The 57,671-nt window shown below is 41.2% G+C and carries 48 protein-coding genes and 2 pseudogenes (2 of these 50 running past the window's edge); 32 read left to right on the forward strand and 18 right to left on the reverse strand.

The window, feature by feature from the left end:
* A protein-coding gene (locus tag J8Z25_RS05325; RefSeq protein ID WP_167657951.1) for a bifunctional diguanylate cyclase/phosphodiesterase crosses the window boundary here: on the forward strand, positions 1–2,514 show its 3' portion. It extends 486 nt beyond the left edge of the window; 2,514 of the gene's 3,000 nt are visible here — the last part of the coding sequence; its start codon lies beyond the left edge, outside the window; it ends in the stop codon at positions 2,512–2,514.
* Positions 2,515–2,543: 29 nt separating this feature from the next.
* Here the strand turns inward: J8Z25_RS05325 and J8Z25_RS05330 are convergent, their stop codons facing one another.
* On the reverse strand, positions 2,544–2,873 hold the full coding sequence (locus tag J8Z25_RS05330; RefSeq protein ID WP_130052034.1) for an SUI1 family translation initiation factor: 330 nt from the start codon (positions 2,871–2,873) through the stop codon (positions 2,544–2,546).
* A gap of 133 nt (positions 2,874–3,006) precedes the next feature.
* Between J8Z25_RS05330 and J8Z25_RS05335 the strand changes: the two genes are divergently transcribed.
* From J8Z25_RS05335 to J8Z25_RS05350, 4 genes are all read left to right on the forward strand, one after another.
* Positions 3,007–3,312 (forward strand): STAS domain-containing protein, encoded by a 306-nt coding sequence (locus J8Z25_RS05335; RefSeq protein ID WP_130052033.1) that lies wholly within the window; start codon positions 3,007–3,009, stop codon positions 3,310–3,312.
* Complete coding sequence (locus tag J8Z25_RS05340) at positions 3,312–4,982, forward strand: ATP-binding SpoIIE family protein phosphatase (RefSeq protein ID WP_167657952.1); 1,671 nt, start codon at positions 3,312–3,314, stop codon at positions 4,980–4,982. The genes J8Z25_RS05335 and J8Z25_RS05340 overlap by 1 nt, the downstream gene beginning before the upstream one ends.
* Before the next feature lie 45 nt (positions 4,983–5,027).
* Positions 5,028–5,687: a GAF domain-containing protein gene (locus tag J8Z25_RS05345; RefSeq protein WP_239977167.1), complete on the forward strand. Its 660-nt coding sequence runs from the start codon at positions 5,028–5,030 to the stop codon at positions 5,685–5,687.
* A 73-nt stretch (positions 5,688–5,760) separates the two neighbouring features.
* On the forward strand, positions 5,761–6,951 hold the full coding sequence (locus tag J8Z25_RS05350; RefSeq protein ID WP_054553227.1) for an amino acid aminotransferase: 1,191 nt from the start codon (positions 5,761–5,763) through the stop codon (positions 6,949–6,951).
* 77 nt (positions 6,952–7,028) lie between these two features.
* On the opposite strand, the gene J8Z25_RS05355 is transcribed toward J8Z25_RS05350, so the two are convergent.
* The 8 genes and pseudogenes from J8Z25_RS05355 to J8Z25_RS05390 all read right to left on the reverse strand — a co-directional run bounded on the left by J8Z25_RS05355 (position 7,029) and on the right by J8Z25_RS05390 (position 15,247).
* Positions 7,029–7,775 (reverse strand): DUF3379 family protein, encoded by a 747-nt coding sequence (locus J8Z25_RS05355; protein WP_130052029.1) that lies wholly within the window; start codon positions 7,773–7,775, stop codon positions 7,029–7,031.
* A pseudogene (locus J8Z25_RS05360) lies at positions 7,775–8,323 on the reverse strand (sigma-70 family RNA polymerase sigma factor); the annotation flags it as partial. The gene J8Z25_RS05355 and the pseudogene J8Z25_RS05360, both read right to left, overlap by 1 nt.
* Before the next feature lie 78 nt (positions 8,324–8,401).
* Entirely contained in the window at positions 8,402–10,051 is a 1,650-nt protein-coding gene (locus J8Z25_RS05365; protein WP_250661793.1) for a BatD family protein, read from the reverse strand.
* Positions 10,045–11,919 (reverse strand): VWA domain-containing protein, encoded by a 1,875-nt coding sequence (locus J8Z25_RS05370; protein ID WP_250661794.1) that lies wholly within the window; start codon positions 11,917–11,919, stop codon positions 10,045–10,047. Before J8Z25_RS05370 ends, J8Z25_RS05365 begins: the two co-directional genes overlap by 7 nt.
* Position 11,920: 1 nt before the next feature.
* Complete coding sequence (locus J8Z25_RS05375) at positions 11,921–12,907, reverse strand: vWA domain-containing protein (protein WP_250661795.1); 987 nt, start codon at positions 12,905–12,907, stop codon at positions 11,921–11,923.
* The gene (locus tag J8Z25_RS05380; protein WP_130052024.1) at positions 12,900–13,340 is read right to left on the reverse strand and encodes a DUF4381 domain-containing protein; all 441 of its coding nucleotides are present in this window, start codon (positions 13,338–13,340) and stop codon (positions 12,900–12,902) included. Before J8Z25_RS05380 ends, J8Z25_RS05375 begins: the two co-directional genes overlap by 8 nt.
* A gap of 2 nt (positions 13,341–13,342) precedes the next feature.
* Positions 13,343–14,287 carry a DUF58 domain-containing protein gene (locus J8Z25_RS05385; protein ID WP_130052023.1) on the reverse strand — a complete coding sequence of 315 codons (945 nt, stop codon included), beginning with the start codon at positions 14,285–14,287 and terminating at the stop codon, positions 13,343–13,345.
* Between the two features lie 3 nt (positions 14,288–14,290).
* Entirely contained in the window at positions 14,291–15,247 is a 957-nt protein-coding gene (locus tag J8Z25_RS05390) for an AAA family ATPase (protein ID WP_130052022.1), read from the reverse strand.
* 336 nt (positions 15,248–15,583) lie between these two features.
* Between J8Z25_RS05390 and fadI the strand changes: the two genes are divergently transcribed.
* The 3 genes from fadI to J8Z25_RS05405 all read left to right on the forward strand — a co-directional run bounded on the left by fadI (position 15,584) and on the right by J8Z25_RS05405 (position 19,788).
* Positions 15,584–16,894, forward strand: coding sequence for an acetyl-CoA C-acyltransferase FadI (fadI, locus tag J8Z25_RS05395; RefSeq protein WP_130052021.1), 1,311 nt, complete (start codon positions 15,584–15,586; stop codon positions 16,892–16,894).
* Positions 16,894–19,119 carry a fatty acid oxidation complex subunit alpha FadJ gene (fadJ, locus tag J8Z25_RS05400; RefSeq protein ID WP_250661796.1) on the forward strand — a complete coding sequence of 742 codons (2,226 nt, stop codon included), beginning with the start codon at positions 16,894–16,896 and terminating at the stop codon, positions 19,117–19,119. The genes fadI and fadJ overlap by 1 nt, the downstream gene beginning before the upstream one ends.
* A gap of 138 nt (positions 19,120–19,257) precedes the next feature.
* The gene (locus J8Z25_RS05405; RefSeq protein WP_250661797.1) at positions 19,258–19,788 is read left to right on the forward strand and encodes a GNAT family N-acetyltransferase; all 531 of its coding nucleotides are present in this window, start codon (positions 19,258–19,260) and stop codon (positions 19,786–19,788) included.
* Positions 19,789–19,801: 13 nt separating this feature from the next.
* Here the strand turns inward: J8Z25_RS05405 and J8Z25_RS05410 are convergent, their stop codons facing one another.
* Positions 19,802–20,188, reverse strand: coding sequence for an MmcQ/YjbR family DNA-binding protein (locus tag J8Z25_RS05410; protein WP_130052018.1), 387 nt, complete (start codon positions 20,186–20,188; stop codon positions 19,802–19,804).
* Between the two features lie 190 nt (positions 20,189–20,378).
* On the opposite strand from J8Z25_RS05410, the gene efpL reads away from it, so the two are divergent.
* From efpL to J8Z25_RS05445, 7 genes are all read left to right on the forward strand, one after another.
* The gene (gene efpL, locus J8Z25_RS05415; protein ID WP_130052017.1) at positions 20,379–20,951 is read left to right on the forward strand and encodes an elongation factor P-like protein EfpL; all 573 of its coding nucleotides are present in this window, start codon (positions 20,379–20,381) and stop codon (positions 20,949–20,951) included.
* Between the two features lie 145 nt (positions 20,952–21,096).
* Positions 21,097–21,825, forward strand: a complete 729-nt coding sequence (locus tag J8Z25_RS05420) for an RDD family protein (RefSeq protein WP_130052016.1) — start codon at positions 21,097–21,099, stop codon at positions 21,823–21,825.
* On the forward strand, positions 21,822–22,772 hold the full coding sequence (locus tag J8Z25_RS05425; RefSeq protein ID WP_130052015.1) for a stage II sporulation protein M: 951 nt from the start codon (positions 21,822–21,824) through the stop codon (positions 22,770–22,772). Before J8Z25_RS05420 ends, J8Z25_RS05425 begins: the two co-directional genes overlap by 4 nt.
* Positions 22,762–24,222: a hypothetical protein gene (locus tag J8Z25_RS05430; RefSeq protein ID WP_250661798.1), complete on the forward strand. Its 1,461-nt coding sequence runs from the start codon at positions 22,762–22,764 to the stop codon at positions 24,220–24,222. Before J8Z25_RS05425 ends, J8Z25_RS05430 begins: the two co-directional genes overlap by 11 nt.
* Positions 24,212–25,360 carry a DUF4350 domain-containing protein gene (locus J8Z25_RS05435; RefSeq protein ID WP_130052013.1) on the forward strand — a complete coding sequence of 383 codons (1,149 nt, stop codon included), beginning with the start codon at positions 24,212–24,214 and terminating at the stop codon, positions 25,358–25,360. The genes J8Z25_RS05430 and J8Z25_RS05435 overlap by 11 nt, the downstream gene beginning before the upstream one ends.
* On the forward strand, positions 25,357–26,340 hold the full coding sequence (locus J8Z25_RS05440) for an AAA family ATPase (RefSeq protein ID WP_250661799.1): 984 nt from the start codon (positions 25,357–25,359) through the stop codon (positions 26,338–26,340). Before J8Z25_RS05435 ends, J8Z25_RS05440 begins: the two co-directional genes overlap by 4 nt.
* Positions 26,337–27,656: a DUF58 domain-containing protein gene (locus J8Z25_RS05445; RefSeq protein ID WP_250661800.1), complete on the forward strand. Its 1,320-nt coding sequence runs from the start codon at positions 26,337–26,339 to the stop codon at positions 27,654–27,656. The genes J8Z25_RS05440 and J8Z25_RS05445 overlap by 4 nt, the downstream gene beginning before the upstream one ends.
* A gap of 61 nt (positions 27,657–27,717) precedes the next feature.
* Here the strand turns inward: J8Z25_RS05445 and J8Z25_RS05450 are convergent, their stop codons facing one another.
* On the reverse strand, positions 27,718–28,194 hold the full coding sequence (locus J8Z25_RS05450) for a DUF4234 domain-containing protein (RefSeq protein ID WP_167657963.1): 477 nt from the start codon (positions 28,192–28,194) through the stop codon (positions 27,718–27,720).
* Between the two features lie 157 nt (positions 28,195–28,351).
* Here J8Z25_RS05450 and J8Z25_RS20785 point away from each other — a divergent pair, with 157 nt between their 5' ends.
* Positions 28,352–28,477 (forward strand): hypothetical protein, encoded by a 126-nt coding sequence (locus J8Z25_RS20785; RefSeq protein ID WP_256854756.1) that lies wholly within the window; start codon positions 28,352–28,354, stop codon positions 28,475–28,477.
* Positions 28,478–28,487: 10 nt separating this feature from the next.
* Positions 28,488–28,610, forward strand: a complete 123-nt coding sequence (locus J8Z25_RS20790; protein WP_256854814.1) for a hypothetical protein — start codon at positions 28,488–28,490, stop codon at positions 28,608–28,610.
* Here J8Z25_RS20790 and J8Z25_RS05455 read toward each other — a convergent pair.
* Positions 28,607–30,721, reverse strand: coding sequence for a sensor domain-containing protein (locus J8Z25_RS05455; protein ID WP_372799658.1), 2,115 nt, complete (start codon positions 30,719–30,721; stop codon positions 28,607–28,609). The genes J8Z25_RS20790 and J8Z25_RS05455 overlap by 4 nt on opposite strands.
* 176 nt (positions 30,722–30,897) lie before the next feature.
* Positions 30,898–33,618 carry an insulinase family protein gene (locus J8Z25_RS05460; protein WP_167657964.1) on the reverse strand — a complete coding sequence of 907 codons (2,721 nt, stop codon included), beginning with the start codon at positions 33,616–33,618 and terminating at the stop codon, positions 30,898–30,900.
* A gap of 195 nt (positions 33,619–33,813) precedes the next feature.
* On the opposite strand from J8Z25_RS05460, the gene sixA reads away from it, so the two are divergent.
* From sixA to J8Z25_RS05480, 4 genes are read left to right on the forward strand one after another with little or no spacing between them, the layout of a single operon-like run.
* Positions 33,814–34,290, forward strand: coding sequence for a phosphohistidine phosphatase SixA (sixA, locus tag J8Z25_RS05465; RefSeq protein WP_130052006.1), 477 nt, complete (start codon positions 33,814–33,816; stop codon positions 34,288–34,290).
* A gap of 49 nt (positions 34,291–34,339) precedes the next feature.
* Positions 34,340–34,690 (forward strand): RidA family protein, encoded by a 351-nt coding sequence (locus J8Z25_RS05470; RefSeq protein WP_130052005.1) that lies wholly within the window; start codon positions 34,340–34,342, stop codon positions 34,688–34,690.
* Positions 34,674–35,150 (forward strand): ASCH domain-containing protein, encoded by a 477-nt coding sequence (locus J8Z25_RS05475; RefSeq protein WP_239977151.1) that lies wholly within the window; start codon positions 34,674–34,676, stop codon positions 35,148–35,150. Before J8Z25_RS05470 ends, J8Z25_RS05475 begins: the two co-directional genes overlap by 17 nt.
* Positions 35,147–35,881 (forward strand): SDR family oxidoreductase, encoded by a 735-nt coding sequence (locus J8Z25_RS05480; RefSeq protein ID WP_130052003.1) that lies wholly within the window; start codon positions 35,147–35,149, stop codon positions 35,879–35,881. The genes J8Z25_RS05475 and J8Z25_RS05480 overlap by 4 nt, the downstream gene beginning before the upstream one ends.
* Positions 35,882–35,883: 2 nt before the next feature.
* Here J8Z25_RS05480 and J8Z25_RS05485 read toward each other — a convergent pair whose 3' ends face one another.
* The gene (locus J8Z25_RS05485) at positions 35,884–36,804 is read right to left on the reverse strand and encodes an AEC family transporter (protein ID WP_130052002.1); all 921 of its coding nucleotides are present in this window, start codon (positions 36,802–36,804) and stop codon (positions 35,884–35,886) included.
* 24 nt (positions 36,805–36,828) lie between these two features.
* Positions 36,829–37,386, reverse strand: coding sequence for an endonuclease SmrB (smrB, locus tag J8Z25_RS05490; RefSeq protein ID WP_130052001.1), 558 nt, complete (start codon positions 37,384–37,386; stop codon positions 36,829–36,831).
* Positions 37,387–37,487: 101 nt separating this feature from the next.
* Here smrB and prmB point away from each other — a divergent pair, with 101 nt between their 5' ends.
* Entirely contained in the window at positions 37,488–38,423 is a 936-nt protein-coding gene (gene prmB, locus J8Z25_RS05495) for a 50S ribosomal protein L3 N(5)-glutamine methyltransferase (RefSeq protein ID WP_130052000.1), read from the forward strand.
* A 65-nt stretch (positions 38,424–38,488) separates the two neighbouring features.
* A complete protein-coding gene (aroC, locus tag J8Z25_RS05500; RefSeq protein ID WP_130051999.1) occupies positions 38,489–39,586 on the forward strand; it encodes a chorismate synthase in 1,098 nt (365 codons plus the stop codon).
* Between the two features lie 67 nt (positions 39,587–39,653).
* Here the strand turns inward: aroC and J8Z25_RS05505 are convergent, their stop codons facing one another.
* Complete coding sequence (locus J8Z25_RS05505; RefSeq protein ID WP_250661802.1) at positions 39,654–41,660, reverse strand: fused MFS/spermidine synthase; 2,007 nt, start codon at positions 41,658–41,660, stop codon at positions 39,654–39,656.
* A 130-nt stretch (positions 41,661–41,790) separates the two neighbouring features.
* Between J8Z25_RS05505 and J8Z25_RS05510 the strand changes: the two genes are divergently transcribed.
* Positions 41,791–43,794: a winged helix-turn-helix domain-containing protein gene (locus tag J8Z25_RS05510; protein WP_250661803.1), complete on the forward strand. Its 2,004-nt coding sequence runs from the start codon at positions 41,791–41,793 to the stop codon at positions 43,792–43,794.
* Between the two features lie 13 nt (positions 43,795–43,807).
* On the opposite strand, the gene J8Z25_RS05515 is transcribed toward J8Z25_RS05510, so the two are convergent.
* A complete protein-coding gene (locus J8Z25_RS05515) occupies positions 43,808–44,647 on the reverse strand; it encodes a LysR family transcriptional regulator (RefSeq protein WP_250661804.1) in 840 nt (279 codons plus the stop codon).
* Positions 44,648–44,748: 101 nt separating this feature from the next.
* On the opposite strand from J8Z25_RS05515, the gene J8Z25_RS05520 reads away from it, so the two are divergent.
* The 8 genes and pseudogenes from J8Z25_RS05520 (at position 44,749) to J8Z25_RS05555 (ending at position 56,370) form a co-directional block, all read left to right on the forward strand.
* Positions 44,749–45,399: a glutathione S-transferase family protein gene (locus tag J8Z25_RS05520; protein WP_130051995.1), complete on the forward strand. Its 651-nt coding sequence runs from the start codon at positions 44,749–44,751 to the stop codon at positions 45,397–45,399.
* Between the two features lie 175 nt (positions 45,400–45,574).
* Positions 45,575–46,738 (forward strand): GGDEF domain-containing protein, encoded by a 1,164-nt coding sequence (locus J8Z25_RS05525; RefSeq protein ID WP_167657972.1) that lies wholly within the window; start codon positions 45,575–45,577, stop codon positions 46,736–46,738.
* Positions 46,739–47,696: 958 nt separating this feature from the next.
* Positions 47,697–49,289, forward strand: a pseudogene (locus J8Z25_RS05530) (HD-GYP domain-containing protein); the annotation flags it as partial.
* Between the two features lie 121 nt (positions 49,290–49,410).
* Positions 49,411–52,587, forward strand: coding sequence for an HD domain-containing phosphohydrolase (locus tag J8Z25_RS05535; RefSeq protein WP_250661806.1), 3,177 nt, complete (start codon positions 49,411–49,413; stop codon positions 52,585–52,587).
* 90 nt (positions 52,588–52,677) lie between these two features.
* Complete coding sequence (locus tag J8Z25_RS05540; protein ID WP_130051991.1) at positions 52,678–53,247, forward strand: elongation factor P hydroxylase; 570 nt, start codon at positions 52,678–52,680, stop codon at positions 53,245–53,247.
* A complete protein-coding gene (locus J8Z25_RS05545) occupies positions 53,237–54,379 on the forward strand; it encodes an ATP-NAD kinase family protein (RefSeq protein WP_250661807.1) in 1,143 nt (380 codons plus the stop codon). Before J8Z25_RS05540 ends, J8Z25_RS05545 begins: the two co-directional genes overlap by 11 nt.
* Before the next feature lie 2 nt (positions 54,380–54,381).
* Positions 54,382–54,660 (forward strand): YfcL family protein, encoded by a 279-nt coding sequence (locus J8Z25_RS05550; protein WP_130051989.1) that lies wholly within the window; start codon positions 54,382–54,384, stop codon positions 54,658–54,660.
* A gap of 150 nt (positions 54,661–54,810) precedes the next feature.
* Positions 54,811–56,370: an AbgT family transporter gene (locus J8Z25_RS05555; protein ID WP_130051988.1), complete on the forward strand. Its 1,560-nt coding sequence runs from the start codon at positions 54,811–54,813 to the stop codon at positions 56,368–56,370.
* Positions 56,371–56,497: 127 nt separating this feature from the next.
* On the opposite strand, the gene J8Z25_RS05560 is transcribed toward J8Z25_RS05555, so the two are convergent.
* A protein-coding gene (locus J8Z25_RS05560) for a DEAD/DEAH box helicase (RefSeq protein ID WP_130051987.1) crosses the window boundary here: on the reverse strand, positions 56,498–57,671 show its 3' portion. The gene runs 647 nt beyond the window's last position; 1,174 of the gene's 1,821 nt are visible here — the last part of the coding sequence; the start codon falls outside the window, past its right edge — the gene reads right to left on this strand; the stop codon is at positions 56,498–56,500.

Raw genomic sequence — 57,671 nt, forward strand, 5'->3', positions numbered from 1 at the left:
GACAACTTTATTCGTATAGCGCCACCAAACTGGGCGCTAAATGTACCTGGCGACTTTGACTTCACCAAAGACGAAGCCTTCAATTATGCCCAAGCTGCAACTAATCCAAGCCGAGAAGCGGTATGGTCAAAAGTGTATTACGACACTATTTGGCATAAATGGGTCGTTAGTGTACTTGTGCCAATCTACCTTGATAACGAATTTTTTGGTGTAACAGGTAGCGATATTGCTCTTGAAACTTTATTGGCACAACTGCCTATTGGTGATCGTGAGCAACATCTATTTGTTTTCGATGCAAAAGGTCAGTTATTAGCTCACCCTGATTTAGATAGGACAACTTTAGAGCAATATGGACGAGAAGGTAAAAAATTACTGACAGAAGATTTTGTTAATCCCGATCTGCAAAAGCTAGTGTCTGAAACGATTCGCTTAAAATTACCTGAGTCTGCAAATTCATTTGTCCAAGATGGCGAAACTCACATTATCAATATTCGTAAAGTTGAGAACCTAAATTGGTATATTGGTATTTATAAAAAGCGTTCGTCGGCACTTTCAGCACTAGAAGAGCTAAAAGTAAAATTCTTTGGCTTGTTTATCTTGTACGCTATTTTAGTTGCCTTGTTATTGCATCAAGCACTTTACCAATTAGTACTGCGTCGTATTCACTCATTAGTTAACGCGGTGGTGAGTTTTGGCAAAGGGCAATTACAAACAGAGTTTCCAAAAGCCAATAAAGATGAAATTGGTACCTTAAATGGCTCGTTCAGAGACATGGCTATTGAAATTCGTAAATTAATTGATGGGCTCAACCAGCGCATTAGCGAAAAAGAAATAGCTGAAAAGGCAGCTAACCGCTTATCTAAAGCTGTGGCTTTCTCGGGCACCGGTGTAGTGATCACCAACCAAGATTTTGAGATCAAATACGTGAATCCGAAAATGGTTGAAATGACCGGTTTCGAAGAGCGTCATTTCATTGGTTCGCCGCTGTTAAATATCATCTCTCAAGAAATGGCTATTTTAGTTGATGATATTGATATTGACTTACGTAGCCGTAATTACTGGCGAGGGGATACCTTATTACAAGCTAATGAACGCCAATCTGTTTGGGTTTCGCTAAGTATTTCACCAATTCGTGAAGATGGTGGTGAGATCACCAGTTATGTGGCATCTGCGCAAGATATTTCGTTTGTGAAAGAAAGCCAACGTAAAATGGAACAACTGGCTTACTTTGATACTTTAACTGGACTTGCTAACCGCACTTTCTTCAGAATGCAGCTGCGCAAGTCAATGGCACTTGCTGAGCGTGGTCATTATGCATTTGCCTTATTCTATTTTGACTTAGACGAATTTAAACGTATCAACGATACGCTAGGTCATGATGCGGGTGATCAGTTGCTAGTAGAAGTTGCTAATCGCCTGAAAAAGCGTCTGCGTACAGAAGATACGATTGCGCGTTTAGGCGGCGATGAATTCGCGGTATTATTAAGTGGTATTGAGCATCAAACACACGCCATGGAAGTCGCAAATACGATTCAACGCACTCTCAATGAGCCTATCAAATTAGGTAATAATGAAGTGATCATTAGTGCCAGTATTGGTATCACTATGGCGCCATTTGATAGTCAAGAAGAAGATCAATTACTTAAACATGCTGACCTTGCGATGTATGAAGCAAAAGCCAAAGGGCGCAATACCTTCCACTTCTATAGCCAAGAATTAAATGCAGCTGCGAACGAGCGCTTATTTATTGAAAATGAGTTACGTACTGGTATCCGTGAAGGGCAGTTTAGAGTTTATTATCAGCCACAAGTGGATTGTCGCAATAATCAGGTAGTTGGGTACGAAGCGCTTATTCGTTGGTTCCACCCTGAAGAAGGAATGATCCCACCGACGAAATTTATTCCAATTGCTGAAGCAACCGGTTTAATTGTTGAGTTAGGTGCATGGATATTACGAGAAGCCTGTGAATTTGCGGCTCGTTTAGCAAGCCAAGATTTGAAGAATAATATTTCAATCAATCTATCGGCTCGCCAGTTTAAAGATGCCAACCTAGTGACGACTCTTGATACGATAATCAAGCAAACAGGGGTTGAGCCTAAACGCTTACACCTTGAGTTAACAGAAAGTATGCTGATGGGGCATGTTGAAGCCGCTATTTTACAACTGCATCAATTAAAAGCCTTGGGGGTATCAATTTCAATCGATGACTTTGGAACAGGCTACTCTTCATTAAGTTACCTAAAACGTTTCCCTGTGGATATCTTGAAAGTAGACCGTTCTTTTGTGAAAGATATCCCTGAGGATACTAATGATATGGAAATTACCGCTGCGATTATTGCTATGGCGCAAAAGTTGAAACTTAATGTTGTTGCCGAAGGGGTTGAGACCATTGAACAAATTGAGTTTTTACAAAACAACAACTGTTATATTGTGCAAGGTTACTACTATAGCAAGCCTATCCCTGAAGATGAGTTGCCTGCACTTTATGAACAGCTCAACTCTTTGAATTCATAAAATACAGAACTCAAAAATATAGGGGGCGACTAGCCCCCTGCAATTTTAACTTTGAATTTCAGTCCCTCGAGAATCGCTTTTAGCTTATCTCTGTCATCACCTTGAACTTCGATGATACCGTCTTTTACTGCACCGCCTTGGCCCATTTTACTTTTAATGGTCTTAGCTAATTTTTTTAAGTCGTGCTGTTCGCTGTCGATCCCAACAACTAACATGACACCCTTACCTTTGCGGCCTTTGGTTTGACGTTCAATACGCAAAAAGCCGTCTTTAAAAATTTTACCTTGGGTTGGTTTGCTTTCTTTAGGTTGCTCAATGCGACCAGTAGCAGTTGAATAAACTAGATTATTATCGCTCATAGTGGATCTCGTAGTAGAAGCTTGGCTAAATGATAACAAATTTCATCCTAAGTGTTTTAATTTTTGGCTTATTTGTTCTAAGCGGTTATATTTAATTAGGTATCAGGAAAGATTTGTTTATTAGGAGTTTATTATGAGTTTATCGCGCAGCACTTCTGCTGATGGCGCTATATTAACCGTACAAATCAAAGGAAAATTTGATTTTAATTTGGTGCAATCTTTTCGTCAGGCGTACGCCGATCTTAACGACAATATCGATAAAGTGGTTATTGACCTCAGAGAAACAGATTACATGGACAGCTCAGCGTTAGGCATGTTGCTGAACATGAAAAAAAACCTAACAGGCAAAGTTGAAACAATTCAAATTAGTAATTGCCAACCGCAACTGAAAAAAATCCTGCAAATTTCACGTTTCGATAAAAAGTTCGACATTGATTGATGCTTAATATTCTGGTTGTAGACGATCTAGCCTTAAATCGTCGCTTATTAACCGTGATGTTAGAGCAGCAGGGCTACCGTGTTTATACCGCTGAAAACGGGCTTGTTGCTTTAAACCTGCTCGAAGAACACACCATTGATATTGTGTTACTCGATGTCATTATGCCTGTGATGGACGGCTTTGAAACCGCAGCGATTATCAAAGAGCGCTTTAGCCAAGTTTACTTACCGATTATATTTATTACCTCTTTAGAAGATGAAGCGAGTTTTGAGCGTTGCTTAGCGGTTGGCGGCGATGACTTTTTACATAAGCCATTTCAAGAGGTCATTCTTAACGCGAAAATTAAAGCGCATAGCCGGATCCGTAATTTAAGCCAAAAGGCAAGAGAGCAAAATCTACAACTTGAATATCATCAAAATCAAGTCGAGCGCGAACATGAAATCGTCGAACATATTTTTAATAACGCCCTCGAAAACCAACAGTCATTTCCGTCGCATTTAGACTTTCATTTATCACCTGCCGCTATGTTTAATGGCGATATGTTTTTGGTAGCACAAAGCCCAATTGGCAGCTTGTACTGCATGCTTGGTGATTTTACCGGCCATGGTTTAGCTGCTGCGGTCGGAGCACTTCCTGCTTCAAGGGTATTTTATACAATGGTAAGTAAGGGAATGTCAGTCAGTGATATTGCTGCAGAAATTAATTCAGTACTAGGTAAATTACTGCCAGGACATATGTTTTGTGCTGCCACCATTATAGAGCTCAGTAACACCGGGAAAAGTGTTTCGGCTTGGCTTGGAGGATTACCTGATACGTATATCATCGACCAAAATGGAGAACTCATTCGCACTCTTGAATCTCAACACATGGCACTGGGTATTTTAGAAGAGGATGAATTTGAACGTGCACTTATTCACATAGAGGTAGAAGATACTTCTCGTATCGTGATGGCGACCGATGGCATTATTGAAACGACTAGCCCAAATGATGAATATTTTGGTGAGCAGCGTTTTAAAAAGGTGCTTGGCTCAAAGCCAAATATTTCTTCAAATCAAGTATTAGAACGAGTAAACAAATTTGCCCGCGGCAATAAACAACAAGACGACTTAAGCTTAGTATTATTAAATTGTTTACCTATGGATGAGTCTGAGCAAAAGTCTGAACAGCTATCTGCATTACCCTTTAATTTTTCATTGAGCTTAAATTCAAAGCAAATCAAAAGCACAGATCCTGTGTTGGAAGTAGTTGATGTAATAAGTAAAGTGGCGGGGTTAAATGCCCATCGCGCAAATATCTTTTTGATACTCTCAGAGGCCTATAATAATGCCTTAGATCACGGTGTGTTAGGTCTCGACTCAGAGATTAAGAATCAAGAAGATGGCTTTTTAATTTATTATCAACAACGAGAAGAGGCCCTCGCAAATTTAACAGATGCTTTAATCATTATTGATATCCGTTATTGCCCCGAAGAGTGTGCTCTATATTTTACCGTTTGTGACTCAGGAAACGGTTTTAGTAAAGAGCAAACAAATCAACAAAGCCTTGCAAGGGAGCATGGTAGAGGCTTGTGCTTACTTAGAGAAGTTGCCTCAAAAGTGACATTTAATAGTGCTGGTAATCAAGTCGAAATTTATTATCAATTAACAGCAAGCAGTACTAGCTCACACTAAAATCGCATGTTATCATCCTGGCATTATAGATGTTTGGACGGCTAAATGATTTCTAACTACTTATCTACTGCACAGCTTGAATTACCAGAAAACTTGGTTGCTGAGCAATTATCGAACCTTGAACAATATCTTGCAGAGTCCGCTTCACCAGCAGTGCGTTGGGAATATCAAATTCCTGAGCTAGGCGAGGGGGGGGCGTGTAGCTTATTTGGTTATTTGCAAGATGAACCATTCAAATTAAACGATTATGTTGCAGATGATGCTACAAATACTGAAAAGCTGACTAAGCTTCAACAAATCATCGATTTTGTCGTTGCTCAGACTCAAGTTGATTGGTTTGGTATTTATCAAGCAACAAATACTGACGAAGGCCCTCAGTTATTAAAACTGGTTTATCACGGGGCACCTAGCCGACCATTATTCCCGCTTACAGAAGCGTTTGCTAAAGGTAGTAACAATGTTCAAGTCGCGCTTTCTAAGCAAGGTCGCGTGATCAATAACGTTGCTGATTATCTTGCAAAAGGTGGTGAGTATTATACCTGCGATCCAAAGGTGAAAGCTGAAACCTGTTTACCCTTACTATCAGCTAAAAATGAATGCTTAGGTATTATAGATGCAGAAGCATTTAGTAATGATTTCTTTGATCAGCAGACCCTTGCATTACTTGTGGCTTGTTGTATTAAAATTCCTCAACTCTTGGTCTAATTTTACTAGTAATCAGGCTGGGTTTTTATGTTAAGCTAGTGGCAACGCTAACCCCTATAAAAAGAGATAGTCAATGTTCTCAGAATTAAAACCATTACCAACAGATCCTATTCTTGGCCTAATGGCGGCCTTTAAACAAGATACAAACCCAAAGAAAATTGATTTGGGTGTAGGTGTTTATAAGGATGAGCAAGGCAATACGCCTGTATTAAAAGCGGTTAAAAAAGCGGAAGCGTTTCGTTTAGAAAACGAAACCAGTAAATCGTACATTGGCTTGGCTGGTAACTTAGATTACTGTCAAAAAATGGAAAACTTATTACTGGGTGAGCATCCAGCACTTTTAGCTAACCGTGTTCGCACTGCACAAGCACCAGGTGGTACAGGTGCATTACGTGTTGCAGCTGAATTCATCAAGCGTTGCAACAAAGATGCGACGGTATGGGTAACTACGCCAACGTGGGCAAACCACATCAGCTTATTTGAAGCGGCGGGCTTAACAGTAAAAGAATACCCTTACTACGATTACGAAAATAAAGACCTTTTATTTGATGACATGATTAATACCCTTAAGCAAGTGCCTAAAGGTGATGTTGTGTTATTCCACGCATGTTGTCACAACCCAAGCGGTATGGATTTAAATGCTGAGCAATGGAGCACAGTTGCAGATCTTGCTGTTGAAGTTGGTTTCACGCCACTGGTTGATATTGCTTACCAAGGTTTTGGTTCAAGCCTTGAAGAAGACGCAGCGGGTCTTCGCAAATTAGCAGCAGCGGTAGATGAACTAATCATCTGTTCTTCATGTTCGAAAAACTTCGGTCTATACCGCGAACGTATCGGTGCATGTTCAATCATTGCTAAAGATGCAGCGACTGCTGATATCTCTAACTCTGTATTATTAAGCGTTGTACGTAGCATCTATTCAATGCCGCCTGCACATGGTGCTGATATTGTTAGCACGATTTTAGGCAGCACTGAGCTGACGCAAATGTGGCATGACGAGCTTGATGAAATGCGTAATCGTATTAATGGCTTACGTACTTTAATCAAAGAAAGCTTAGCAGCGAAAGGCATTGAGCAAGACTTCTCATTTATTGATCGTCAAAATGGTATGTTCTCATTCCTAGGTATTAATAAAGAGCAAATCGAACGTTTACAAAAAGAGTACTCAATCTACATTGTTGGTTCTAGCCGTGTAAACGTTGCTGGTATCAGCGATGCAAACATTGATTACTTCGCAAATGCAGTAGCAGACGTTTGTAAATAATCGGCTCTATAGCGATAAAAAAAACCGCATGACTGCGGTTTTTTTGTGCCTGTAATATGTGTTACTACGAGTAGGTATTAATGTAGCCAGCGAATGGCGTCATTAATCATATTGTTGTAGCTGTCAAGCGGAGCGCCAATACTCGCTATTAAGATAGTATCGGCTCGCTCTCCGCGGTTAATGTGACCAGCAAAACGCTCATCATTGAAATCATCAGAGCCAGTGCCAAACGGTTGCTCGTCAGAAGGCACTATGAATACTGTCATTGGGCCAAAGTCAGACTCAAACACCAAGTGTAGGCCTTTTTTGCCTTGAAAGTCACAAAACATCAAATAGGTTACTTTACCTGGTAGCTCATCTAGGTGTCCGCCAATAGTAGCAAACTTTTCATTTACATAAGCAAGGTCTATCGCTTCATGCTTATCTAACGCGCCAATCTCATGATAAAGGTGTGTAAAGGCATGCTCACCCACACTGTATAAAGTATGTTGTTTGTTAATGACAAAGAACACACTAATTGCCACTAAAAACGATGCTGCGGCGGCTAAATACAGGCGATTGAAGGCAAAGCGCGACTTAGCCTCAATAATAGTGTCTAGCGGCTGCTCATGGTTTTCTTCACAAGCATAGGTGTTATCAATAATTCGCTTTGCCAAATTTTCAGGCACGGGTACGTTAAGCGCTTTGCTTAGTTCATCATCGAGGGCACGTACATCATCAATAAACGCCTGTTTATCAGTGTCCTGCTCGGCAAACGCTTCAAGTTCCTTATCAATAGTGCTTGGCTCGGCGAGGATGCGGCGGCGAAACTCGAGTTCATCCATTAATTTGATGCTCCTCTAAGTTGATCATCATCACTGCTTAAAGCCTCTTTAAGCTGGTTTCTGGCACGAAAAAGTCGTGTCATGACAGTATTTTTATTTAAATCGAGGATCTGGGCAATCTCGTCGCCAGAGCAACCCATTACCACCTGCAGCAGTAATGGTTCTCGATACTCTTGTGATAACTTTCCAATTTGTCGTTGAATCACTGTTTGTTCCATTTCAGCATCAAGGGTTGTACTTTTTTCATCTACAAGGGTGTCGTTTTCAACATCGGCGTAATCAAATTGTTTACGTTCAAAGCGACGTGCATTCTCGCGACGTAAGATAGTTAACAACCAAGGTTTTACCGCTTGTTGATCTTGCAGTGAATCCAAGGCACGCCAAGCCCTCAGGAAAGTTTCCTGCACTAAGTCTTCAGCAATGTTCTGATCACGACACAACCAATACGCAAAGCGAAAAAGCTCACTGTGGTAGACATGAACCAGCGCTTCATATCGCTTTTGTTTTTCTGTCATAGTTACTAAGACCCGCCCATCAAAAAAAATCTTTCTGAGATTATTATTTTTTTCTTAAAAAAACGGCTAATTCAAGATTAGCCGTTTATATTCAATCTATTAGATTAATCGTTAATCGTAAAGATTTTTTAATTCAGTGCTATTACTTGTCGATTGAGTCTGTTTAGTTGCTTGGCTTAGCAAGTTTACAATTAAACTTAAATCAACTTGTTCATCTGCTGAACTATAAAGTTTAGTGCGTAATTTAGCAATTTCATCATTAAGTTGTGTGTTTTTGAGTGATGCGAGTAAATACTCAATGGCCGCTACATTCTTACCTGTGTACTGTTTTGCATAGAGGTTTAATGCGTTATAAAACGCTGAGCTATTGTTCTGTTTTGCAAACAGCTTTAACTCATTTAATGACACGGATGTAACACTCTTAGATAATGCTTTAGGCGTTGATTGTTGAGGGCGCTTTTTAATGTAAAGCACTAAGGTGACTAACCAAAGTCCATAGCCGACAATTGCCACGATAATAAGCCACATCGGGCTCGTGACTTGCGTAACGGTTTGCACATTAGTTGGCGTATGACTCAGCTCATTAGAGCTTGCTGTTTGCGGCTCTGCGATAGCTGGGGCTGTTGGTGTGAGTGGATTTGTACTTGGCACAACTGTTAATGTTCGAGCAGGTATTGTCGCGTAGCTAATACGATTGATTTTGGTATTAAACCAAGGCAGCTTTATTTCAGGTAATGTGTAAGTGCCCGGTGTTTGCGGTAATAAAGCATAAGAAGCAGTTTGTTGTGAAATAACACGGCCATCACGTACCAGATGATTACTCTCTTTTTCATCAGGGTAACTTCTAAAACCTTGCACCTGCGGCATATCGATATCAGGAAGTTGCTCTTTAGTAACCCCCAATGCGGTTAAGGTGATAGTTCGAGTGATCGGCGTACCGACTTCCACGGTGTCATCTTTTGGTTGCCATTGCTCATCAAGGTTAACCAATTCACTCGGTAACCAAGCACCTGAGTAGTTTTCTGGAATTGGCTTGATTTCAATATCGACATCTTCGCCCATTGCTGAAACAGCCATTTGTCGGTAATTTTGACGAATACGGCCATTGAATACTGGGGCTGTGATGGTATTCACGCCACTTTTTTGTGGTTGCACTAAATACTCACGGGTGATCACTAAATAGCGTTTTCCATCAATTAACTCATAGTCTTCAGATTGCTTGTTAATTGGAGTTAGCTCAGCGTTTTCCATTTCTGGTGTGGTTAAGTTGCCATCAAGCAGTTCTTTGTTGTTGTCTAAATACAATTTAACCGTATAAACACCGGCTTCTTGCACGTATAAGCTAGTTGGCTTGATGCTTGTTTTAATGAAGGCTTCTTTATTTTGCTCAGAGGTTTGGCTGCGCTTAGCCACCGTTAGCTCAATCGGTTTTGAACTGACACCAGCAACGGTAAAAGCAGGAATGGTATAAGTGCCTTCTTTGCGGGTCATCAGTTTTACAGACCAGTTAGTTTGCTTACTGATTTCACCATTAATAATGTTGGTACGCGAGCTTACACTGGTAGGCCCTACAACAAAGTTTTTTAATAACACTGAAGTGTCGGGTTGTTCGCTGTTAATAGAGTCGTCTGCTGAGATGGTTAAAACAAAAAACTCACCGGCAAGGACTGGGTTTTTATCAACACTTGCCTGTAGCTGGGTGGCAGCCCAAAGCGGCGCTGCCGCGATTAGCAATAAACAACATAATAATCGCATTACCATGATTTTTCGGCTCCTCGTGGACGACGTTGATAGTTTCGTTTTTGTGCTTCTAATTGCATTTTATTTCTTAATAAGATCGCAGGATCATCGGGAACTTTACGCAGCAATTGATTAAGTTGCTGGGCTTTTTCTTTCTCTTCATTAGTCAGCTCAGCAGCTTGTGCCTGCATAGCCTGTTGCTCTGCTTGCTGTTTAGCTTGTTCATCGCTTTGCGATGGCTCTGGCTGGGCATCTTGTTGCTCAGGAGATTGCTCTGGCTTTTGCTCACCTGATTGTGGCGACTTTTCTGATTCAGATTGCATTTCAGGTTTGTTTTGTTGATCACTTTCAGAGTCACTTTGCTCACCTTTTTGATCTGACTGTTCGCCTTGCTCTGAGGGTTGTTGGCCATCTTGCTGCTCACTTTGCTCAGAGTTATCGCCTTGCTGGGAGTTTTCACCCTGTTGCTTTTGCTGGTTATCTTGCTGACCATCGGAGTTTTGTTGATCAGTGTTTTGCTGTTGATCTTGTTGCTGCTGTTGCTCTTGCTGCTGCATTAACTGTTCAACAAGGGCTTGGTTTTCTTTTGCTTCAGTGAAGTCATTTTTAAGCTGTTGGGCTTTCTTATAAGCTTCTATTGCTTGCTCTAGTTCACCTGCCTTTGCAAGGGCATTGCCATAGTTGTACAAACCCGTCGCAGATTTATCTTCACTAAACGCATCCATGGCAGCTTGGTAATTACCTTGCTGATAAAGGGCTGCGCCTTTTAATTGCGTGTTTTCAGCTTGGGCGGCTTGTTCAAATTGATTTTGCTGATAGGCATCGAGAGCGCGTTGGTCTTGGTTTTTAAACACCTCTGGTAACTCGGCGGCGTAAACCTGTTGCTGAGGTAATAGCATAACGAACAAAAAGCCAAGTACTAGGCTGCTTCGGCGAATTAAAAAGAGCGCTAATGGTAGTAAAATAACAAGACCGTATATACCAGCATCAACACGCCATAACGCTTGGCTTTGTTTCTCGTCTTTGAGTACTTCAGCATTGGCTGTTGGGGCAAATGCTTGAATATCTTGATTACTGGTTTGATAAAGTGCAAATTTGCCACCGCTGTTGCGCGCTAAAGCACTTAAGCGACTGATATTTAGCGTCGGAATAACAATCTGTCCTTGCGAATCTTTTAAAAAGCCACCTTCAGGTAACTTAATAGGCGCACCTTGCTCCGTGCCGACGCCATAGACATTCAAGCGATAACTCGACTGAGCGGTAAAGCGACTAATATCTTCTTGATCAAGGCTATCAACCCCATCGGTAACTAAAATAATATCACCATCTAAATAGCCTGCTTGTTTAAGTAAATCGTCGGCTTTTTCTAGGCCTTCAATAACATTTGAACCTTTGCTCGGCATGATATCTGGGCTTAGGCTTGGGATGAGGTTAGCTAAGGTGCTGGCGTCATTGGTTAGCGGTGAAATGGTAAATGCAGAACCTGCATAAGCAACCAATGCCGTATCACCTTCTTTGAAAAGTTCAATCATATCAAGTGCTTTAAAGCGAGCTTGAACTAATCTATTTGGTGCGATGTCGGTACTGAACATTGAGTACGACATATCCATCACAATAACCCGTGCGTTTTTCGCTTGAAACACTGGGACTTGTTTTTTCTCGAAGCTTGGACCTGCTGCAAACACAATGGCTAGCAAGGTAAAAATAGCAACTAGCCAAAGCGGTTGGCTTTGCTTTTTATGATTGTCACTCATTACAAACTGCGCCAAATGGGGGGCAATTAAATCAGCTGGGGCGTTCTTTTTATTGCGTACTAACAACACACTAAAAATAATCAGTGCGGGGAGCAATAACCAAAGTAGTGCAGGGCGAATAAATTCAAAATCCATACTAGCTCTCCTGCTTAAATTGGCGAATAAAATTGACTAACATTGTTAAGCTTATTAAGCCTAGCGCTATAAGCAGTGGAATATAAAACAATGAAATTTGTGGACGGAACGTCTGCTCATCGCTACTGATAGGCTCAAGTTTATCGAGCTCCTGATAAATTTGCTGCAAGCCAGCCACATCTTTTGCACGAAAATATAAGCCGCCAGTTTGTTCTGCAATACGTTTTAGTAAGCTTTCATCTAAGTTACCGCCACTCATTCCACCCATATTGAATAAGCTAAAACCACGCGGGTTATCGGAGCCAACACCTATGGTATATACCTTGATGCCTTCTTCACGTGCTAACAGTAGTGCATCTTCTGGGTCAAGGTTACCCGCGGTGTTTTGACCATCAGTTAATAGCACTACGATACGGTTACTTTCATCTTTGTTAGCAAAGCGTTTTACTGACAAACCTAATGCATCTCCGATAGCTGTTGCTCGACCAACTAGACCGATTTGCGCCTCGCTCAGCATTTGGCTCACGGTTTTAACATCACGCGTAAGAGGTGTTTGTAAAAATGCGGTGTCGCCAAATAAAATGAGACCAAGGCGGTCGCCTTGACGTTGCTCAATAAAGTCACTCAGTACCGCTTTTACCATAGTTAGCCTGTCGACATACTGGTTTTGATAGGCCATATCTTGTTCTGTCATAGAACCAGATAAATCTACTGCAAGCATGATATCGCGGCCTTCATTGGGCAAGGTGATGGGGTCATCAAGCCAAGTCGGGTTTGCGATAGCAATAACTAATAATCCCCATACTGCCCACTCGAGCAAAGATACTTTACGACTATGTTGCTGCACCGCTTGATTATTCAAACCAAGCTTAGCAAAGCCAGGAATACGCAACCGTAATTGCCCTTGTTGCTTTAACGGCATAAAGCGACTTAAAAGCCAAGGTAGGGGTAAAAGCACAAAACACCATGGCCAACTAAACTCAAACATTAATTGGCTCCTTGAGTTTAAAGTTGCGAATGGCACTGCGTAATTTAGCTGCAAGTTCAGCATTATTACTTTGCTGCTGATAAAGCGGCATCAACTCGTCGTAACTAAAGTTATCGCCACTTAGCTTAGATAAATTTTCAGACCACTTTGCCAAAGGCTGAGAGGCAAGTTGACTGCTGTAATAATGACGGGTTAAACGTTTTAAAATAATGTGTAGCTCTTGTGCATCATCATCACTAAGGGTTTTACTTAATTTAATAGCTTGTTTCTTGGCTTTTTTGAACTGTTGGTTTTTATATAAAAGCACTAAGCCGATAATTAATAACGAACCAACTAAGGCGATGATCAGCCACCAAATTGGAGCAAGTGGCCACCATGCAACCTCGGTCGGTGCAATGACATCATGTAAGCCATCTAGCGGATTTTTTTGCATTGTTACTTTCTCACTAATTGCAGCTCAAGTGGAGTGGCTGCACTGAATGAAATTAAACTAAGCCCAGATTTTTGTAGGCGCTTTAACCTATTAGAAAAAGACTCTTCAGCAGATTTAGCGAAGCGCTCGCGAAATTGCTTGTCCATTAATGGTAAAGCAAGATCTTGTCCATTTGCCGACACAGTTACTGTTTGTTTAAAAGCAGGTAACTGATGTTCAAATGGGTCGCTAATATGGCAACCAACCAACTCACAGTGTCTGCTCAGCATTTCAAGTTGTTTAAAGCTCGCTTCATCAAGGGCACTAAAATCAGAAACGATATAAACTAGGCTACCGGGTTTAGCCAAATGGTTAAGGCGTTTTAGGTTTTCACTAAATAGGCTGTTGGCTGTTTTGTCGATATTATTGAGCGCTTGGTTGTGAATATCACATAAGTTGTGACAGAGCTTTAACACCGCCTTTTCGCGTGACGTAGGCTTTAATTCGTGATGACTATGTTGATTGAACACCAGACCACCAATGCGGTCACCTCTTTGACACGCCGACCAAGCAACTAATGCGCTAATATGCGCTGCTTGCACCGATTTTAACAGTAACTTTGAGCCAAACAGCATCGAGTTAGAAAAGTCGGTAAATACAAAAACAGGGCGTTCTTTTTCTTCTTGAAACAGTTTAGTGTGGGTTTCGCCTGTACGGGCGGTAACACGCCAGTCGATAGAGCGTATGTCATCACCAGCTTGATAATGACGCACTTCAGCAAACTCCATCCCGCGACCTTTATGTGGCGCAAGGTATTGCCCAGCTAAACTGTTTTTGATTTTTACTTTGGGCGCAAGTTCTAGTAAACGAGCTTTGGCTTTGTAATACATCAACTCTTTGAGTGATAAATTGACGCCTTGACTATGGCTCGTTGCTAACCACGCCGCTGTATCAAATTGGCTCGACATAGCTTATGGCACTGCTACCAATTCTAAAATACGGCTGATCACGTCATCTTTACTGATGCCATCGGCCTGCGCTTCGTAGCTTAAAATGATACGGTGACGTAACACATTATGCAGCACCGCTTGGATATCATCTGGGGCTACAAAATCACGGCCTTCAAGCCAAGCATGAGCTCGTGCGCATTTATCAAGGGCAATGGTTGCACGCGGGCTTGCGCCATATTCAATCCAGCGGCCAAGTTGCTCATCAAGCTCTGAAGCTTCACGGGTTGCAACAATTAATTGCACTAGGTACTTTTCAAGTGGCTCAGCTAAGTACAAGCCTAAAATAGCTTTACGCGCAGCAAAAAGTTCACTTTGACTAATTTGTTGTGTCTCTGCTTGCTTATCAGAAATAGCCTCGCCACGGGTTAGGCGTAGGATATCTAATTCGTGTTCAGCACCCGGGTAATCAATGCTCAAATGCAATAAGAAGCGGTCAAGCTGTGCTTCTGGTAGTGGGTAAGTGCCTTCCTGCTCTAGCGGGTTTTGGGTTGCCATAACCATAAATAGATCAGACAGTGGATAAGTGTTTTTACCAACCGTTACTTGGCGTTCAGCCATGGCTTCGAGTAGCGCAGATTGTACTTTAGCAGGGGCACGGTTAATTTCGTCAGCCAAAATTAGGTTATGAAATAACGGTCCTTTTTCAAATACAAATTCACTGGTTTGCTGACGATATATATCGGTACCTGTGACATCCGCAGGTAATAAGTCTGGGGTAAACTGAACACGTTGGAAGCTACCTTCAACCCCTTTTGCTAAGGCATTGACTGCACGGGTCTTTGCAAGACCTGGAGGGCCTTCTACTAATAAATGGCCATCTGCCAAAATCGCGATTAACAGTGCTTGGGTTAATTGTGGTTGGCCGATAATTTGCGTGTCTAAGTATGATTTTAATTGTGAAAATGCGTTAACTGCCATAATAAAAAGACTGTCCTAAAAGCGTGAGTCAAAAATTGTTTTTGCTATGCGCCAATGCGTTATATTCAGTACCGATAAATTCTTTACGCGGTACCGTGGTGGGGCGCTATTAACAAGTTATAAGGATTCAAAAGTTATAACACAAGTGTTAGACACAAAATCCTCAAATAGTTCGTTATTTTTTAAGGATTTTTAGCCTACCATATAAATACAGTGTTTTTTTGTAAATAGGCCAAAAAAAGCCTATGGTTGAAAACTTAATATTGGCATTCGTACACGGGTTGTTTTAGAATCAGGAAAAACAAACAGGTCAGACCTGTCAGCGGGAGAGCATAAATGTCTGAGCAAAATATACTTAAAACAGCAAAAGGCGATCGTATCGCTATCGTTAGCGGCCTGCGAACGCCATTCGCAAAGCAAGCCACAGCATTTCATCATGTACCAGCCCTTGATATGGGTAAGTTAGTTGTCAACGAAATGCTTGAACGACTTAACTTTAATAAATCTGAAATTGATCAACTTGTATTTGGTCAAGTAGTGCAAATGCCAGAAGCCCCAAATATTGCCCGTGAAATCGTATTAGGTACGGGCATGCCTGTTTCTGTTGATGCTTATTCTGTTTCGCGTGCGTGTGCGACAAGTTTCCAAGCCATTGCTAACGTAGCCGAGTCAATTATGGCAGGCTCAGTGCAAGTGGGTATCGCTGGTGGTGCTGACTCATCGTCTGTATTACCTATTGGTGTCAGCAAAAAATTAGCGGGTAGCCTTGTTGATTTAAACAAAGCACGCACGCTTGGTCAGCGATTAAAGATTTTCTCAAAACTACGTCTAAAAGATTTACTTCCTGTGCCGCCAGCGGTAGCTGAGTACTCTACAGGCTTATCTATGGGTCAAACGGCAGAGCAAATGGCTAAAACGCATAGTATTAGCCGTGAAGACCAAGATGCTTTAGCACATCGTTCTCACACTCTTGCAAGCCAAGCATGGGCTGATGGCAAACTTAAAGACGAAGTGATGACTGCGCATGTAGCGCCTTATAAGAGTTTTATTGAGCAAGATAATAACATTCGCCATAACTCGACTGTTGAAGGCTATGCGAAATTAAAACCAGTATTTGACCGTCAACACGGTTCTGTTACAGCCGCTAATGCTACGCCACTAACTGATGGTGCTGCTGCGGTATTAATGATGAGTGAAAGTAAAGCAAAAGCATTGGGTTACAATATCTTAGGTTATGTACGTAGCTTTGCTTTCTCGGCAATCGGTGTCCATGAGGACATGCTAATGGGTCCGGCTCACTCTACGCCAATTGCTCTTGACCGTGCAGGTATTACATTAGCAGATTTAGATTTAATCGAAATGCACGAAGCATTTGCAGCGCAAACACTGGCTAATATGAAGATGTTTGCGTCAGACAAATTTGCACAAGAAAAGCTTGGTCGCAGTAAAGCGATCGGCGAAATTAACATGGACAAGTTCAATGTATTAGGTGGCTCACTAGCATACGGTCACCCATTTGCGGCAACAGGTGCACGCCTGATCACGCAAAGCTTAAATGAACTTAATCGTCGCGGTGGCGGCTTAGCGCTTACGACTGCGTGTGCAGCGGGTGGCTTAGGCGCAGCCTTTGTATTGGAGAGTGCGTAATGACAGATTCAGTATTTAGTTTATCAGTGGCCGATGACGGCGTAGCCGTTGTAACCATTGATGTGCCGGGTGAGAAAATGAACACCCTGCGCAGCAGTTTCGCAGAAGATTTAAAAACCTTACTCAAAGACGCACAAGCGCAAGCTGTAAAAGGTATGGTATTTATTAGTGGTAAAAGCGATAACTTTATCGCTGGTGCTGATATTAAAATGCTTGATAGCGCGAATAGCCGTGAAGATGCATTAGCGTTAAGCGAAATGTGCCAACAAGCCTTTTTCGATATGAAAAAGCTACCTTTCCCAACAGTAAGTGCTATTCATGGTGCAGCGTTAGGCGGTGGTTTAGAGTTTGCTTTAGCATGTGATTATCGAGTGTGTTCTGACAGCGATATCACTAAGCTTGGTTTGCCAGAAGTACAGTTAGGCTTATTACCTGGTGGTGGCGGTACTCAACGTTTACCAAAATTAGTTGGCTTGCAAAAAGCACTTGAGTGGATGCTTACAGGTAAGCAAGTGCGTGCTAAGCAAGCGAAGAAAACAGGCTTAGTAAATGACTGTGTACCACACAGTGTATTACTTGACGTTGCTAAAGAGTTTGCTCTGAAAGGTAAGGCGAAGGCTACTAAACCTAAGCTAGACCGTTTAAGTCAATTACTTGAGTCAAACCCATTTGGTCGCAATATTATTTTCAAAAAAGCACAAGAAAACGTGCTGAAGAAAACAGGCGGTCACTACCCAGCACCTTTAGCCATTATTAAAGCGGTTCGTGCAAGTGTTGAGCTTGATCAGTTAAAAGCATACAAAACTGAAGCAGAAGGCTTTGCCACGCTGGTAATGAGTGATGAGTCAAAAGCATTGCGCGGTATTTTCTTTGCAACCACTGAAATGAAAAAAGAGTGGCGTAATGATGATGCACCAGCAATCGCTAAAGCGGCAGTATTAGGTGGCGGCCTCATGGGCGCGGGTATTGCCCATGTTAGTGCTGTAAAAGCGGGTGTTCCAGTGCGCATTAAAGATGTGGCTGAAAAGGGCATCAGCAATGCAATGAACTACAGCTATAAGATTTTAGATAAAAAGCAAAAGCGTCGTATTTTATCTAAAGCTGATTTACAACAAACCATGAACCGCATTACCGGTACAACCGATTACAGCGGCTTTAAACACATTGATATCGTTATCGAAGCAGTGTTTGAAGATCTTGCTTTAAAGCAAGGTATGGTGGCTGATGTTGAACGTGAATGCCAAGACAACACTATTTTTGCAAGTAATACCTCATCATTACCGATTGCACAAATCGCTGCTGATGCAGCACGCCCAGAAAATGTAATTGGTCTGCATTACTTCTCTCCAGTTGAAAAGATGCCACTTGTTGAGATCATTCCACACGCCGGTACGTCTGAAGAAACTATCGCACGCGTTGTTAACTTTGCCCGTAAGCAAGGTAAAACCCCGATTGTGGTTAAAGACATGGCTGGTTTTTATGTAAACCGTATCTTAGCGCCTTATGTTAATGAAGCGGCTAATTTACTGCTTGCAGGTGAGCCAATTGAAAAGATTGACCAAGCATTGGTTGAGTTTGGTTTCCCGGTAGGGCCTTTAGCGTTACTTGATGAAGTAGGGATTGATATAGGTTCTAAAATTGCGCCAATCCTTGAAAAAGAGTTGGGCGAGCGCTTTAAAGCACCTGACGCCTTTAATCGCTTAATCGATTCTAAGCGTTTAGGTCGTAAGACTGGCCGTGGTTTTTACCTTTACGACAAGAAAGATAAAAAAGTGGATGAGTCAGTATACGAGCTACTTGGTGTTACGCCATCACCTCGTTTAAACAAGAGCGAAATTGCTAAACGTTGTGTTGCGCAAATGCTTAACGAAGCGGTACGCTGTTTAGATGATGGCATTATTGCAAGCCCGCGTGACGGTGATATTGGTGCTATTTTTGGTATCGGTTTCCCACCATTCTTAGGCGGTCCATTTAGCTATATGGATAAACTGGGTGCAGCACAAGTGAGCTCAGAAATGGCGACTTTTGCTAACTACAACCCTATTTTCACACCTTGCGATACGTTAAAAGCAATGGCTGAAAAGGGGGGGCGTTTTTACCAAGCAGAAAGCGAAGAGCTGGCAATAGCTGAAGCTACGCCTGTCGATCCGGTTGAAGTAACCAAAGAAGTGGTTGAAGACGAGCAAGCGTCAGAAGAAGCTAATAAAGAAACGACTAAAAGCTAATTCTTTAAATTAATTAGTTAATTTTAAAAGCCCTGCTTATTGAGCGGGGCTTTTTACTTATATATTGGCCATAAGTGGTATTTAATTCTCGAAATCAGTTTGTTATAACTAGGTTTATTTACTAAGCGATTAATCACCATGACTCTCACCACTTCGCGATTAACACTACGGCTGTTAAATGCCGATGACTGGCCATTGTTTTATACTTTGCATAATGATGCCCAAGTGATAGAGAAATGTTTCGATAAGCCCTCAGAAGCGCAGCTACGAGCAAAGTTTAATGAACGCTTAAAGCCTTGGCAGCCAAATTCGAATTCACCACTGTGCTTAGTTATTGTTGAAAGCAGTACAGGTAAAGAGGTGGGTGTAACTGGGTTTACTTCATCAACAGTGCCTGATAGTCAAGAAGTCGGTTATTTGCTGCTGCCTAATTTTCATGGTCGTGGCTATGCCACAGAGTCTTTGCAAGCAGTGCTTGATTACGCCAAATCAGAACATGCTGTGCGGGAATTTAAAGCGGTTGTCACCGAAGGTAATATCGGTTCAGAAAAAGTACTTGAGAAATGTGGTTTTCAGTTAGTCGATAAGCAGCTAGATGCGTATGCTATTGGCGGTGTTTTGTATACCGATCATCATTTTTATTTAGGTTGCACTGATCACAGAGCGTGATCAGTGCGCAATTTTACAGATGAAGCTCAATCGCTTTTCTGTCTTTTTCTGGCATATTCGCAACCACTAAATCAAACGAATTATCAATCATCCGCTCAATCTCTCCTTGTGGTACGGTACCATCTAAAATAACCGTATTCCATAAACGTTTGTTCATGTGATAACCCGGGATCACCGACGGGAAAATATCACGCAATGCTTGGGCTTCATCTGGCTCGCATTTCAGATTTAGCCACCATACAAGATTACCTTCATCGTCTGTTTGGCCTTCTTTGCCCTCAGCAAGGGTGGCAAACATTTTATGATTCACCTTGTAAACGTCGACATCTTGGCCAAATGGTTGGGTGATCATCACCAATGGCTTTTTCATTAAATATTCGTGTACTGTGTGTTGATTCATGATCCAATCCTTGAAGTCATTTTTCGTAGTTATAAACATAGCAGCTTTTTCTTAGTTTTGAGACAACTAATATTATAATTTGCTGAAAAATCGAATAAATAACGGCTGTGAGTTAAAACTGCAAATTTTTATTGAACAATAGCCATTACGTGGTAAATTTCTGTCAACAAAAAACGATAGGAATACACCCATGCCTAAGGCAAGTGAAGTTAAAAAAGGCGCCGCTATCGAGCATAACGGCCGTGTTTTAGTAGTTAAAGATATTCAACGTTCTGTACCACAAGGTCGTGCTGGTGGCAGTTTATACCGTATGCGTTTATACGATGTGGTAACTGGTGGTAAAGTTGATGAAACATTCAAAGACAGCGACATGCTAAAACTAGCGGATCTAATTCGTCGTGAAGCAATGTTCTCTTACATTGACGGTGAAGAGTATGTATTTATGGATAATGAAGACTACACGCCTTATAACTTAAATAAAGAAGCGATTAGCGAAGAGATTTTATTCGTAAATGAAGAAACTCAAGGTCTTCACGTAATTGTAATCGATGGCGCTCCGGTTGGCTTAGATTTGCCATCAAGTGTTGAGCTTGTTGTTGAAGAAACCGATCCTTCAATTAAGGGTGCTTCAGCAAGTGCACGTTCAAAGCCTGCACGTTTGACAACCGGTTTAACGATTCAGGTACCTGAGCATATTTCTACAGGCGATCGCATTCGTATCAACACGGTTGAACATAAGTTTATGGGCCGCGCAGAAAAATAACTTTGTGGCTCTTCAAAAACCGGCTTTTAGCCGGTTTTTTTGTTTTATTTGTAAGGCGCTTATAACAAAATGCATTGAAAAAGGGACTAAAAACGCGCATTATTATTGGCTTACGAAAACAACAATAAATACCAGTAGTAGATTAATGTTGAACCACGGATTGGAAAACAGAGAATACATCAAACTCCCCGAAGGCGTTAATATCGCTATCACTCCTGCAGGTGTTGTCGCCCGAAGCTATGCCTACACCATCGATTTTATTATCCGTAGTTTGGTTTTACTTGCTGTAGGCACTGTACTTGCCTTTTTTGGCGATGCAGGGCAAGGACTTATATTAATTGCTTACTTTTTAATTTCATGGGGCTATAACATCCTGTTTGAAATGGAAAGTGGCCAAACCCCAGGTAAAAAACGACTTAATATTCGTGTTGTGCAAGACAATGGCTTACCAGCGAGCTTTTCGCAAATAGTTGTGCGTAACTTGCTACGCCCCGCAGATATGCTACCGATAGGCTATTTTTTGGGCCTTGTAGTTATGTTGTTTAACAACCGCTTTAAACGCATTGGTGATTGGGCGGCAGGCACCATGGTTATTTACGACGATGAGTTCGCAGAGCGGCCTGAAATAGCTCAAGGTGAAGTGCATATTCCTTCAATTAGCTTAACTACCGAAGAGCAATTAGCTGTACTTGCTTTTGCTGAGCGCCATGATGAATTATCTGATGCAAGGCGTCGTGAGTTGGCAGCTATTTTAGCTGCACCGTTTTCTACAGCAGAGCACGAGATTGAAGCGCAGCTCGTTAGTTACGCACGCCACTTCGCTGGGCAAGTTCAACACGATAACGATTACCCGCAGCAGGAGGGTAAACAATGAAGCAAACTCAATTTGTAAAATCAAATAGCGTAAGTTGGGATGAGTTCGAAGCCCTTTGTGAGCAAAATAATGCTGAGTCTTTACCTGTTAATTTTCCTAATTTATATCGCAAAGTTTGTAATGATTTAGCCATTGCCCAAAGTCGTCAATACAGCCCTGTGTTGATTGAGCAAATAAATAGGCTTGTGCAGTTAGGGCAAAAGCGCCTTTATTTGTCTCGAAGCAATCAATTCTCTGAAATATGGCATGTGGCGCGAACTGCATTTCCACGCGCACTGTATGAAAACCGTTTAATGCTGGCTGTAAACTTAATCGCGTTTTGGGGATTGGCCCTTATCGCTTTTATTTGGGTGACAATTGACCCTGATGCCGTTTATACATTTTTAGGGCAAGGCACAGTGCTTAATATCGAACAAATGTATAACCCCAGTGGCAGCGTTCAATCGGCTGAGCGCGGTGCACCGCAAGACTTAATGATGTTCGGTGTCTACATTTACAATAACATAGGAATTGCATTTCAGATGTTTGCAGGTGGTGTGCTGTTCTGTGTTGGCGCTGCTTTTTTCCTATTATTTAATAGTTTTTACTTTGGTGCAGTTGCTGCTCATATTGTTAATGTAGGTTTTGAAGGGCCATTTTTTTCGTTTGTTATCACTCATGGCTCGTTTGAGTTGACTGCTATCATCATTGCCTCAGCTGCAGGATGTCAGATTGGTTACGGCATATTAAGCCCTGGGCAGTATACCCGTGCATATGCAATGAAACAGGCTGCACAAAAGGCACTTCCGCTCATTGTTGGTGCTTTTTTAATGTTAGTAATTGCTGCTTTTATTGAAGCGTTTTGGTCACCTCGTGATATTGCTTACGAAATTAAATATATAGTTGGCAGCGGCTGTTGGTGTTATGTCATTTTCCGTTTGTACAAGGGAATGCGCTATGGAGCTTAATCGTCTTAGCTTCACACCCCCCAAGCGCAGTGCTTACGAGACCTTTGATTTAACTGTGTTGTTAGTTAAGCAGCATATTGTGGCGCTGATCACTTTGTATTTGATGATGGCTGTTCCAGTATTTTTAATTGTCGGCTTTTTATTAAATTGGGGCATAGGCGGATTTGTTGTTTGGTGGCTTAAACCTGTATTTGAACGACCTTTACTCGATTACATGTCAAAGGCGGTATTCAATCAACCGGTCAAAATAAGTAGTAGCTTAAAGTCACTTAAACAGTTAAAAGTTGCCGATATGCTAGCGCATTTAACCATTTTCAGGCTTAGCCCAAATAGAGCATTTTTAGCGCCCGTTGAGCAACTTGAGCGGCTATCAGGCGAGCGAAAAACAAAGCGCAAGCAGGTTTTATTTGCCTCAACGAAGCCAAAGCAAACGTTGTGGATGCTATTTTGTGTGCATTTTGAGTTTATCTTATTAATGGGGATTTCTGCGCTGACAATTGCACTTGTGCCCCATTCATTTTCAGCACAAGAAGCCATGTATCAAATTTTCGAAGCGCCAATCTGGGTTGAGATAGCGTTTAATTTTATATACATCCTTAGTATTTCCTTAGTGGCGCCGCTTTTCGTCACTGGCGGTTTCCTTGCTTATTTACATCGCCGTGTTGAACTTGAGGGCTGGGATATAGAGCTCGCATTCAAAAACATTCGTACCCGCCTTGCAGGCGTAGTCAGTGCTGTAGCACTACTTATACTTACAACGTTCACGCTGCAACCATCAACTAGCTATGCAGAGCAAATCGATAAGCAAGCGGTAAAAGAGCAAGTTACAGCTCTTTATAATGAGCCTAATGTCATTGAAACTGAGACTACCTGGCTGCCAAATATTGAAGCGAAAGCGAGTTCATCAGATAGTGATTGGTCGTGGCTTATCGATGTGTTTACAGCCATTGGTCAGATGTTTGGTATGTTGGTTTGGGTATTGGTAGGTTTATTAGTCATTTGGCTAGTTTATTACCTGATGCAAAAGCGCGGTTTTTTTGCCAATTTAAGCTTGCCTGAGCGTAGTAAAGTGAATGAAGAGTCGGTGATCCCGACCTTATTTGCAGAAATTAAAAGTAAAGATTTACCTACTGATTTAATTGCCGCTGCAAAGCAATGCTTTGAGCAAGGTCAGCATCGCTTGGCGCTAGCGTACTTGCTTCATCATGCGCTGACTTGGGCGCAGCAGCGACATGAAGTTCGCTTGCACCGCTCGATGACTGAGCGCGAATGTAAAGGTGCAATTGATGCAAAGGTACCTAGCCAAGGGCAAGCGATTTTTGCCCGCTTATTTTCTGCATGGGTCACAGTTGCTTGGGGCCATAAAACCCCTGATATCGACTTTATCGAGCTGACTGAGCAAATTACAGCAATGACAGCAGAGACTAAGGAGCAAGCCCGTGAAGCTTAAATATGTGCTGATTGCGGCGCTAGTGGTGTTTAGCATATTTGCTATTGCTGGTATTGCTTCTTTAGATTGGCAGAAAAAAGAAATCGAAATTGGTTTTCATAGTGATGTGGCAAAAGACAATTTCACGATGGCTCAACGACTACTCAAAGCCAATGGCATCGATTGGCAGAAGAATAAGCGCTTGGTAGAACAAGTACAAAGTGATGAGTTAAACATAGACCCGCAAAGTATCTTAATTTTGGATGAAGCAGTGCTTGCTGATTCTTACCAGTTAGATGTACAACTTGCTGATTGGGTCGCTGATGGCGGGCGTTTAATTTATGTATTAAATAGGCAACGCGATGAACTGGCGATTGATAACACGGTGTTTTTTAGTCAGCTTGGCATCAATGTGCAAAGCCAAGAAGATGTCTTTGAATATGACTTTGCGATGCTTAAAGAAGGGAATAAAAACAGTACGCTATCTATCGATGAAAACACTCAGCTCGATCTTGAGTTAAGTCGCGCGTTTTATATAGAAAATTGCCCCGGTGTTAGCACCAATAGTGAAAATAGTGACACCCTGATGTGTGACTTTGCATTTGGTCAAGGTCGGGTCATCGTTATGCCGTCACTGTTACCTTTTACCAATTACCGACTTCGCCATCTTGATCATGGCAGCTTATTACTTTGGCTAAGTAAAGGAGCTGATAAAGTCACTTATGTACCTTACCTAACTTACCCAAATTGGTTTGCCAAATTATGGCACTGGAGCTGGCAATTTGTGGTGACGTTGCTGTTATTAATTGTGCTTGCAGTGTGGCATATAAGTAGTCGCATTGGCCGCTCTTATACTCCTGAATTCGATATAAAAACCAGCTTTAATCAGCATATTCGTGCAGTAGCAAATTTCTATACAGAGCATGGTCACGAAGCCGTATTATTTACCGCACTAGAAAAAGATTTTTACGCCAAAGTAGAGTCGCGAGTGCCTAACTTTAAAATGCTCAGTGCTGAAAAACAGGCGCAGATCATCGCTAATTTAACTCATTTTGAAAAACAACATGTGGCTCAGTTACTTGCTAGCAAGTTGCCTGAGTCAAAAGAACAACGAACAGAATATATAAAACGATTCAAACAATTAAGGAATGCCTTATGAGCACGGAATTGGATACTAATCGCATGAGCTTAATTGAGGCAGCTGATGCAGTAAAACAAGTAAAGCATAACATTTCACGTGTGTTAGTTGGTCAAGATGCCATTGTTGAAGATGTACTTACCGTTCTATTTGCGGGTGGTCATGTGTTACTTGAAGGGGTTCCTGGACTTGGTAAAACGCTACTGGTTAGAGCCCTAGCAAAGAGCTTAAATGTAGATTTCTCGCGAGTGCAGTTTACGCCGGATCTAATGCCGTCAGATGTTGTTGGTCATAGTTTGTATGATATGAAATCAGGTGAATTTAATATCAAAAAAGGCCCAGCATTTACTAATATTTTGCTGGCTGATGAAATTAACCGTGCACCAGCTAAAACGCAATCAGCACTACTTGAGGTAATGCAAGAGCAACAAATCACCATTGATGGTGAGTCATTATCTATTGATTCACCGTTTATGGTACTCGCTACTCAAAACCCGTTAGATCAAGAAGGGACTTACCCACTGCCAGAGGCTGAATTAGACCGCTTTATGATGAAGGTCGAGCTTGGTTTTCCTTCACATGAATCGGAAGTTGAGCTTTTAAAACTGAATACACAAATAGTTTCTAATGAAACCAAAGTAGAGCAGCTCCCTACAGTATTGGATGCTAAGCGTATTGCTGAAATTAAACAGCTTTGTGCAGATATCTTAGTGGACGAACAAATACTTAATTATGCTGTTGATATTGTGCGAAGTTCACGAACTTGGCAGGGTGTGCTGCACGGCGCAGGGTTACGGGCCTCAATTAACATCATTAAAGCTGCAAAAGTAATGGCATTGATGAATGGCCGTGACTTTGTAACCCCAGATGACGTGAAGTCAGTGTCAGTGAATATTTTAAGGCACCGTTTAATTTTATCCGCTGATCTGGAGCTTGAAGGGGGATCATTTGATGAAGTGATCAGTGCCATTTTAGCCAGTGTTGAAGCGCCGCGCTCATGAATCGCATCAAGCATAGACCTGCAAAACGCTTAGTACAATTAACAGCTTTGCTGCTGTTATTGTTGCTTGTCTGTGCTATTGCATCGGTTGACAGCTTAGTGCTAACGGCCTTGTTATTAGTGCCCTTATTGGTGGTATTTGTAGATTATATGGCAGCGAAGTCAGAGCCTTTACTTGAAGTGAGTGCACAAACTAATCTCAACATGGCCTTATATCGACGCCAAGCATTAAATGTAGTCATTAAAAATAAAGCTAAGCATGCGACTATGTTAGATGTCAGTGTTCATTTAAGTAATGCGATTGAGCTGCAAAAACCACAGCAAACTGTGTTTATTGATGCGCTGCAACAAGCTAAGCAGAGCTTTAATTTACGTGCTCACAAACGAGGCGATGCAGAGATTAGTGCGATTGAGCTTAGAGTTGGGTCACCACTGGGCCTTTGGCAAACAAACTGGTTAACTGCTCAAGCTATCCAATTAAAGGTTTACCCAGATTTTAGCCGTGTTACTTCAAAGCAGCATTTAAATGGGGTGGTGAATAAGCCAATTTCAGGTTTAAAACTCACTAAAAAGCGCGGTGATGGTATTGAGTTTCAGCAGTTACGTGAATATCGCCAAGGTGATAGCGTCAGGCAGATTGATTGGCAGGCGACTAGTAAGCGTCGAAAACTCATTTCTCGTGAGTATCAAGAAGAACAAAACCAACACGTCATAGTGATGCTAGACGCCTCTAAAAAAATGGCCATAGAAGCCAATGAAGGCAGTCACTTTGATCATGCTTTAAATGCATTATTATTGCTGTCACACACGGTTTTAAAGCAAGGTGACTGGTTTAGCATGCAAAGCTTTAACCAAAATCTGCGTTGGTTACCCGATGTAAAAGGCGCACAAAATGTATCAAGGGTGATGAATCACTTTTATGATCTATACCCAGATAAAAGCAGTAGTGACTATTTAGTGGCTGTGAACCAATTAATTGCCAAGCGCAGTAAACGCTCTCTAGTGTTATTAGTCACCACGCTCGATGAGCAAAGTATTGATGAATTAATGCCTGCAATTAAGCTATTACAAAAGCATCACTTAGTCGCACTTATTAATATTAACAATCGTGCAGTGAATGAAGTACTCGAAGAGCCTATAGAAAAGTACGAAGATGCAACCAGCTATTGTGCAGCATTAGCACTATTAAATTCACACAAAGCCAATATGGCTAAGCTTAAAAAACAAGGGGTGATAGCCATAGACTGTAACCCTGAGCAGCTACTACCGCATGTGCTTAACACCTATTTAAATGTGAAGCACTCAGGGGCATTGTAATACCATCCGGCAATAAAAAAGGCATTGAATTCAATGCCTTTTTTATTAGATAACGAAATGGTTATTTCTGATTATCAATAGCTTCATTAATTTTGTATTGGAAATAAATAGCATAAAAGAAAAATGTAAGTATGCCACTTAAGTGCACAGGTTCATTGCTGCCTTCATTAATAAGCTCTTGAAGTGAAGTTCTTAACGAGAAAATGAATACTAGACCAACAATAAAAGTAATGATTGAAAAGATAGAAGATATTACTTCTGGAATAGCTGTAAATGCTAAAGCAAAGTTGATTACATAAAGTACAATATAACCATAAACTAAGTTTTGGTTTACTTTATGTTTAGCAAGCATGTTTGCCTTATTTGTTCGGCTTACAAGCCAATATATTGAGTAAATTCCCAATGTGATAAGACTTAAAAAAAACACGCCCCAAGCTGAGAAACGATCAAAATTCAAAATTGGTTTATTTCCGCCATTATTTTGTTGAGTAAGTTCGGCTTCTGGCGCTGCATAAATGTTAGCTGATTCTTCAGACATAACGATTCCTCATGATTATTTTTGTATATTCCTTTGTGCTAACCGCACGTCCCTATAATAGCAAAATGGTTGGTTTTTGTACATTGTTTCAATAACCTAGATGACAAAGCTAAAGAGTATTAAAGCGAGCATAAATAGGCCTTATAGAGGCTATAGCATGCGTGAAGTTTCAATGCTTGATGAAATTATGTACACTGCCGCTGATTTTAATGAGGTGCTTTGTGCTATTTATATTTTTGAGCTGTATTTTTATAGTGGTTATGTATTTAGAGTCTCTTTCTAAAGGGATGCCAGTGAAACGTTGGATGCTGTTAGGTGGTGTGCTGGGGCCCGTAGCTTGGTGTTTGTTTAATGTGCACTATCGCCGCGCATTTGTACGCCATGTTGGCCGCAAGTCATGTGGCTGGCGACCTTAAGCTTTTACGGTTTTTAATAGACTCGGCGCTGACTTATCAAGTTGCTTTTGCAAGAATGCGGTAAATTCTGGCTGAGATAATGGCTTAGAATAATAGTAGCCTTGTATTGTCTGACACTTTAACTGTTCTAACATAGCTATTTGTTCAGCTTGTTCCACACCTTCTGCAACCACATGTAAATCAAGGTTATGAGCAATTGTCACAATAGAGTCGACCATATTGCGGCCTCGTTCAGATTGCATATCGTCAATAAAGGCTTTATCGACTTTCAAGGTATTAAGCGGAAACTGTTTTAGGTACGCTAATGATGAATAACCCGTACCAAAGTCATCCATTGCAAGGTGTATACCACGGGCGCTGAGTGAACGCATTACGGCAATAGCTTCGTTTGGATCATCCATTACGGTGCCTTCTGTGATCTCAAGCTCAAGGAAGTAAGAGGGCAGTTCATTCTTTTGTAATATTACATCAATACGGGTGGTTAAATCAGGCAAGCTAAACTGTTTAGCCGATAAATTCACCGCGACACGACCATTAAATAAGCCTTGATCAATCCATGCTTTTACGTCTCGGCATGCCTTGTTTAATACAACTTCACCAATTTCGATAATTTGCCCAGTTTCTTCAGCAATCGGTATAAACACACCTGGACTGATCACGCCTTTTTTTGGGGTAATGAAACGCACCAGTGCTTCCATACCATCTAGCTTACCTGTGCGAATGTTCATTTTCGGTTGATAGTAGACTTCGAAGTGATCTTCTTTTAGGCCGTAGCGCATCAAGTTTTCGATTTGTAGGCGTTTAACTGCTTCACGGTTCATAGTGTCATTGAAAAACAGGTAGCTATTACCTTTTTTCTTAGCGTGATACATGGCTGTATCGGCATTTTTAAGCAATAACTCTGGGGTATTCCCATCCTCAGGAAACAGCACAATACCCACACTTGAGGTGATCACAAGTTCATGGCCAGCCATATTAAACGGTGTGGCAATTGCCGCTAAAAAAAGTTTAGCCATACGAGTAATGGTATGAATATCGTTAGTTCCGGACATTACCAGTGCAAATTCGTCTCCCCCTAGGCGATAGAACACATCTTTTTCACGGGTTAACTTATTCAAACGCATCGCAAGCTTAGATAGCAAACTATCACCGAGCTGATGACCGAGTGAGTCGTTGATCTTTTTGAAGTTATCTAAGTCGAAGACTAATAAAGCGTGATGATTATCTTGCTTAGCGAGCTTCTTCAAGTTTGTGAAAAACAAGTTTCTGTTTGGTAAGCCCGTTGTGCGGTCACGGTTCGATAAATTATGTAATTGTGATTCGGCTTTTTTACGCTCAGTTTGATCTGAAAAAACAACTACATAGTTGCAAATTTGATTGTGCTCATTTTTAATCTCATCAATTGAAATTTCAATCGGTAACAGCTGCCTCTTCGCATTGCGAAGTTTTACCTCTTGCTGCCAGTGTTCTGTCGCTTTTACAGTGGCTTTAATTTCATCTACATAGCTTTGATCGTAGCCATTTAGGGTAAATTCTTTCTTTAAGTATTGTTCGCGGCTACCACCAAACAAAGTTAAGAAGCTTGGATTTAAGTCAACTAGCTTGAAGTTTTTATCGTAAATAGCGATAGCATCAGTTAATGACTCAACGCATTTAGCAAATAGGTTTAATCGTGCTTCCGTTGATTTGAGCTGAGAAATATCTCGCACAGTTCCTGTCATTCGCAAAGGGTTTAGGTTTGCGTCTTTTTCTATGATCTTGCCGCGATCTAGAACCCAATGCCAACGACCTAGGGTGTCTTTAATGCGATAACTCGCTTCAAAAAAGGCGGTATGTTCGGCAAAGTGTTTTTTAAGAGCTGTTTCGACGTGTTGTAAATCGTGAGGGTGGATATGTTCACGGTTAGGGGGGAAGCCGCTGCTATTATTAGTATCTGAAGTGTATTTATCATTAATTCGTAACACTTCTCCGGTTTTAATATTCCAATCCCAGAGGGTGTCGCCACTGCCTTCTACGGTACTTTTTAAGCGATGTTCTGAAATACGCAGTTGCTTTCGAGAGCGCTTTAATTTAAAAATGACAAATAATAGGTACGGCAATAATAGCATCATAATAGCGCTTGGGATAAGCAGCAATGTGCTCTGTTCAAGCTCTATAGGACTAGCGGATGCTGAAAAAATCCCAGTCATAGTTATTGTTAAAAAAGCAGAAATCATTTTTATTATTTTTATCATTAATGCATTACCGTAATTCGCAACAATTAATCTAATCTAAGCTCGCGTTCGAGTCAAAGAGAATGCGAAGAAAGTGTTGCTTTTGGCTGTTTTTTGTCCTTAGGTTCGCTTAAAAGTTCTATTCTTGGCCTGTTGTCACTAAACGTTACGGCAATATATTGCTGCATTTGGGTTAGGCTTAACTTATCAAGCGCCTCTAAAAGCTGCTGTTGCATATTAAACTCTGTATCGCGATTGCCTATAGCTAGCCATAGACGCTGCGAACGTAAGCGTAAATTTTTATCTTTTTCAGCGATGTGAGTGACAAGACCTGCTTTGGTGTCGAGCCACTGCTGCTCAGATATGTTATTTATTTGCGACACATAATTATTAATAAATTGTTGGTGACGTTGAAGAATCTCATCAGCACTATGTTTAGGTGACTGAACATAAAAAGCGATACCAGCGCGTGTGTTAAAAGGTGCATAGCCAGCACCGACTAAATAGCCTAGTTGTTGCTTGGTTCTTAATTCATTAAAGTAGTCTTGATTTATCAAGTGATTAAGTACCATCATTTGCACTTTTTCGGTGGTGTTATCAGTTTGAGCTTGATAGTAAAGTACCATCGCATGATCACTACAATTTAACGTGAAGCGCTGTTGCTCCACTTCGGTAATATTATTAAGTGGTCGCGTTAAATCAATGATAGTGGTGCTACCAGACAAGTGTTCAGTAATTTGCTTTTGAAACTTAAGCGCATCACTTCGTTGCCAGTTACCATGTAAAAAACATTCAACATGCAAAGCTTTAAAAAACTCATTTCTAAAGCAATTGAATTGATGAAAGCTAGTATCCTTTAAAGCCTGTGCGAGCGCGTTAGGCTCTGGGTTCCACGGCATAACTTGCGCACCCAAAATACTAAATAATTCACTAACAGGCTTGTTTTGATTGCTGTTTCGCCAGTGTCTAACAAGTTGTTTTTTATATTCAGCAAAGCGTTTTGCACATATCTCAACATTAAATAGAGCTTCAAGTAATTCGTTAACTAGCTCTAACTGGCTCGATGAAAGACCTGCGGTATGCAAGGTCAAGCCGCCTTGGTGAGATGTTAAGTGATAGCTAAGGCCTGCCAGTTCTGCCGGATAAAATTGCTCAGCAACACTGTCCATAAACAAGTCTGCAAACAAACGAGTGAGGGCCATATGTTTAACATCTTTAATGGCAAAGGTTGAGTCCATCGCTAAGTAAAAATGCCCTTTAGCCACTCGAAAAGTAGCATCTTGTTTAAACCAAAAGTCAAAGCCTTCTTTTTTGACTAACAATTCAGGCGATCTAGTTGGTTTCTCTAATGGCAGTAGTTCAACATCTTTAGTGAGGTATGGATTAGCACTTGGTAAGCACATCTGTGGCAATGGCGTGTTAATTTCACTGAGTGCTTCTAACCAACTTGTCGAGATATCTTCCACTTTATAGGGGGTGTTGTACCAAGCTGTGGTGTGCTCTGGTTCTACACCTGGATGAATTAAGACCAAGCGCATATTGTCAGGTGTGAGCCATTGCATGGCAATTTCGTGAGCGCAACGGTTAAAGCCGTCCATTAAATAATCGCCTTGTACATAATTAGCTTCATCGTAATGCTGCATATTTATGCTTAAATTACTAACCCAATCAATTAAGCGAGCTTTTTCTTGGTTATCAAAGGCAATTTGTAAGAGATTCTTTTTATCTTGATAAAGACGTGGCAATTTATCGCAGTTTTGGTTTATTAAACAGATATACTCAAACACCATCTCTACGATATCTTCATAGTACTCAATACCTTCATCAGTTAAAGCCATGCTGATGTTAAAGTCTTTAAAGTTACTACCGTTAATGCCCCCACCTGCAGAAAGGGCATTTATCCAGCCTTGCTCTTTTAAAATAGAGTACAGTGATCCTTTGCCTTCGTAACCGAGTAGGTGAGCAATAAAACTAACGGTTTTGTGACGATAAAAGTCGTCAATATTAGGCATTGCAAAGCTAATGATCAGCTTTTGCATATGTTTATGTGGTTCAATGTGTAACACCTTACCTAAGTCTTGTTTACGGTAAAGTGGCTGTTCTATTATCTCTTTGCTTTTTGGTTGACCTTTAATTTCGCTGAAAAACTGTTTTACCCAAGCAGTCATTGTCGCAATATCTTCATTGCTACATATCACAAGTGTCATCCACTGAGCTTGATAATGGCTATCGAAAAAAGCACGTAACTCATCACTTATGCAGCCTTCACGATCAGCGAGGGTTTGCTGGTTACCGACCGAGAACTTTGCAAAAGGGTGGGCTGGATTGACTGTTTCTTTGTGAGCCTGATAGATGCGTCGGCCATCATCTTTTATTTTTAGCTTAAACTCAGCATCTATGGCATTACGCTCTTTAGTTGTTTCTTTAGGGTTTAGTAATGGTGCTATGAAGAAACGGCTAAATTGTGCTAATGCTTCAGCAAACTGTTGGTTTTTAATATCAAAGAAGTAGCATGTGTGCTCTGTGCCTGTCCACGCGTTAGTGTTGCCACCAGATTGTGATACAAAATTAGAAAAACCACCCGACTCCGGGTACAGGTCTGTGCCTAAAAAAAGCATATGTTCCAAAAAATGTGCAAGGCCTTGTCTATCAAGAGGATCGTCAAAATGGCCTGCGTTGATAGCCATAGAAGCCGCTGATTTTGTTGATTCTAAGTCTTGCACTAAAAGTACTTTTAGACCATTGTCCAGTGTTAGGGGTTGATATGTTCTGTTATCATTGCGGCTGATATTCAAAAGATGCTCCTGAAAGAGTGCGTTAATGTCCTAACAACAGATGATATTTTCAGGAAAGCTAAAAAAGACAGAGCTACGAAAATCTACCTGAATATCATAAGCGGATGTTTAATGTATCTAGTGATGATATTCTAATATAGCGGACAATCAAGCAAACTGGCTACTGTTTTATATTCTTTAATCGGTTGATTTTTTATGAAAACAATCTTAATCATGCGCCATGGCGAAGCTACGCCAATGCAAGCAGATGATGCAGCAAGACAACTTACCGAGACCGGTCACTATGAAGCCAGTCGTATGGGGCAGTGGTTAGCAACCTATCATAAACCCGATGCCTTGTTGGTGAGTCCTTACATTCGTGCACAACAAACGGCTGCTGATGCTACACAACATATTTCGTTAAAATTTAATGAAACTTGCAGCGATATTACCCCTGATGGTGTTCCACAAATTGCTGCTGATTACTTGGAAACTCTGATTGCTATGCATCCACAATGCAACACCTGGTTAATCGTTGCCCATATGCCAATTGTTAGCTATTTAGTTGATCAGTTAAGTCCAGGTCATATGCCTATTTTCAATACAGGCGCGGTTGCAGTTATCGAATATGATGAACACAAACAGCGCAGCCACTACCTCAGTATTCACTCGCCAAATAACGTCGAAATCTAACAGTGGATTTGCTAAATTAGCGCCACTGTTAATTTTTCAAGTTCTTACTATGACAATCGAACGTTTACAAACCGGTGCGCGTATGAGCCGCATCGTCAAGCATAACGGCACAGTATACCTATGCGGACAAGTTTGTGCTGATGCTGAAAAAGATATCACCGAACAAACTCAAACTATGCTCGATAAGGTAGAAGCTTTACTTACTGAAGCGGGTAGTAGCAAAGAGCATATGCTAAGCGCCACCATCTATTTAAAAAGCATGGAAGACTTTGCAGCGATGAATGCAGTTTGGGATGCATGGGTACCTCAAGGGCATGCTCCAGCTCGCGCTTGTGTTGAGGCAAAAATGGCGCGTGATGTTCTGCTCGTAGAGATTTCTGTTGTTGCAGCAGTTAAGTAACGAACGGCGTAAAGCGCATTTGATTGCTCGATTTAACGAGCAATCAGGACGCGCAATTATTGAACTACCGAGTTGGCATTTTTGCGATAATGAGCAAGATGCCAATGACTGCGCATTGCTGGTTTTAAGTGGCGAAAAGCAAGCAACAACCCCTTCATTATATTGGTTCGAAGCAAATAATGAGGCTCTTCCTGAGGTCGGTGATTTAGCCATTTTTACCAATTGGCACGGACAGCCCTTAGGCATTATTGAAACTGTCTCAGTGACCATCATCCCATATAATCAAATAAGTGCAGATTACGCTGCATTAGAAGGCGAGGGCGACAAAAGTCTTGCATACTGGCAGCGTGTGCATTGGGATTATTATCAGCGAGAGCTAGCAGGTACGGATTATCAATGTCATCCTGATATGCCATTGGTGTGTGAGCAGTTTAAGTTAGTTTTCAAGGAATCAGAATGAGTTCGAATCCTGTGGTTTTTATTACCGGGGGCGGCCGTGGTATAGGCGCTGCAACGGCAAAGTTATTTGCCAAGCATGGTTATGATGTATGTATCAACTATAAGTCGGATCAGCACAGTGCTTTGCAAGTTGCCAAAGAAATAGAAAAACTGGGCGTTAAAGCGTTTACTATACAAGCCGATGTTGCTGATGAGCAGCAAGTGAAGGCAATGTTTGCGAAGCTTGATACTTGGGCACCACGTTTAGATGTACTGGTTAACAATGCAGCAATGATGATGCCGCAAATGCCGCTTTTAGAGATGGATGCAAAGCGCATTAACGCCATTTTAAGTTGCAATGTTACAGGCGCATTTTTGTGTGCACGAGAAGCAATTAAGCGTATGAATAAAGGCAGTATTGTGAATGTTTCATCAGGTGCGTCGCGCACAGGCTCGCCAAATGAATATTTAGATTATGCTGCATCTAAAGGAGCGCTTGATACCTTCACGATCGGCCTTGCTAAAGAAGTCGCCAGTAAAGCTATTCGGGTAAACGCGGTAAGGCCAGGCCTTATTTATACCGATATGCACCGCGATGGCGGTGAAGCAAACCGAGTTAATAGGTTAAAATCTAAGTTACCGCTAGGGCGAGGTGGTGAAGCTGACGAGGTCGCCTCAGCAATTTACTTTTTGGCAAGTGAGCAAGCATCATTCACAACCGGCAGTTTTATAGATGTATCAGGTGGCTTATAAAACTAAAGTAAAATACTTAACCAAACACTAAAGCTTACAACACTTAATACCGTTGAGAGCACCACAGCACTTGCGAGTGTTGCTTGATGTTGCTTAATTTGATTAGCGATTAGATAGGCGTTTACACCTAAAGGAGAAGCGCTCAAAAGTACCAGCACGTTTAGTAACGATTGTTCTAGATGAAAGACGTAGTTGGCAAAAAAGTAGACTCCGCACGGTAACACGGCAAGCTTGATGATGGTTGCGATGAGTGATGCTTGTAAGTTGTCTGACACCTTATAAAACGCAAGGTTTGCTCCTAATACGAATAACGCACAGGCAATGGCAGGTTTGGCAAGTAGGGTGAGGCCATTTGCTAAATCATCAAAAAGTGTAAAACCAAGTAAGTTAACAGCAAGGCCGCTACTGATACTTAACACCACAGGGTTCAGCAGCATGTTTTTAGCAAATGCTCGCCAAGAAAAAGACTGCTGCGATTTAGCACTAAGTAAAAAGGTTAGTGTAAACAAAAGTGCACTATGAAAAGTAATGATCATAAACACAATACCGACCATTTGCTCGCCAAGTGCCGCAATAATAATTGGCAAACCTACCAGCACTGTATTTGAATAACTACTGCCAAGGGCAAAAACTGCGTGATGTGATGCTGCAGATTGTTTCTTAATGAAATAGCGGTCAATAACATAGCCAAGGGCGTAAATAGCCAATACTGGAAAGTAAAAACTTAAAAAGCCCGCAACAGAAACACTACTTTGTAAATCGGCTTGTGCCATATTTAAAAATAGAAACGCTGGCACGCTAATATAAAAAGTGAACTTACTTAACCCTGCTATATGTTCTTTCGATAAAAACCTGCTACGAGAACTGATATAACCACTTAACACGATAAAAATCAGTGGAAAGATAATCGAAAAAATATGCACATTAAGCCTTATGACAAGAAGACGTTAGCGTCTGAATTCATCACTTTGTGGAAGGTTAATTAAAATAAGCACAGCACCTTTACCGCCAAATTCAAGAGGTGCTTGGTGCATAGCAATCACATCAGGGTGTTGTACTAAATATTGCGGCACTTTGTGTTTGAGTATGCGTTCACCAATGCCATGCACGACACAGGCACAATAGTAATGCTGCTTTTTACACTCATGAATTAAACCAGCCAGCTCATCTTTGGCTAATTCTTTATTTAAGCCATGTAAATCAAGGGTTAAATCAGGTGGGTAATCTCCACGACGAAGTTGCTTTGCCAAATAGCTATCATGACCAGGTTTGACATAACTCACAGTTCCATGAGTATCTATGTCTGGTACATATTCATCAGAAAAGAAAAATTCTGCCTGATGTTGCTTTTTTTGCTGGGAAAATTGTTTCGCTTGTGACACTTTAGGCTTATTGGTGAATCGAATAGTGTCTTGTTTAAATGCTTTGGCACCACTGATACTCTGACGAAATAAGTCAATATCGTCAGTGCTAATGTGATTGTTGGCGTGGGGATCTTTTTTCATGGCGGCAGTCTAAACAAAAAAACGCTAAAAATCGAGTAAAAACCAACTGAAAAGACGGTACAATACGCGTCAGAACAGACTTTGAAAGTTAAGGAACATACATGAACCATTTCCAGATAGAAGACGCAATTTTAGACGAGGCAATTGCAGAACTTTCAACGTTGCATGATTGGTTACGTTGGACAACCAGTCAATTCGCCAGCAGTGGTATTTTCTTTGGGCACGGCACAGACAACGCATGGGATGAAGCAGTTAGCCTTTTATTACCTGCACTAAGCTTGCCAATCGATGCACCTAAAGAGCTAATGCATGCGCGTTTAACCAGCACCGAGAAAAGCCGTTTAGCTGAACTAATTGCAGAGCGTATTAATGATTGTACGCCAGTACCATACCTGACCAACATCGCGTGGTTTGCAGGTATGCCGTTTTATGTTGATGAGCGTGTGTTAATCCCTCGCTCACCATTTGCAGAGCTAATTAATAATCGTTTTGCTCCTTGGTTAGAAGAGCCAGAGTCGGTAACGCGCATTCTTGATTTATGCACTGGCTCAGCATGTATTGCCATTGCCCTTGCACAAGCATTTGAAGATGCACAGGTTGATGCGGTTGATATTTCTTACGAGGCGCTAGAAGTTGCTGATATTAATATTAGCGATTACATGCTGAATGACCGCGTACTGCCAATTCAGTCAGACGTGTTTAGTGGTGTTCCGGGTCAAAAGTACGATCTGATCGTAGCTAACCCACCTTATGTTGATGCTGAAGATATGGCTGATTTACCACGTGAATTCCATCACGAGCCAGAGCTTGGTTTAGCATCGGGACATGATGGTCTTGATGTGACTCGTACCATTTTAGCGGAAGCCGCAGAGCATCTAACTGATAACGGTTTGTTATTTGTCGAAGTTGGTAACTCTATGGTACATATGGAAGCGCTGTACCCGGGTGCACCATTTGAGTGGGTTGAATTCGAACAAGGTGGCCTTGGCGTGTTTGTAATCAGCAAACAGCAGCTTGTGAAGTATTTCGCAGATTAACAGCAAATTTTAAAAGCCGAGCCTGAGGGCTCGGTCTCAGTAGTCATTAGGAATGAGGAAAGTTAATGGCAGGTAATAGCATCGGACAACTATTTAAAGTGTCCACCTTTGGTGAGAGCCACGGCGTTGCATTAGGCGGCGTTGTAGATGGCACACCAGCAGGTCTTGAAATTAGCGAGGCCGATTTACAAATTGATTTAGACCGTCGCAAGCCGGGGCAAAGTCGTTATACAACACAGCGACGCGAAAGTGATGAAGTAAAAATTCTTTCTGGTGTATTCGAAGGTAAAACCACAGGTACTAGCATTGGTTTACTGATTGAAAACACCGATCAGCGTTCAAAAGATTACGGCAAAATCGCTGAAGTGTTTCGCCCAGGTCATGGCGATTATACCTATTGGCATAAATACGGTATCCGTGATTATCGAGGTGGTGGTCGCTCCTCAGCCCGTGAAACGGCTATTCGTGTAGCGGCAGGTGCAATTGCGAAAAAATACTTAAAACAGTTTCATGGTATTGAAATTCGAGCATGTTTGAGCCAACTAGGGCCAATCAAAGCCGAAGACTATAACTGGGATGAGGTGGAAAACAATGCATTTTTCTTTCCAGACACCAGCAAGCTAGAAGCGCTTGATGAATACATGCGTGACCTAAAAAAACAAGGCGATTCGGTAGGCGCTAAAGTTAAAGTGGTTGCTAAAAATGTTCCTGTAGGTCTTGGTGAGCCAGTATTTGATCGCCTTGATGCAGAGCTTGCACACTCATTAATGAGTATTAATGCGGTAAAAGGCGTTGAGATTGGTGATGGCTTTGATGTGGTTGAACAAAAAGGCTCTGAGCACCGTGATGAGTTAACCCCAGATGGTTTTACATCAAATCACGCAGGTGGTGTACTTGCAGGTATCTCGACAGGGCAAGATATCATTGCCTCAATCGCCCTTAAGCCAACTTCAAGCATCACCATACCGGGCAACAGCATTAATACTAGCAACGAAGCGGTAGAGATGATCACTAAAGGACGTCATGACCCATGTGTAGGTATTCGTGCCATTCCTATCGCTGAGGCGATGATGGCGATTACCTTAATGGATCACTTATTGCGCCAACGTGGCCAAAACCCACACGTTAGCCATGAACATGGACCAATCAAAGGTTCGATTTAAGCGCAGCTTTAAATAAAGTAAACGCAGTTAATAAGCGCGATAATATCATCGCGCTTTTTTATGCCTGTTAGAATTTTAATAAGGGAAGTAGGCTGTGTTTGCTATCAGTCCACATTGCCAGCTCGTTATGTGGGTAGCGTTTAATGGGCGACAAATCACTGATAGATACACGATTTAAAAAAGCCTGATTATCAGTTAGCACCACCCAGTCTGAGCCTATGTCTGATGGGGTATGGCCTTGATAGCTAAACTTTAACATAGCCTTATTGAAGTGTTGGCTATGTGCCTGTAATACAGGCAGTAAGTCGATATGATTATTTGAAATATGCACAATCAATACGCCATTTTCATTGAGCCTCTGCCAATAAAGTGACATTGCTTCTTGGGTTAGCAAATGCGCAGGAATTACATCACTTGAAAACGCATCAATTATTAAGACATCAAATACTTCGTTTGCATTATTTTTTAGTGCAATACGACCATCACCTAAGCTGACTGTGAGCTTGGCTTCACTGTTTTCAAGATATGAGAAATAACGTTTTGCCATCTCGTATACAGCAGGGTTTAACTCAAAAAAGTGAATACTATCCTGTTGGTCTGCAAACCGAGCTAATACGCCTGCACCCAAACCAATCACGCCAATGTTTAGTGCGCTGTGTTGCTTTAGTATGGCAAGTGATTTAGCGACACCAGTATGCTGGTGGTAATAACTTTGCCCAAACTGTTGGCTTGGATTTAGTGGCTCTGAGCCATGAATCGTGGTGCCGTCAATTAAGCGCCTTTCTTTTATTGATTGAGTGTTTATATCTTTAACCGCTAAATAGCCATAAAAGTTGCGGCTAGTCGCAACGTTATATTGGTTAAAGTTTACCGCTAAAAAACAATAGCATGCTAACCAAGTAACTGAGCTGGTTGCGAGAGTGAATTTGAGCTGTTTTGTCTTTGTTTTAGCTTTTATTTGGTAGTAACACACAAAACTAAAAATAACCGCTAATGTAAGTAAATACTCGTCAATCTGGACAAATAGCAATGGGGCAATGAGCGTACTGAAAAGCGAACCTAACACACCGCCAAGGGCGATATAAAAATAAAAAACGGTAAATTGCTCGTTTTCAGGGGCTTTGTTTCTCAGCTCACCATGACAGACCATACCGGCGGTTAATAGAATCATGCTGTAAATTATAAGCTGGGCCAGGGCATTGAATAAGCTGCCAAAATAAAACATCAGCAGACCTGCAAAAGCCGAAAATATAAACGCATATGCCCAAACATGACGCTGATAATTTGCTTTGTTGGCAAACGTATAACTAAAGGTGAGCAAGTAAATTACAAGAGGTAACGACCAAAGTAATGGCATGGGGGGAATATTAGTGCTGATCATATGCGTGGTAGATACCAACATGGCTGAGCTTAAGGCACTTAATAACAGCCATTGACCTTTACCTTTTAATAATGTGACAGGCCTAGTCTGAATAGACTCTCTTGATAAATCGGGTGCTTTTTTTAGTAAAAATATTACTAGAAGTGCTAATAACAAGCAGTAGCTGATAAGTCCAAATAGCCAGTAGGTAGTTTGCTGCTCTAAAGAAAATAGTAATTCATAAACGAGCGGGTAGCTCATTAACGCCAGTAAAGAACCCAAGTTTGAGATGGAATACCAATGGTAAGGCACCTGTGCTGAAGCAGTTTGCACATACCATCTTTGTAAAAGTACGCTGGTAGCGCTCAGTAGAATAAATATTGGACCAATTTCTATAAATAAATTAACAAACACCGCAAGCGCAGGCGGCCAATTTGTGAGATTTGGGGCTGCAAACTCTGTCACAACAATGAGTGTGGCAAAGGTGACTAAAACTATATGGATGACTACCTGCAACTTAATATGAAAACGACCCATGTTATGCGCATAGAAATAGCCAATAAGTAACATGACTTGATAAAACACTAAACTCGCTGACCAGATAGAGGCACCACCACCAAATTGTGGTAGCAGTTGCTTTGAAAGCATCGGTTGGATTTGAAAAATTAAAAAAGCACTGATGAAAATAGTGAGCGTTGATAAATATTTATACATTGTTTTTATTACCTATTTTGAGATAGCAAAAACAATCCAATAGCCAGAGCAAAGTGACAATGGAGTAACCCTTGAGTTTCTCTTAAGAAAACCTTAATCTTTGATTCGTAAATATTTATTGGAGAAGTAAGTGGCGCGTTATCGAATCGGCAAGTTTGCAATTGATGAGAGTCGATGTTTAATTTCATCGCAAGATTATAAGCAAATAGTCGAGCCAAAGGTCATGGATGTATTACATACCCTTTATTTAAATAAAGGTGAAGTTGTAAGCCAAGAAGTAATCTTTGCAAAAGTGTGGCCTAATGCTACCTATAACCCCAGTTCGGTACAGCGTTGTATAGCATTGCTACGAAAAGCACTCCAAGAAGATGCCAAGAACCCACAGTTTATAATTACACACCCTAAGCGCGGTTATAGCCTTGAGAAAGTAACACAGGGGCCAGGCAAAAAATTAAAAGCGCAACATGTTCTGTTGCTGTTTGTTTTACTAGTTAGCTTTATTGCTATTGCGTGGCAACTAGTGCCTAAACAACAAGATACTGCTTACTTTACTCAGTTGATGCCACTCACTTCGAGTGAACTAAATGAAGCTAATTTGTCACTTTCACACAGTGGTAAGTACCTTGCTTTTGTTCGAGGTAATAAAGGAAGTCAGCAGATTTGGATTAAAGAGCTTGCGACTGAGCGAGAAGTGAGGCTGACTGAAGATGCTGCAAGCTACTACGCTTTGGGGTGGTCGACCTCCGATAATGCGATTGCATTTGTGAAAAGTACAGAGCAGAAACAACATCTAAACACTATAAGCATTGATTTATCTAAATTTCAGCCATTAGAACAAGCGACTGTGAGTGTTTTTAATGACACCGTTTTAACCAGTCACCACATCGATTGGCATGTTGATAAGCTGCTCTATTACATAGAAAAAGATAAACTAAACAACGATACTCGACTCGTTTCACTTAACTTAGAATCTAAACAAAAGACACAGTTACTAGCTGCTACACAGCAAGATTGGTTGCTCGTTAATGCGTTATCGAAAGATGGTAGTAAAGTCGCGATGGGGATTGAGGCTGGGCAAAATAAATACCGTATTGATGTACTCGACCTAGCCAGTAAAAAAACACAAACTATTGCTATCATAGAAAACGGTATTCAAGGGTTAAGTTGGCACCCGAATAATCAAGCGCTATTAATTAGCCAACGAAATCAGCTTGTAAATCTAGATCTTGATGGTGAGCTTCAGCTAATTTCATTTAATAATTATCAAATAATTCGTGATGCCCAGTACACACCAGACGCTGAAGCCATTTTGATGGAGTTAGTGAATGTTGATGTAGATATTGTTAGCCAAACACGTGCTAACCCTGACAAATTGACTAAACTCGTAGATACCTCATCAATCGACTTTCTACCCGTGTTTTCGCCAGACTCAACGAAATTTGTTTTTGAGTCTCATCGTTTTGGATTAAAACAATTATTTTTATACGATAGTGGCAAGCAAACGCGCATTTTTGCTAACCCTGATAACCATGAGTTATTTGGCATTGTTTGGAGCCAAGACGCACGGCAGGTTTACACCGCAAGTAAAGATACACTGTTTAAAATTGATTTAAACAGTGGCACTTATGAAACAATACCTCATGGAAATCACTCTTTTTATTTGAGAGAAATGTATCACAATGAAGACGCGATTTTAGTTTCGTATCGAGCAGAGGATGGACAGACGTTTCATCCAGCAAAATTCGATTTAACAAGCTTAACGTTGACACCATTCACAGGCTCAGGGAAACGTTTAAGCTGTTATGGTATGGATTTAGATGAGCAAGATCAGATCTACTTCTCAAATAGCAATGAAGTGTTTCGAGTTAATACCCGTGGAAATATAGAAACTGTTTGGCAAGCAGCTAGCAATGACATTATTGGTATATCTGTTAGTGACCAGCAATTAGCAGTAACAATGGAGCATGCAGATACAATTAATTTCCAGCGTATCGATTTGGCAACTGCTGAAACAGAAAGTTGGCAGTTAACACAACCTAAGCAACATATGTTGATCAACAGTGCTCATGATTTAAAAGAGTTTTTATATCTTACAGAACCTTATAGAACTCGTAAGTTAGTAAAACTTCAGTAGCTTGATATGTTCTTTACGTCTTAATCAACTCCACAAGCTGCTTAAGCTGTTCATGATTGAGTGGATTGTGGGCATGATTACCGTACAACAGTACGATATCAATCATAGGCAGTACTGGTAACGAATTATCGCTGATTTCTTCCAAACCTTTTTGCATGCTTATTCGCGCCATGCTGCCGATTGCCAACCCTTTTTCAATTAAGCCATGTAATGCACCTGCTGATCCACAGCAGGCAATAATATTAAAACGACGCTCGGTTTTTAAGAGACCTTCAATACTGGCTTGGTGAAACTTACAGTCTCGTTGAAACAGGGCAATAGGAAGTGGGGTTGAATCTTCAATCTCAAAAGCGGGGCTTTTCACCCATACGCCTTGGCTTGATTGCAATAAGTAACCTTCTTCGCTGTCTGGTGAGCGAGTGGCAACAACTAAATCGAGCATACCTTGGTCTAGTTTGGCTCTAAGCTCAGAACTTGGGGCGCAGCTTATCTGTATATCTAAGGCATCAAACTGTTGGTGTAGGGCACAAACAAGCTGTGGTAGTAAAGAGTGGACATAGTCGTCAGGACAGCCGATGCGCACACGTAAATTGCCAGTACCTGCTTTTAATTGTTTAAAGGCTTCATCATGAAGGGCTATCAGTTGCTTCGCATAACTTGCTAGCTGGTGGCCTTGATGGGTTAGCACCAGCTGACGACCTTGCTTTTCAAAGAGTGAACTTGCGAGGTCCTGTTCAAGCTTTTTCATTTGCATACTTACCGCAGATTGGGTTCTGGAAATTTGTGCTGCAGCACGGGTGAAACTACCTGTATCGACGAAGGCGCAAAATGTTCTAAGGGCATCAATATCCATAATGTATCAGCTTTTCTTATAGGTACTATAAAAACAATTGGCGAGTAATTGCCCAATTGCTGTTTTATAGTGAGCCTAATCTAAACGTTAAAGGAAGTACAATGCAATTATTTATTGGCAATAAAAACTACTCAACTTGGTCATTGCGAGCGTGGTATTTACTAAGTAAATTCAATGTTTCTTTTAAAGAGCAACAATTGGTTTTAGATACGCCTGAATTTTATGAAGCATTAAAAAATAAGTTTCCCGTGCAAAAAGTACCGGCACTTATTGATGCTGAGTTAACCGTGTGGGACTCACTCGCTATTTGTGAATACATCAATGATGCTTATCTAAATGGTGCCGCTTGGCCTAGTGAAATAGCCCAAAGAGCAAAAGCGCGCAGTCTAGCTGCCGAGATGCACTCTGGTTTTGCTGCACTTCGTAATGAAATGCCAATGAATATTCGTGCTAAAAGGCATGTTGAATTATCAGAACAAGCTAAAAAAGATATCGCTCGTATCGATGAGATATTTTCTTCTCAGCAACAAAGTTATCCTAATATGTGGTTATTTGGCGGTTTCTCTATTGTTGATGCGATGTTCGCACCTGTAGTACTTCGTTTTAAAACGTATCAAGTTGAGCTATCGTGTGCTGCACAAACTTATTGCCAGCATCTACTTGCTTGCCCGGTTATCAAAATCTGGATTAGCGAAGCTCTTAAGGAAACAGATATCGTTGACTGTGATGAAGCAGGTGAGGAAATTAACTAGCCGATATTGAGAATTTCTAACTATTAATTTTATTGCCTATTATACTTTTGCGTGGGATTTTTTGGCATATTTTTATACAAAAATACTAGTTCAATTAATGAGCACACACACTATACTAGAGTAGTTGCTCTTTAATCGAACATCCCACATTTCCTTTCGTAGTAGGCATTTATTTATGGGCGCTTTTGCAGCAAAATTATTAAATCAAGATATGACAATTGAGCGCTATGCCTGTCAATTTAAGTCGCTTGAGGTAGAGCATGTCTTTTTACAAAGTAAATTCGGTCAAGATAAAAAAATAGCGCAATTTTTGTGCTGTACAATTGCATTAGTCACTGCGCTTGTAACCTTCTTCGATAAGATGATTATACAGGCTTCATTTTGGCCAGAAACCGCTTTAATCGGCCGAGCTATTATGGTCTCAGTTTGTATTCTTAGTGCTTTTGCTCTGAATTATATTAAAAGCATCCAGTCATTTCGTTTGGTGATATCTGTGTTTATGCTGTTTTTATTTTTGAACATGCAATTTATGGCTATCACTTATGAGCGTTTCTATATTTTGCATATGTTTTTTGATGTGATCATCTTGATCACATTTTATTTCTCGACCTTGGTTTCAATTAAGTTATCGGTATTTTTAAGTATTTCATATAGTGCTCTTGCTATCTCTGTTATCTATTTCAGTAAAGAAATATCTAACCACTCTTTTTACATGGTGGTTTTAGCGCATGTGGCAGCAAACTTAGCAGGTATGATCATGGCTGCTCATGAACATATTATCCGTAGAGAACTTTTTGTAAGGAACACCCAGCTTGCTCAGCTTGCCCATGAGATGAAAAGCCAAGCCCTTAAAGATGCCCTTACTCAGTTACCTAACCGTCGTGCTTTTGATAATGCCTATGAAGAATATCAGCGGATGGTTAAACAGCAGCAAGGCGAGTCCAAGCAAGTATGTGTTATTTTAGCTGATATTGATTACTTCAAACGTGTTAACGATACCCATGGTCACGAGGTAGGTGATGTTGTATTGCAGCGTTTTTCTGCTTTTTTAACTGACTCATTACGTTCCTCTGATGATGTATATCGATTTGGCGGTGAAGAATTTGTTATTGTGCTACCACTATGCTCAGTGTCAGATGCAACTGTTATTATTAATACTATGATCGCAAGGATGAATAGTGAAATGTGCGAGGTTGGTGAGTTATCTTTAGCAATACGTGCAAGTTTTGGCTTAACCGTAATGAAAGAAGAGGAGCAAAAGTCAGTTATCTCCAGAGCTGATGCTGCACTTTATCAGGCTAAAGATGCAGGACGGAATCAATTAGTTATTAAATTTTAATAGCCTAAATATAAGTACAAAATATGTACCTTATGCTCGTTTAAGTATAATCTTTATACATTCTTTTCTATTAATTTAATCTGAATTATTAGCAAGCAAGGAGTCGCGAATGCTAACACGCCAGGCGGAAGGCTATAAAATTTCAATTAGGGCAAGTGTATTGCTGGTTTTTGCCCTTGCTAGCTTACTCACCGGTATTGTGGCGATAAGTTTGCATTATTACTTTAGTGAAAAGTTATTACTGCAATCTAAATCAGAACAGTTCAAACAAACTAGTCAGCAAATAGCCGATCACATAACAAGAATCAATCAGCGTGCTGATAATACCTTAAGCGTGATGATCCACGACACTAGGCTATTATCAGAGAGCCAAAATAACAAAGAAATTTTACAGCAAGTGCTGATCGAAATTTTAACGCGTCATCCAGACTTTTATTCGCTAATTCTTGGTCATGCTAATGGTGACTTATTACAGGTTATTAATTTAAAAGGGTATGCAAAGCTTCCCCCATCAATCCAGCTCGATGAAGACGATCATTGGTTAGTGTATCAAATTTCTGGGCAGGGGGGGGAGCGTAAGCAGGTAACCACGTATTTAGATGAGTCGTTGGTCATTCGTAAAAGAGACACCCAAACTACGGATTACGACCCACGGAATAGAGTTTGGTTTCTGGATGCAACGAGTGACTCTGTAACGAAAACCGAGCAGTATGTGTTTAAAGTACTTGAGGTACCAGGTTACACCTATGCAATAAAGTCAGCGCAAACAGGCGATGTATTAGCGATTGATATAGCCAGTGCAAGTTTGAATCACTTTTTAACCGACCAACAATCTAAAATGAAGCACCTTGTTGAAAGCGAAATGTATGTTTATCGGGGGAATGGTGAAATTATCGCAAGCAGTAAAAATCAAAGTCATCAGCATGGTTTTGCTGACCTATCTAAGTTAGTTAAATTGGATGAACAAAAATCAGGGCTTGCTAACAAAGAACATCAATTCGGCAAAATGTTAAATGTGCATGAAAAGGGCATAGAAAAATACATGTTTGTATTGCCGCTGCCGCTTAGTAGCGATATGCAATCAGATGAAGTTGATTATTTCACGGTGCTGGTATCTAAAGATGACGTGCTGGCGGTTATAAGAGATAAAATTCGTATTTCAATTTTAGTGACTGGTTTATTTTTAATTTTGCTGCTGCCAGTCTCTTGGTTTTTTGCCTCTTCAATCGTCAACCCGATTCTCAAATTAGTAGGTGAAAATAAAAAAATTCAGCAGCGAGATTATAATGAAGTTTCAACACTCTCTAGCCACATTTTAGAAATCCATTATTTGGCAAGTTCGATGGTGGATATGAGTCGCTCTATTGAGCAACATGAAAACTCACAAAAAGCCCTGATGGAGTCATTTGTAGAGCTTATCGCCCAAGCGATTGATGACAAATCACCATATACGGCAGGGCACTGTGAGCGGGTCCCTGAGCTGGGTATTTGGCTTGCTGATGCTGCGTCAGACTCAAAAAATGAGGCGTTTTCTGAGTTCAGCTTTAAAACGTCTGATGAACGACGAGAGTTTCGCTTAGCTGCGTGGTTGCACGACTGTGGTAAAATTACTACGCCTGAGCATATCGTTGATAAAGGCACTAAGCTTGAAACCATTTATAACCGTATTCATGAAGTACGCACCCGATTTGAAGTGCTGCTACGTGATGCAAAAATTACTTATTATGAGCAGTTATTAGCCCATCCTGAGCAGCAATCTGTGCTTAAGCAAACGCTTGACCAACGAACCAAAAAGTTACACGCAGACTTTAGCTTTATTGCTGCCTGTAATGTTGGTGGTGAGTTTATGGATGAAGCGCAGCTGTCTCGTTTACATGAGGTTGCTAGCATTAAGTGGCAGCGCCATTTTGACGCAAGTTTAGGTTTATCGCCCCTTGAAGAAATGCGTATGGCTGATTTGAAGAATCAGCATTTACCTGTCGAAGAGTCACTCCTGAGCGATAAGCTAAGTGATTTAATTCCACACGAAAAAGCCGTTGAGTACCCAGAAAGTTTGGGCATTAATATGGCGATTCCGGAGTATAAATATAACCTTGGCGAAGTGTATAACTTGTCGGTGGCGCGGGGCACGCTTACAGCGGAAGACCGGTTTAAGATCAATGAGCATGTGATCAGTACAATTCGTATGCTTGGTAGTGTGCCATTCCCGAAAGAATTAGCGAAAGTTCCGCGTTATGCATCAACCCACCACGAAACCTTAAAAGGGACTGGCTACCCACGAAAATTAACCGCGGAACAATTATCAATACCTGAACGTGTGTTAGTACTTGCTGATATCTTCGAAGCATTAACCGCGGCAGACCGCCCATATAAAAAAGCCAAACCTTTGAGTGTTGCTATTGATATTTTAGCGAAAATGGTTGATGACGATCATATTGACCGTGACGTATTTGAGCTCTTTTTAACTTCCGGCATTTACCTAAAATATGCAAAACTGTTTTTACATGAGTCGCAAATTGATTCTGTCAATTTAACAAAATATCTAAGGTAATTATTTGCTTATGCTTTAGGATAAAATTGCAGAGTTTTTTTTGTAATACAAAATTTTTGGTGTATAAAAGATATACAAGCTAATATTACTAACGAACAAAGCATTGCAAGGAGATGCATAAGTGCTGGTATCTGCTTTTCAAAAACTTAAATCGAGAATTCGTTTTTCGATTCGCCTTACCGTTGTTGCCGTGTTCGTTTTAGCAACTTCACTAACAGCTCTCATTGCAATTAGTCTGCAATATTATTTCAGCGAAAAAATGGCTATAGAGGCCAGTGTCAAAAACTTTAATTTAGCCACAGGCTCAGTGGTTGATTACCTTGCAAGGGTGAATGAAAAGTCAGAAAACACGCTAAGTGTAATGGTTCAAAATAGTAGCTTGATCAGTGCCAACAGCGAAGATAAAAGTGAGCTGAGAAATGTCATGAGTGAAATCATGCAGCTCAATCCATTGTTTTATGCGTTGTATGTAGGCTATGAAAATGGTGACTTTTATGAATTAATTAATTTAGAAAGCAGTGAAATAGTGCGTCAGCAGTTGCAGGCCATTGAAGCAGACCGTTGGGTGGTGATCCACATTAGCGGTGAAGGGGCAGAGCGTGTTCAGCATACTCATTATTTTGACCAGCAATTTAATTTACGTATCTCGCAAACCAAAGGCACCAGCTATGATCCGCGAGAGCGCTTGTGGTTTAAGCAAGCAAACTCAACACGCGTGAAAAAAACAAAGCCATATTTCTTTACTCACCTGCAAGCACCTGGGCAAACCTACTCAATAAAGTCAGCAAATGAAAATAGTGTGTTGGCGTTAGACGTTAGCTTGTCGAGTATTTCTGAATATTTGAGTCAACAGCAAAGTAAAATGAGTAGCCAGTATTTAAGTGAGCTGTACATTTACAATAAAGAAGGTGAAATTGTTGCCTCTAACCAACAAAAAAATAGCTTACTTTTGCCAAGGCTTGAAAAACTTCCCTTAACAGAACAGCAGCAAAGTGTATTGGCGAAGTACCCTTATTTGAGCGTTTCTAACGAAACTAATTGGCCACCAATGGACTTTAGTGTCGGCGGTAACCCGAAAGGCTATAGCATTGATTATATTAATGCCTTGGCTGAGTTGCTCGGAATTAAGGTAACTTTTATTAACGGTTTTACATGGACTGAGTTTTTAACTCAATTTGCAAAAGATGAAATAGATATTGTACAGCCTATTTTTAAAACCCCAGCAAATGAGTCGCTCGGTCTTATGAGCCAAACAATGGCAACTTTGCCGTTCAGTATCATTACTGCAAAAGGTTCAACACCGGTCGTTAGCATGAAGCAGTTAGCGGGCAAACAGTTAGCAATTGGTGAAGGCTGGTCGGTAATTAAAGTGATTAAAGAGCACTTTCCTGATATCGACATTGTTGAGCTGCCAAGTACCAAAGCGGTGCTCGATGCGGTAAGCCAAGGACGTGTGTATGCAGGTTTAGATAACGAAGCAGTGTTCAAATACACTCAAAATCAGTTTTTTATCGAAGGGATTCAATATAATCAGCTTGATAGTTATAGTCATGATCTCCTACCAGATACTCTACATTTATTGTTTCATCCTGATGATGCAGAGCTAAAAGATTTAATTAATATGGCGATAGATCAGCTCCCAAATTCGTATATTGCTGCACTAGAGCGTAAATGGTTAGGGAGCGATCCTAGTCAGCAATCACAAGTGATTGGCACAGTGCCATACCCTGAATTTCTTACTCTAATTACAGATCGGGCAAACTTCGCCCATTTACGTTTAATGACTCTAAATGGCGTTGAGAAGTACGTGTATATTACCCCTGTTTCAGAAGGGGGGAGCAATAGCGATTACTTAGCGATAGTGGTGCCCAAAGAGGGCGTATTGAGTTCTACCCGTGAAAAAATTAAGCTGTCTATTTTTATCACCGCGGCCTGTTTGATTATGGTACTGCCTGTATCATGGTTTTTTGCCTCACCAATTGTTTCGCCAATTAAGACCTTAGAGGGTGAAAATTTAAAAATTAAACACCGTCAGTTTGATCAGGTTTCAACGCTAAAAAGCAGTATTAAAGAAATCAATAATTTAGCCAACTCCATGGTGCAAATGAGCCAATCAATTCAGCAGCATGAGCAAAAGCAAAAAGCCTTAATGGAGTCATTTATTGAGCTTATAGCTCAGGCTATCGATGATAAGTCTCCTTATACAGCAGGACATTGTGAACGGGTACCTGAACTTGGGATCATGCTGGCCAAAGCAGCTTCAAACTCAAATGAGGATGCGTTTAAACAGTTTGCGTTTAAAAATAAAGACGAACTAAGGGAATTTAGCCTCGCAGCTTGGTTACATGACTGCGGCAAAATCACTACTCCAGAGCATATCGTAGACAAGGGCACAAAGTTAGAAACTATTTATAACCGTATCCACGAAGTGAGAACGCGTTTTGAGGTACTTTGGCGGGATGCAGAAATTGCTTATCTAAAAGACGTGCTAGTGTCACCTGAAAAGCAACCAGAGCTTGAGGCTGAACTTATTAAACGCCAAGCAGAGTTACGTAGTGATTTTTCGTTTATAGCAGCCTGTAATGTTGGCGGTGAGTTTATGGATGAAGCAAGCCTTGGACGTTTAGAGGCGCTTAGCAACATCACTTGGCAGCGAAATTTTGATGATAAAATAGGCCTTTCGCCAGTTGAAGAGTTAAGGGTTCAAAGCAATGATGAGCAATTGCCTGTCACTGAAAAGCTACTTTCAGATAAGCCTGAGCATTTGATTGCCCACGATAAACCTATACAGTATGACGAGCGTTTAGGGATAAAAGTAACCATTCCAGAATACAAGTATAATCTTGGCGAACTGTATAACTTACAAATTCAGCGCGGTACTTTAACAAACGAAGATCGATTTAAAATTAATGAGCATATTATCAGTACTATTCGGATGCTAGATAACGTCCCATTTCCTGATGAATTAGCCCGTGTGCCGCGTTATGCCTCGACCCATCACGAAACATTAAAAGGCACGGGTTATCCCCGTAAATTGTCTGCAGATGATTTATCGATACCTGAGCGTGTGTTAGTGCTGGCCGATATATTTGAAGCATTGACCGCAGCCGATAGACCTTATAAAAAAGCCAAACCATTGAGTGTTGCGATTGATATTTTAGCGAAGATGGTTGCCGATCAACATGTAGATCAAGATGTGTTCAAATTGTTCTTAACGTCAGGTATCTATCTTGAGTATGCAAAACGCTATTTAAATCCAGATCAAATCGATGATGTAGATATTGCGAAATACCTGTGATTGGAAGCGCTTGCTTTTACTTTAGGGGGAAAAGTCCGTACAATTCGCCTCGTTTTTAGTGACGCTTTTAACGAGATAAATTCAAGCCGTATGCATCAGATTGCTGACTTAATCGCTATTTTTGAAAACACCTTTTATCAAAGCCATAATACGCGTTTGATAAAGGGTGATGATGAACCTATATACCTGCCAGCTGATGAGCAAACGTCTTATCATCAAATTGTGTTTGCCCACGGTTTTTATGCCAGTGCCTTACATGAGATTGCTCACTGGTTAGTGGCTGGAGAGGCACGTAGATTAAAAGAAGATTATGGCTATTGGTATTGTCCTGATGGTCGTGATAAACACCAACAAGCTGAATTTGAAGCGGTTGAAGTAAAGCCTCAAGCTATTGAATGGGCGCTAAGTACAGCAGCTGGTTTCGATTTTAATGTATCGGTTGATAATTTAAATGGTGAACAAACCTGTCGATTTGATTTTCAGGCTCGGGTTCACCAGCAAGTGTTGAGTTTTTTAGCAACAGGTTTTAATCAGCGCACTACAGCACTCCTCAAAGCATTGAGCGATTTTTATAATACCCCATGGCCATTAACGGCTACACAGTTTTCATGGCAGCGCGATTTTCAAAGCAACCCAGGAGCTTTATCTGATGCAGTTTAAATTAGGTTTGATTGTAAATCCGGTTGCCGGCTTAGGCGGCAGTGTGGCACTGAAGGGAAGTGATGGCGCAGATACCGCTGCAAGGGCGATGCAACTTGGCGCAGAGCCAAAAGCAAACTTACGCACCCGAGCAGCTCTTGAAGTTCTGCTTGCACATCAAGGCGACTTAACCATTTACACAGTAAACGGTGAAATGGGCGAGCAGACGGCGCGCCAGCTTGGTTTTAAAACTCAAGTGATTTACCAAACAAATGAAATCACCACCCCCGATGACACTGAGCAGGCTGCTAAGTTATTAGTTGAGCAAGGTGTCGACCTTATTTTATTTGCTGGTGGTGATGGTACTGCACGTAATATTTGTCATGCGGTTGGTGATAGCACCCCTGTGTTAGGTATTCCTGCAGGCTGTAAAATACATTCTGGCGTTTACGCTATTACCCCTAAAGCAGCAGGTCGCGTTGTCGAGATGCTAGTCAAAGGTGAACTCGTCAGCCTTGGCGATGCCGATGTTATGGATATCGATGAAGATGCATTTCGTGAAGGTACAGTAAAAGCTAAGCGCTATGGTGAAATGCAAGTTCCGAGTGAAGTGCGATATGTGCAAGCAGTTAAAAATGGCGGTAAAGAAACTAATGAATTAGTGCTTGCTGACATTGCTGCCTATGTTGTCAGTGAAATGGACGAAGACTGCTTATATGTAATGGGCAGTGGTTCAACCGTAGCTGCAATAATGGAAGAGATGGGTCTTGAAAATACCTTATTAGGTGTTGATTTAGTAGCAGACCAAGAGCTAGTTGCGCAGGATTTAACTGCACAGCAATTACTTGAGCTCACACAAGGTAAAGATACTAAGTTGGTGATCACCTTAATTGGTGGACAAGGGCATATATTCGGCCGAGGAAATCAACAATTGAGTCCTGCACTTATCCGTGCGATTGGTCGCGACAACATTATTGTAGTGGCAACGAAAACTAAATTACAGGCCTTAAATGGCCGACCACTGATTGCCGATACAGGTGATAGTGAGTTAGACGATGAATTAAGTGGTTATATTCGCGTAACCACAGGTTTTAATGACCATATTATGTATGCAGTGGGTCATCAAGATGGGCTGCACCCAGAGGAGAAGTAACAATGATTTTAGTAAGTTATATTGATGCAGCGCAGCAATATTTTGATGATTTAGTCGATAAAGCAACTGACGACGAGCTATTTGCTGGTGGCTATTTGCGTGGTCACTTTGACTTAGCGGTAGGCTACGCACAAGTAGAAGAATTAAATTTATCGATTGATGAGCTTAATAATCAAGTTGAATCAAGTCTGGTTAAAGCTTATCGCAATGGTGAGCTAAACGAAGAAGATAAAGAGCTCGTTGTGCGCCTTTGGGATGAGGTTAAAGCACTAGCGGTTTAGTTGAGTATTAAAATGAGTACTGTAAAGCGACCTGTGTCGCTTTTTTTACATCAAGTGGTTACCTTTATTAGGGAATTCTATTAACTTAAAATTTACCTTAGAACTTAGATACGTTAAGGTTAACGAGATATTTTTCCAGGGAATTTGAAAATGAATAACAATAATGATGTGCAGGCACCAAGTGGTGCAATCGCACGTTTTCTGAATACGATTGAAAGGGTGGGCAACAAGCTCCCTGATCCTGCTATTATCTTCTTAGTCGCAATGCTGCTTATTTGGTTCTTATCTTGGCTCTTCTCGGGCACCACATTTGATGCAATCGACCCGCGAACAGGCGAAGCCATAGTTGTAAATAATCTATTAGCAGGGGATTCCCTTGCTACTTTCTTGTCTTCGATGGTGAAAACTTTTACCAGTTTTGCGCCACTTGGCGTGGTGCTTGTTGCCATGTTAGGTGTTGGTGTTGCTGAGCACTCTGGCTTTATCAACACTGGCCTTAAATTAATGCTAAAAGTAACACCTAAGCAGCTTTTAACACCCTCTATTATCTTAGTGGCGATTGTCAGCCATACGGCAACTGATGCCGGTTATGTATTAGTCATCCCTCTGGCTGGGGTCATTTTTTATGCTATGGGTCGTCATCCGCTTGCTGGTATTGCTGCGGCGTTTGCTGGGGTAAGTGGTGGCTTTAGCGCAAACTTTATTCCGTCAGGGATTGATCCGTTACTGCAAAGCTTTACCCAAAGTGCAGCACAAATTATTAATCCTGATATGGCGATTAATCCGCTTAATAACTGGTTTTTCACCTCTGCTTCAAGCTTATTTATTATCTTATTAGGCTGGTATATCACAGATAAAATTATCGAGCCGCGCTTACAAAACACGCCACTTGATGGTGATACCGAAGATTTACCTGCTTTTGATGAAGCGCGCAGTGATGAAAAACGTGCATTCTATATCGCAAGCACAGTGATGATTGTTGGCCTTGTATTACTTTGGTTTGTCTCTGCTCCAGCTGACTCAGCAATGCGAAGTAGTGATGGTTCTTTAACTAATTTCCGCTCACCGTTAATGCAATCAATTGTTCCACTTATATTCTTACTGTTTTGGATCCCAGGTGCAGTTTACGGTTTTGTAGTTGGTACATTCAAAAGTTCTAAAGATATGATCGATGCCATGAGTAAAGCCATGAGCGGTATGGCTTACTACATTGTTATGGCGTTCTTCTGCGCGTTATTTATTGCCGCATTTAGTAAATCAAATCTAGGTGCATTACTTGCTATTGAAGGTGCACAGCTACTTAAAGCGATGGCATTACCAAGTTCGGTGACTGTGGTAGGTATTATCTTCTTAACGGCGTTTGTGAATCTATTTGTAGGTTCAAGTTCAGCAAAATGGGCGCTGTTAGGGCCAATCTTTGTACCAATGCTGATGCAACTAGGTATTTCACCTGATTTGACTCAAGCTGCGTACCGTGTAGGTGACTCAAGCTCTAATATCATTACCCCACTGATGCCATACTTCCCACTGGTTGTGGTGTACTGCCAGAAGTATGTTAAAGGCACAGGTATTGGTACGTTAATCGCCATGATGTTGCCGTATTCAATCGCCTTCTTAATCGGTTGGAGTATCTTCTTACTCGCGTACTGGGGCTTAGGCATCCCACTTGGCCTACAATCAAGCTACGCATACCCAGCCATTGGCTCATAACGATTTAAGTAATAAAGCCTCAGCCACCCAGCTGAGGCTTTAAAAACTTTAGGCTGATAGCCTAACTTCAGACACAAAAAAACCTTGTCACTTTCATGACAAGGTTTTTTATTGCTTACAGCTTTGATTAGTTCGCAGTGAAGCTCACTGGGCGACGCTCTTTACGTGGGCCGCCACGTTTTTCACCACGATCTTTGTCTTTGAAGCTACGCTTTTTGTCACCACGATCACCGCTTGGGCGTTCAGAGCGAGGAGCCGCAGGACCTTGGTCTTGCGTTAGCGTCATATTCATCGGACGTTTACAGATGAACACCTTTTGGAAGTGATCAAGCACATCTTTTGGCATGTTCTGTGGTAACTGTACCGTACTGTGACTGTCGTGTAAGCGGATATCACCAATGAATTTGCTTGAGATATCAGCTTCGTTAGCAATCGCACCAACGATATTTTTAACTTGTACACCGTGCTCACGACCAACTTCGATACGGTAAGTATCCATAGGGCCCATGCTGCGGCTATTGCGCTCACGTGGCTCGCGAGGTTTACGCTCACGTCCTTGACGGTCGCCACGCTCAGCACGATCACCTCGTTCGTTACGACGACGCTCGTTACGTTCGCCACGCGGTTGAACTTTAACTTCTTCAACCTTGATTGGTGATTGTTGCTGCGCTAAACAAAGTAATGCACCGGCTAAATCTTCAGCACTTAGCTCAAGCTTTTCTGCCATGTCAGCAGCTACTTGGTTAAAGAAAGTGATATCTTTGTTTTCAAGAGCAATAGTTAATTTGTCTTGAAGAGCTTTAATACGTTTTTCTTCAACTACTTTTGCTGTTGGTAAATCAACTTGTGCGATCTCTGACTTCGTATGACGAATGATATTTTTAAGTAAATAACGCTCGTTATGTTTTACGAAAAGAATCGCTTTACCTGTACGACCCGCACGACCAGTACGACCAATACGGTGAACGTAGGCTTCTGAGTCTTGTGGAATATCGTAGTTGATTACTAAGCTTAAACGGTCTACATCAAGACCACGTGCAGCAACGTCTGTTGCAATAACGATATCAACTAGGCCGTTTTTCAAACGGTCTACTGTTCGCTCACGTGCTTGTTGGTTCATATCACCATTAAGTGGTGCGGCAGAGAAACCTTCGCGCTCAAGTAATTCAGCTAACTGTACAGTGTCGTTACGTGTACGTACGAAAACAATTGCACCATCGTATTGTTCAGCTTCTAAGAAGCGAACGATAGCTTTGTTTTTGTGTACATGTGCATTCCAAAATACTTGCTCAACAGTAGAT

This window comes from Pseudoalteromonas sp. SCSIO 43101 (assembly GCF_023650775.1).
In the GTDB taxonomy this organism is placed as follows: domain Bacteria; phylum Pseudomonadota; class Gammaproteobacteria; order Enterobacterales; family Alteromonadaceae; genus Pseudoalteromonas; species Pseudoalteromonas apostichopi.

Excerpts from the sequence above, each read along its gene's own strand:
- J8Z25_RS05520 (WP_130051995.1), top strand. The coding sequence starts at position 44,749 with ATGCAATTATTTATTGGCAATAAAAACTACTCAACTTGGTCATTGCGA.
- fadJ (WP_250661796.1), top strand. The coding sequence starts at position 16,894 with ATGACAGATTCAGTATTTAGTTTATCAGTGGCCGATGACGGCGTAGCC.
- J8Z25_RS05330 (WP_130052034.1), bottom strand. The coding sequence starts at position 2,873 with ATGAGCGATAATAATCTAGTTTATTCAACTGCTACTGGTCGCATTGAG.
- J8Z25_RS05405 (WP_250661797.1), top strand. The coding sequence starts at position 19,258 with ATGACTCTCACCACTTCGCGATTAACACTACGGCTGTTAAATGCCGAT.
- smrB (WP_130052001.1), bottom strand. The coding sequence starts at position 37,386 with ATGAAAAAAGATCCCCACGCCAACAATCACATTAGCACTGACGATATT.
- J8Z25_RS05350 (WP_054553227.1), top strand. The coding sequence starts at position 5,761 with ATGTTCTCAGAATTAAAACCATTACCAACAGATCCTATTCTTGGCCTA.
- J8Z25_RS05550 (WP_130051989.1), top strand. The coding sequence starts at position 54,382 with ATGATTTTAGTAAGTTATATTGATGCAGCGCAGCAATATTTTGATGAT.
- J8Z25_RS05515 (WP_250661804.1), bottom strand. The coding sequence starts at position 44,647 with ATGGATATTGATGCCCTTAGAACATTTTGCGCCTTCGTCGATACAGGT.
- J8Z25_RS05410 (WP_130052018.1), bottom strand. The coding sequence starts at position 20,188 with ATGAATCAACACACAGTACACGAATATTTAATGAAAAAGCCATTGGTG.
- J8Z25_RS05375 (WP_250661795.1), bottom strand. The coding sequence starts at position 12,907 with ATGTTTGAGTTTAGTTGGCCATGGTGTTTTGTGCTTTTACCCCTACCT.
- efpL (WP_130052017.1), top strand. The coding sequence starts at position 20,379 with ATGCCTAAGGCAAGTGAAGTTAAAAAAGGCGCCGCTATCGAGCATAAC.
- fadI (WP_130052021.1), top strand. The coding sequence starts at position 15,584 with ATGTCTGAGCAAAATATACTTAAAACAGCAAAAGGCGATCGTATCGCT.
- J8Z25_RS05335 (WP_130052033.1), top strand. The coding sequence starts at position 3,007 with ATGAGTTTATCGCGCAGCACTTCTGCTGATGGCGCTATATTAACCGTA.
- J8Z25_RS05505 (WP_250661802.1), bottom strand. The coding sequence starts at position 41,660 with ATGTATAAATATTTATCAACGCTCACTATTTTCATCAGTGCTTTTTTA.
- J8Z25_RS05370 (WP_250661794.1), bottom strand. The coding sequence starts at position 11,919 with ATGGATTTTGAATTTATTCGCCCTGCACTACTTTGGTTATTGCTCCCC.
- sixA (WP_130052006.1), top strand. The coding sequence starts at position 33,814 with ATGAAAACAATCTTAATCATGCGCCATGGCGAAGCTACGCCAATGCAA.
- J8Z25_RS05430 (WP_250661798.1), top strand. The coding sequence starts at position 22,762 with ATGGAGCTTAATCGTCTTAGCTTCACACCCCCCAAGCGCAGTGCTTAC.
- J8Z25_RS05385 (WP_130052023.1), bottom strand. The coding sequence starts at position 14,287 with ATGTCGAGCCAATTTGATACAGCGGCGTGGTTAGCAACGAGCCATAGT.
- J8Z25_RS05345 (WP_239977167.1), top strand. The coding sequence starts at position 5,028 with ATGATTTCTAACTACTTATCTACTGCACAGCTTGAATTACCAGAAAAC.
- aroC (WP_130051999.1), top strand. The coding sequence starts at position 38,489 with ATGGCAGGTAATAGCATCGGACAACTATTTAAAGTGTCCACCTTTGGT.
- J8Z25_RS05445 (WP_250661800.1), top strand. The coding sequence starts at position 26,337 with ATGAATCGCATCAAGCATAGACCTGCAAAACGCTTAGTACAATTAACA.
- J8Z25_RS05355 (WP_130052029.1), bottom strand. The coding sequence starts at position 7,775 with ATGGATGAACTCGAGTTTCGCCGCCGCATCCTCGCCGAGCCAAGCACT.
- J8Z25_RS05555 (WP_130051988.1), top strand. The coding sequence starts at position 54,811 with ATGAATAACAATAATGATGTGCAGGCACCAAGTGGTGCAATCGCACGT.
- J8Z25_RS05420 (WP_130052016.1), top strand. The coding sequence starts at position 21,097 with ATGTTGAACCACGGATTGGAAAACAGAGAATACATCAAACTCCCCGAA.
- J8Z25_RS05540 (WP_130051991.1), top strand. The coding sequence starts at position 52,678 with ATGCATCAGATTGCTGACTTAATCGCTATTTTTGAAAACACCTTTTAT.
- J8Z25_RS05380 (WP_130052024.1), bottom strand. The coding sequence starts at position 13,340 with ATGCAAAAAAATCCGCTAGATGGCTTACATGATGTCATTGCACCGACC.
- J8Z25_RS05545 (WP_250661807.1), top strand. The coding sequence starts at position 53,237 with ATGCAGTTTAAATTAGGTTTGATTGTAAATCCGGTTGCCGGCTTAGGC.
- J8Z25_RS05440 (WP_250661799.1), top strand. The coding sequence starts at position 25,357 with ATGAGCACGGAATTGGATACTAATCGCATGAGCTTAATTGAGGCAGCT.
- J8Z25_RS05525 (WP_167657972.1), top strand. The coding sequence starts at position 45,575 with ATGGGCGCTTTTGCAGCAAAATTATTAAATCAAGATATGACAATTGAG.
- J8Z25_RS05470 (WP_130052005.1), top strand. The coding sequence starts at position 34,340 with ATGACAATCGAACGTTTACAAACCGGTGCGCGTATGAGCCGCATCGTC.
- J8Z25_RS05480 (WP_130052003.1), top strand. The coding sequence starts at position 35,147 with ATGAGTTCGAATCCTGTGGTTTTTATTACCGGGGGCGGCCGTGGTATA.
- J8Z25_RS05340 (WP_167657952.1), top strand. The coding sequence starts at position 3,312 with ATGCTTAATATTCTGGTTGTAGACGATCTAGCCTTAAATCGTCGCTTA.
- J8Z25_RS05425 (WP_130052015.1), top strand. The coding sequence starts at position 21,822 with ATGAAGCAAACTCAATTTGTAAAATCAAATAGCGTAAGTTGGGATGAG.
- J8Z25_RS05365 (WP_250661793.1), bottom strand. The coding sequence starts at position 10,051 with ATGGTAATGCGATTATTATGTTGTTTATTGCTAATCGCGGCAGCGCCG.
- J8Z25_RS05455 (WP_372799658.1), bottom strand. The coding sequence starts at position 30,721 with ATGATGCTATTATTGCCGTACCTATTATTTGTCATTTTTAAATTAAAG.
- J8Z25_RS05390 (WP_130052022.1), bottom strand. The coding sequence starts at position 15,247 with ATGGCAGTTAACGCATTTTCACAATTAAAATCATACTTAGACACGCAA.
- prmB (WP_130052000.1), top strand. The coding sequence starts at position 37,488 with ATGAACCATTTCCAGATAGAAGACGCAATTTTAGACGAGGCAATTGCA.
- J8Z25_RS05450 (WP_167657963.1), bottom strand. The coding sequence starts at position 28,194 with ATGTCTGAAGAATCAGCTAACATTTATGCAGCGCCAGAAGCCGAACTT.
- J8Z25_RS20785 (WP_256854756.1), top strand. The coding sequence starts at position 28,352 with ATGCGTGAAGTTTCAATGCTTGATGAAATTATGTACACTGCCGCTGAT.